Origin of the sequence: Streptomyces sp. NPDC088350, assembly GCF_044753545.1 — a bacterium.
In the GTDB taxonomy this organism is placed as follows: Bacteria; Actinomycetota; Actinomycetes; order Streptomycetales; family Streptomycetaceae; genus Streptomyces.
Window position 1 is genome coordinate 57409 of sequence record NZ_JBIVNL010000014.1, and the last position, 55911, is coordinate 113319.

The 55911-nt window shown below is 66.8% G+C and carries 60 protein-coding genes and 1 pseudogene (2 of these 61 cut by a window edge); 10 read left to right on the forward strand and 51 right to left on the reverse strand.

Annotated features, from left to right (window positions below):
* From glmM to rplM, 3 genes are all read right to left on the reverse strand, one after another.
* On the reverse strand, positions 1-1196 hold the 5' portion of the coding sequence (glmM, locus tag ACIQBL_RS39230) for a phosphoglucosamine mutase (RefSeq protein ID WP_401951256.1). The gene continues 163 nt to the left of window position 1, outside the view; the window shows 1196 of its 1359 coding nt (coding positions 1-1196); the start codon lies at positions 1194-1196; its stop codon lies beyond the left edge, outside the window.
* 195 nt (positions 1197-1391) lie between these two features.
* Positions 1392-1919: a 30S ribosomal protein S9 gene (gene rpsI, locus ACIQBL_RS39235; protein WP_019072263.1), complete on the reverse strand. Its 528-nt coding sequence runs from the start codon at positions 1917-1919 to the stop codon at positions 1392-1394.
* A gap of 44 nt (positions 1920-1963) precedes the next feature.
* On the reverse strand, positions 1964-2407 hold the full coding sequence (gene rplM / locus ACIQBL_RS39240; protein ID WP_013001400.1) for a 50S ribosomal protein L13: 444 nt from the start codon (positions 2405-2407) through the stop codon (positions 1964-1966).
* Positions 2408-2755: 348 nt separating this feature from the next.
* Here rplM and ACIQBL_RS39245 point away from each other — a divergent pair, with 348 nt between their 5' ends.
* Positions 2756-3637: a hypothetical protein gene (locus ACIQBL_RS39245; protein ID WP_401951259.1), complete on the forward strand. Its 882-nt coding sequence runs from the start codon at positions 2756-2758 to the stop codon at positions 3635-3637.
* A gap of 28 nt (positions 3638-3665) precedes the next feature.
* Here the strand turns inward: ACIQBL_RS39245 and truA are convergent, their stop codons facing one another.
* The 31 genes from truA to rpsJ form a co-directional block, all read right to left on the reverse strand.
* Positions 3666-4511, reverse strand: coding sequence for a tRNA pseudouridine(38-40) synthase TruA (gene truA / locus ACIQBL_RS39250; protein WP_401951261.1), 846 nt, complete (start codon positions 4509-4511; stop codon positions 3666-3668).
* Between the two features lie 136 nt (positions 4512-4647).
* Positions 4648-5154 carry a 50S ribosomal protein L17 gene (gene rplQ, locus ACIQBL_RS39255; protein WP_401951264.1) on the reverse strand — a complete coding sequence of 169 codons (507 nt, stop codon included), beginning with the start codon at positions 5152-5154 and terminating at the stop codon, positions 4648-4650.
* A gap of 83 nt (positions 5155-5237) precedes the next feature.
* The gene (locus ACIQBL_RS39260) at positions 5238-6260 is read right to left on the reverse strand and encodes a DNA-directed RNA polymerase subunit alpha (protein WP_019055532.1); all 1023 of its coding nucleotides are present in this window, start codon (positions 6258-6260) and stop codon (positions 5238-5240) included.
* A gap of 116 nt (positions 6261-6376) precedes the next feature.
* Positions 6377-6781 (reverse strand): 30S ribosomal protein S11, encoded by a 405-nt coding sequence (rpsK, locus tag ACIQBL_RS39265; RefSeq protein ID WP_003956432.1) that lies wholly within the window; start codon positions 6779-6781, stop codon positions 6377-6379.
* Between the two features lie 69 nt (positions 6782-6850).
* Positions 6851-7231, reverse strand: a complete 381-nt coding sequence (gene rpsM, locus ACIQBL_RS39270) for a 30S ribosomal protein S13 (RefSeq protein ID WP_019055531.1) — start codon at positions 7229-7231, stop codon at positions 6851-6853.
* A gap of 206 nt (positions 7232-7437) precedes the next feature.
* On the reverse strand, positions 7438-7551 hold the full coding sequence (gene rpmJ / locus ACIQBL_RS39275) for a 50S ribosomal protein L36 (RefSeq protein ID WP_003998809.1): 114 nt from the start codon (positions 7549-7551) through the stop codon (positions 7438-7440).
* Positions 7552-7610: 59 nt separating this feature from the next.
* Complete coding sequence (infA, locus tag ACIQBL_RS39280; RefSeq protein WP_003948620.1) at positions 7611-7832, reverse strand: translation initiation factor IF-1; 222 nt, start codon at positions 7830-7832, stop codon at positions 7611-7613.
* A gap of 217 nt (positions 7833-8049) precedes the next feature.
* Positions 8050-8886 (reverse strand): type I methionyl aminopeptidase, encoded by an 837-nt coding sequence (gene map, locus ACIQBL_RS39285; protein ID WP_401951269.1) that lies wholly within the window; start codon positions 8884-8886, stop codon positions 8050-8052.
* Between the two features lie 103 nt (positions 8887-8989).
* Positions 8990-9661, reverse strand: a complete 672-nt coding sequence (locus ACIQBL_RS39290) for an adenylate kinase (protein ID WP_401951271.1) — start codon at positions 9659-9661, stop codon at positions 8990-8992.
* Positions 9661-10974: a preprotein translocase subunit SecY gene (gene secY, locus ACIQBL_RS39295; RefSeq protein WP_401951652.1), complete on the reverse strand. Its 1314-nt coding sequence runs from the start codon at positions 10972-10974 to the stop codon at positions 9661-9663. The genes ACIQBL_RS39290 and secY overlap by 1 nt, the downstream gene beginning before the upstream one ends.
* 381 nt (positions 10975-11355) lie before the next feature.
* A complete protein-coding gene (gene rplO / locus ACIQBL_RS39300; protein WP_043676833.1) occupies positions 11356-11811 on the reverse strand; it encodes a 50S ribosomal protein L15 in 456 nt (151 codons plus the stop codon).
* 2 nt (positions 11812-11813) lie between these two features.
* Positions 11814-11996, reverse strand: coding sequence for a 50S ribosomal protein L30 (rpmD, locus tag ACIQBL_RS39305; protein ID WP_006376032.1), 183 nt, complete (start codon positions 11994-11996; stop codon positions 11814-11816).
* Positions 11996-12601, reverse strand: a complete 606-nt coding sequence (rpsE, locus tag ACIQBL_RS39310; RefSeq protein WP_006376045.1) for a 30S ribosomal protein S5 — start codon at positions 12599-12601, stop codon at positions 11996-11998. The genes rpmD and rpsE overlap by 1 nt, the downstream gene beginning before the upstream one ends.
* Before the next feature lie 37 nt (positions 12602-12638).
* The gene (gene rplR / locus ACIQBL_RS39315) at positions 12639-13022 is read right to left on the reverse strand and encodes a 50S ribosomal protein L18 (RefSeq protein ID WP_019055526.1); all 384 of its coding nucleotides are present in this window, start codon (positions 13020-13022) and stop codon (positions 12639-12641) included.
* A 3-nt stretch (positions 13023-13025) separates the two neighbouring features.
* Entirely contained in the window at positions 13026-13565 is a 540-nt protein-coding gene (rplF, locus tag ACIQBL_RS39320; protein WP_043676830.1) for a 50S ribosomal protein L6, read from the reverse strand.
* Between the two features lie 22 nt (positions 13566-13587).
* Complete coding sequence (gene rpsH / locus ACIQBL_RS39325) at positions 13588-13986, reverse strand: 30S ribosomal protein S8 (RefSeq protein ID WP_013001411.1); 399 nt, start codon at positions 13984-13986, stop codon at positions 13588-13590.
* 213 nt (positions 13987-14199) lie between these two features.
* Positions 14200-14385 (reverse strand): type Z 30S ribosomal protein S14, encoded by a 186-nt coding sequence (locus ACIQBL_RS39330; RefSeq protein WP_003948630.1) that lies wholly within the window; start codon positions 14383-14385, stop codon positions 14200-14202.
* A gap of 5 nt (positions 14386-14390) precedes the next feature.
* On the reverse strand, positions 14391-14948 hold the full coding sequence (rplE, locus tag ACIQBL_RS39335; RefSeq protein WP_401951276.1) for a 50S ribosomal protein L5: 558 nt from the start codon (positions 14946-14948) through the stop codon (positions 14391-14393).
* Positions 14948-15271 (reverse strand): 50S ribosomal protein L24, encoded by a 324-nt coding sequence (gene rplX, locus ACIQBL_RS39340; protein WP_019072281.1) that lies wholly within the window; start codon positions 15269-15271, stop codon positions 14948-14950. The genes rplE and rplX overlap by 1 nt, the downstream gene beginning before the upstream one ends.
* A 2-nt stretch (positions 15272-15273) precedes the next feature.
* A complete protein-coding gene (gene rplN, locus ACIQBL_RS39345; protein ID WP_003998823.1) occupies positions 15274-15642 on the reverse strand; it encodes a 50S ribosomal protein L14 in 369 nt (122 codons plus the stop codon).
* A 97-nt stretch (positions 15643-15739) separates the two neighbouring features.
* Positions 15740-16024 carry a 30S ribosomal protein S17 gene (gene rpsQ / locus ACIQBL_RS39350; RefSeq protein WP_401951279.1) on the reverse strand — a complete coding sequence of 95 codons (285 nt, stop codon included), beginning with the start codon at positions 16022-16024 and terminating at the stop codon, positions 15740-15742.
* Entirely contained in the window at positions 16024-16248 is a 225-nt protein-coding gene (gene rpmC, locus ACIQBL_RS39355; RefSeq protein WP_003998824.1) for a 50S ribosomal protein L29, read from the reverse strand. Before rpmC ends, rpsQ begins: the two co-directional genes overlap by 1 nt.
* Complete coding sequence (rplP, locus tag ACIQBL_RS39360) at positions 16248-16667, reverse strand: 50S ribosomal protein L16 (protein WP_401951282.1); 420 nt, start codon at positions 16665-16667, stop codon at positions 16248-16250. Before rplP ends, rpmC begins: the two co-directional genes overlap by 1 nt.
* Positions 16668-16672: 5 nt before the next feature.
* Complete coding sequence (gene rpsC / locus ACIQBL_RS39365; protein WP_401951285.1) at positions 16673-17518, reverse strand: 30S ribosomal protein S3; 846 nt, start codon at positions 17516-17518, stop codon at positions 16673-16675.
* Positions 17518-17865, reverse strand: coding sequence for a 50S ribosomal protein L22 (rplV, locus tag ACIQBL_RS39370; RefSeq protein WP_003974262.1), 348 nt, complete (start codon positions 17863-17865; stop codon positions 17518-17520). The genes rpsC and rplV overlap by 1 nt, the downstream gene beginning before the upstream one ends.
* 40 nt (positions 17866-17905) lie before the next feature.
* Positions 17906-18187, reverse strand: coding sequence for a 30S ribosomal protein S19 (rpsS, locus tag ACIQBL_RS39375; protein ID WP_019055518.1), 282 nt, complete (start codon positions 18185-18187; stop codon positions 17906-17908).
* Between the two features lie 12 nt (positions 18188-18199).
* A complete protein-coding gene (gene rplB, locus ACIQBL_RS39380) occupies positions 18200-19036 on the reverse strand; it encodes a 50S ribosomal protein L2 (RefSeq protein WP_327401914.1) in 837 nt (278 codons plus the stop codon).
* 38 nt (positions 19037-19074) lie between these two features.
* Positions 19075-19494 (reverse strand): 50S ribosomal protein L23, encoded by a 420-nt coding sequence (gene rplW / locus ACIQBL_RS39385; RefSeq protein WP_043676817.1) that lies wholly within the window; start codon positions 19492-19494, stop codon positions 19075-19077.
* Entirely contained in the window at positions 19494-20150 is a 657-nt protein-coding gene (gene rplD / locus ACIQBL_RS39390) for a 50S ribosomal protein L4 (protein WP_037747970.1), read from the reverse strand. Before rplD ends, rplW begins: the two co-directional genes overlap by 1 nt.
* Positions 20151-20157: 7 nt before the next feature.
* Complete coding sequence (rplC, locus tag ACIQBL_RS39395; protein ID WP_262064200.1) at positions 20158-20802, reverse strand: 50S ribosomal protein L3; 645 nt, start codon at positions 20800-20802, stop codon at positions 20158-20160.
* 17 nt (positions 20803-20819) lie between these two features.
* Positions 20820-21128, reverse strand: coding sequence for a 30S ribosomal protein S10 (gene rpsJ, locus ACIQBL_RS39400; protein ID WP_003948644.1), 309 nt, complete (start codon positions 21126-21128; stop codon positions 20820-20822).
* Positions 21129-21834: 706 nt separating this feature from the next.
* Between rpsJ and ACIQBL_RS39405 the strand changes: the two are divergent.
* A pseudogene (locus ACIQBL_RS39405) lies at positions 21835-22917 on the forward strand (right-handed parallel beta-helix repeat-containing protein); the annotation flags it as partial.
* Between the two features lie 213 nt (positions 22918-23130).
* Here ACIQBL_RS39405 and ACIQBL_RS39410 read toward each other — a convergent pair.
* Together ACIQBL_RS39410 and ACIQBL_RS39415 are read right to left on the reverse strand one after the other, a co-directional pair.
* Positions 23131-23328 (reverse strand): DUF397 domain-containing protein, encoded by a 198-nt coding sequence (locus tag ACIQBL_RS39410; protein WP_401951289.1) that lies wholly within the window; start codon positions 23326-23328, stop codon positions 23131-23133.
* Positions 23325-24197, reverse strand: a complete 873-nt coding sequence (locus ACIQBL_RS39415) for a Scr1 family TA system antitoxin-like transcriptional regulator (protein WP_401951291.1) — start codon at positions 24195-24197, stop codon at positions 23325-23327. Before ACIQBL_RS39415 ends, ACIQBL_RS39410 begins: the two co-directional genes overlap by 4 nt.
* A 140-nt stretch (positions 24198-24337) precedes the next feature.
* Here ACIQBL_RS39415 and ACIQBL_RS39420 point away from each other — a divergent pair, with 140 nt between their 5' ends.
* The 5 genes from ACIQBL_RS39420 to ACIQBL_RS39440 all read left to right on the forward strand — a co-directional run bounded on the left by ACIQBL_RS39420 (position 24338) and on the right by ACIQBL_RS39440 (position 30825).
* Positions 24338-24829: an ATP-binding protein gene (locus ACIQBL_RS39420; RefSeq protein WP_401951294.1), complete on the forward strand. Its 492-nt coding sequence runs from the start codon at positions 24338-24340 to the stop codon at positions 24827-24829.
* Between the two features lie 206 nt (positions 24830-25035).
* A complete protein-coding gene (locus tag ACIQBL_RS39425) occupies positions 25036-25890 on the forward strand; it encodes a helix-turn-helix domain-containing protein (RefSeq protein ID WP_401951297.1) in 855 nt (284 codons plus the stop codon).
* Complete coding sequence (locus tag ACIQBL_RS39430; protein ID WP_401951299.1) at positions 25856-26371, forward strand: Uma2 family endonuclease; 516 nt, start codon at positions 25856-25858, stop codon at positions 26369-26371. The genes ACIQBL_RS39425 and ACIQBL_RS39430 overlap by 35 nt, the downstream gene beginning before the upstream one ends.
* Before the next feature lie 651 nt (positions 26372-27022).
* Complete coding sequence (locus ACIQBL_RS39435; RefSeq protein ID WP_401951301.1) at positions 27023-29635, forward strand: hypothetical protein; 2613 nt, start codon at positions 27023-27025, stop codon at positions 29633-29635.
* Positions 29636-29652: 17 nt separating this feature from the next.
* On the forward strand, positions 29653-30825 hold the full coding sequence (locus ACIQBL_RS39440; RefSeq protein WP_401951303.1) for a hypothetical protein: 1173 nt from the start codon (positions 29653-29655) through the stop codon (positions 30823-30825).
* A gap of 76 nt (positions 30826-30901) precedes the next feature.
* Here ACIQBL_RS39440 and ACIQBL_RS39445 read toward each other — a convergent pair whose 3' ends face one another.
* The 9 genes from ACIQBL_RS39445 to ACIQBL_RS39485 all read right to left on the reverse strand — a co-directional run bounded on the left by ACIQBL_RS39445 (position 30902) and on the right by ACIQBL_RS39485 (position 42503).
* Positions 30902-31441, reverse strand: coding sequence for a hypothetical protein (locus tag ACIQBL_RS39445; protein ID WP_401951306.1), 540 nt, complete (start codon positions 31439-31441; stop codon positions 30902-30904).
* Positions 31438-33462 (reverse strand): hypothetical protein, encoded by a 2025-nt coding sequence (locus ACIQBL_RS39450; RefSeq protein WP_401951309.1) that lies wholly within the window; start codon positions 33460-33462, stop codon positions 31438-31440. The genes ACIQBL_RS39445 and ACIQBL_RS39450 overlap by 4 nt, the downstream gene beginning before the upstream one ends.
* Positions 33463-33537: 75 nt before the next feature.
* A complete protein-coding gene (locus tag ACIQBL_RS39455; protein ID WP_401951312.1) occupies positions 33538-33927 on the reverse strand; it encodes a hypothetical protein in 390 nt (129 codons plus the stop codon).
* Between the two features lie 64 nt (positions 33928-33991).
* Positions 33992-37081, reverse strand: a complete 3090-nt coding sequence (locus ACIQBL_RS39460) for a glycosyl hydrolase 115 family protein (protein WP_401951314.1) — start codon at positions 37079-37081, stop codon at positions 33992-33994.
* 179 nt (positions 37082-37260) lie between these two features.
* Complete coding sequence (gene tuf / locus ACIQBL_RS39465) at positions 37261-38454, reverse strand: elongation factor Tu (RefSeq protein WP_401951317.1); 1194 nt, start codon at positions 38452-38454, stop codon at positions 37261-37263.
* A 143-nt stretch (positions 38455-38597) separates the two neighbouring features.
* Positions 38598-40727, reverse strand: coding sequence for an elongation factor G (gene fusA, locus ACIQBL_RS39470; RefSeq protein WP_401951319.1), 2130 nt, complete (start codon positions 40725-40727; stop codon positions 38598-38600).
* Positions 40728-40766: 39 nt separating this feature from the next.
* A complete protein-coding gene (rpsG, locus tag ACIQBL_RS39475; RefSeq protein WP_005481264.1) occupies positions 40767-41237 on the reverse strand; it encodes a 30S ribosomal protein S7 in 471 nt (156 codons plus the stop codon).
* A 3-nt stretch (positions 41238-41240) separates the two neighbouring features.
* Positions 41241-41612: a 30S ribosomal protein S12 gene (rpsL, locus tag ACIQBL_RS39480; RefSeq protein WP_003948652.1), complete on the reverse strand. Its 372-nt coding sequence runs from the start codon at positions 41610-41612 to the stop codon at positions 41241-41243.
* A gap of 342 nt (positions 41613-41954) precedes the next feature.
* Positions 41955-42503, reverse strand: a complete 549-nt coding sequence (locus ACIQBL_RS39485; RefSeq protein WP_401951321.1) for a DUF1707 and DUF4190 domain-containing protein — start codon at positions 42501-42503, stop codon at positions 41955-41957.
* 199 nt (positions 42504-42702) lie between these two features.
* Between ACIQBL_RS39485 and ACIQBL_RS39490 the strand changes: the two genes are divergently transcribed.
* The 3 genes from ACIQBL_RS39490 to ACIQBL_RS39500 all read left to right on the forward strand — a co-directional run bounded on the left by ACIQBL_RS39490 (position 42703) and on the right by ACIQBL_RS39500 (position 44824).
* Positions 42703-42996 carry an ATP-binding protein gene (locus ACIQBL_RS39490; protein WP_401951324.1) on the forward strand — a complete coding sequence of 98 codons (294 nt, stop codon included), beginning with the start codon at positions 42703-42705 and terminating at the stop codon, positions 42994-42996.
* A 254-nt stretch (positions 42997-43250) separates the two neighbouring features.
* Complete coding sequence (locus ACIQBL_RS39495; RefSeq protein WP_401951327.1) at positions 43251-44228, forward strand: helix-turn-helix domain-containing protein; 978 nt, start codon at positions 43251-43253, stop codon at positions 44226-44228.
* Positions 44229-44359: 131 nt separating this feature from the next.
* Positions 44360-44824: a hypothetical protein gene (locus ACIQBL_RS39500; protein WP_401951330.1), complete on the forward strand. Its 465-nt coding sequence runs from the start codon at positions 44360-44362 to the stop codon at positions 44822-44824.
* 89 nt (positions 44825-44913) lie between these two features.
* Here the strand turns inward: ACIQBL_RS39500 and ACIQBL_RS39505 are convergent, their stop codons facing one another.
* The 6 genes from ACIQBL_RS39505 to rplA form a co-directional block, all read right to left on the reverse strand.
* On the reverse strand, positions 44914-48813 hold the full coding sequence (locus ACIQBL_RS39505; RefSeq protein ID WP_043682785.1) for a DNA-directed RNA polymerase subunit beta': 3900 nt from the start codon (positions 48811-48813) through the stop codon (positions 44914-44916).
* 94 nt (positions 48814-48907) lie between these two features.
* Positions 48908-52393, reverse strand: a complete 3486-nt coding sequence (gene rpoB / locus ACIQBL_RS39510) for a DNA-directed RNA polymerase subunit beta (protein ID WP_401951333.1) — start codon at positions 52391-52393, stop codon at positions 48908-48910.
* 571 nt (positions 52394-52964) lie between these two features.
* Positions 52965-53348, reverse strand: coding sequence for a 50S ribosomal protein L7/L12 (gene rplL / locus ACIQBL_RS39515; RefSeq protein WP_200710714.1), 384 nt, complete (start codon positions 53346-53348; stop codon positions 52965-52967).
* A gap of 122 nt (positions 53349-53470) precedes the next feature.
* Positions 53471-54001 (reverse strand): 50S ribosomal protein L10, encoded by a 531-nt coding sequence (rplJ, locus tag ACIQBL_RS39520; RefSeq protein WP_401951336.1) that lies wholly within the window; start codon positions 53999-54001, stop codon positions 53471-53473.
* 282 nt (positions 54002-54283) lie between these two features.
* Complete coding sequence (locus ACIQBL_RS39525) at positions 54284-55210, reverse strand: hypothetical protein (RefSeq protein ID WP_401951339.1); 927 nt, start codon at positions 55208-55210, stop codon at positions 54284-54286.
* A gap of 156 nt (positions 55211-55366) precedes the next feature.
* Positions 55367-55911 carry the 3' portion of a 50S ribosomal protein L1 gene (gene rplA, locus ACIQBL_RS39530; protein WP_401951341.1) on the reverse strand. The gene runs 181 nt beyond the window's last position, so 545 of the gene's 726 nt are visible here — the last part of the coding sequence; the start codon falls outside the window, past its right edge — the gene reads right to left on this strand; the stop codon is at positions 55367-55369.

The window sequence follows — 55911 nt, forward strand, 5'->3', positions numbered from 1 at the left end:
GCCGCCGCCAGGTCGGCGGAGGTGCCCACCCGGGTGCGGTCCACGTCGGGCACATTGATGAGCACCTGCGGCAGCCGCGTCATCACGGACGCGAGGTCCTTGAGCGTACGGCCGGTGTCGGCGACCCGTGCCGCCAGCATCAGCCCGGTCAGCGTGCCGTCGCCGGTGGTCGCGTGGTCCAGGATGATGACGTGCCCGGACTGCTCGCCGCCCAGCGCGTAGCCGTGCTCCTTCATCTCCTCCAGGACGTAGCGGTCGCCGACCGCGGTCTGCACGAGCGTCAGCCCCTCGCGCTCCATGGCCAGTTTGAAGCCGAGGTTCGACATGACGGTCGCGACGACGGTGTCGGAGCGCAGTGCGGAACGCTCCCGCATCGCCAGCGCGATCACGGCCATGATCTGGTCCCCGTCGATCTCCTCACCGGTGTGGTCCACGGCCAGGCAGCGGTCGGCGTCACCGTCGTGCGCGATGCCGAGGTCGGCGCCGTGCGCGACGACGGCGGCCTGGAGGAGACCCAGGTGGGTCGAACCGCAGCCGTCGTTGATGTTGAGGCCGTTGGGGTCCGTGCCGATGGTGATGACCTCGGCGCCCGCCCGCGAGAAGGCCTCCGGGGAGACCCGGGCGGCGGCGCCGTGCGCCTCGTCGAGGACGATCTTCAGCCCGTCGAGCCGGTTCGGGAGCACGCCGATGAGGTGGGCGACGTACTGGTCGAACCCCTCGTTGTAGTGCCGGACCCGGCCGACGCCCGAGCCGGTCGGGCGGTCCCAGGGGGCGCCGGTGCGGTGCTCCTCGTAGATCTTCTCGATCCGGTCCTCCAGCTCGTCGTCGAGCTTGTGCCCGCCGCGCGCGAGGAACTTCAGTCCGTTGTCGGGCATGGCGTTGTGGCTCGCGGAGAGCATCACCCCGAGGTCGGCGCCCAGCACACCGGTGAGATACGCCACCGCGGGGGTGGGCAGCACACCGACGAGCAGTACGTCCACTCCCGAGCTGGCCAGGCCCGCGACCACGGCGGCCTCCAGGAACTCCCCGGACGCGCGCGGGTCCCTCCCGACCACGGCCGTAGCGCGGTGGCCTTCGAAGGTGCCCGCCTCGGCGAGCACATGGGCCGCCGCGACGGAGAGGCCGAGGGCCATCTCGGCCGTCAGATCCGCGTTGGCGACACCGCGCACGCCGTCCGTGCCGAAGAGTCGTCCCACTTGTCCTCCTGAGGAAGGCGAAATTTCTGCAAGGCGAAAGTCCTGCGTTCCAGGCACACGATGCCTGATCATCCGATCACACGAGCCTTTGAGCGTCTTGTGCCGTTATACGCCCCGGACTGTGATAAACGAACGCCCCGGCGGCACGAGTGGCGTGCCGCCGGGGCGTTCGGAGTACTACGACAGCGAGCAGGCTTAGCGCTTGCTGTACTGCGGAGCCTTGCGGGCCTTCTTGAGACCGGCCTTCTTGCGCTCGACCGCACGGTCGTCGCGACGGAGGTAACCGGCCTTCTTGAGGGCGCCGCGGTTGTTGTCCACGTCGGCCTCGTTCAGCGCGCGGGCCACGCCGAGGCGCAGGGCACCGGCCTGACCGGAGACGCCGCCACCCGAGATGCGGGCGATGACGTCGTAGCGGCCGTCGAGCTCGAGCACCTTGAAGGGCTCGTTGACTTCCTGCTGGTGGACCTTGTTCGGGAAGTAGTCCTCGAGCGTGCGCCCGTTGACCTTCCACTTGCCGGTGCCGGGCACGATGCGGACGCGCGCGATGGCGTTCTTGCGGCGGCCCAGGCCGGCGGCCGGCTGCGGGTCGCCGAAGCGGCCGGCGAGCGACTCCGAGGTGTACTCGCCCTCGACGGGCACCTCGGACTCGGTGGTGTAGCTCTCGATGTCGACGAGCTCGGTCTCGGTCTCTTCGACCGGCTGCTCAACGGTGGTCTCGGCCACGGTTCTCCTCAGATTCTTTTCTGTCTTAGGGGGTGTGGCCGGAACTACTGCGCGACCTGGGTGATCTCGAACGGCACCGGCTGCTGGGCAGCGTGCGGGTGCTGGTCGCCCGAGTAGACCTTCAGCTTGCTGATCATCTGACGGCCCAGGGTGTTCTTGGGGATCATGCCCTTGATGGCCTTCTCGACGGCCTTCTCGGGGTTCTTCGCCAGCAGCTCGTCGTAGCGGACGGAGCGCAGACCACCCGGGTAGCCGGAGTGGCGGTACGCCAGCTTCTGGGTCTTCTTGTTGCCGGACAGGTGAACCTTGTCGGCGTTGATGATGATGACGAAGTCGCCCATGTCCATGTGAGGGGCATAGGTCGGCTTGTGCTTGCCACGGAGGAGGTTCGCGGCAGTGGTAGCCAGACGGCCCAGAACGATGTCCTGGGCGTCGATGACGTGCCACTGGCGAGTCACATCGCCGGGCTTGGGGCTGTACGTACGCACTTCGCAGCCTTCTTCTTCAGTGGATGGGTCCTGGCACATGGCATCACTGAAGCGATCGTGCAGCTGGGGACGACACTGCCGGGGCCAGATGCCCGTATGCCGCCCACTGGTAACTGCTCCAGGGAACCTACGTAAGGGCCTCTCGCGCGAGAGCGACCAAGCCGATACGCATAACAAACTGCAACACTACCCGCGCCGCCCCGGACGGGTCAAAACGGGGTGGGACCCACCCCGGGCGGCAGCGCACAGCGACGGATCCGGCACACACCGTGACGGCCCCAACGTCTGTTGCTCCAGGGCTCATTGAGGCGCACCTGTACGCCCGTTGCCCCGTCTAAGATGCGACCCATGAGCTTCGGGCAGGGCGGACCCCAGTCCCAGTGGGATCCCTGGAAACCGCAATCGCAGCAGCCGTGGGGCGGCAACGTCGACGACGAGTCCCCGGACTGGGCCGCGCTCGCCGACGCTGCGGAGACACGCAACCGGCGCAAGAGACTGCTGCTCATAGTCGGCGGCGCGCTCGCGACGGTGGGCGTCGGCACGGCCGTGGCCATGGCCGTGATGTCGGCGAACGGCGACGACAGCGCGTCGGGCCGGCCGACGAACCTGCCCGCGAGCGGGTCCCTGCCGAGCGGCACCGGCGACATCACGCCGTCGTTCGCGCCGACCAGCGCGCCCCCGCCGCTGGACCCGAAGGACTTCATCTCCAGCAAGGCCAAGGACACGGCACCGCTCAGCGCGGAACTCCTGTTCCCCGGCACGCAGTTGACCATGGGCTCGACCGTGTACAAGAAGGGCCCGACGGCCGACACCACGAACTGCGCCTCGGCCGCCCAGGCGACCCTCCCCAAGGTCCTCACGGCGAACGACTGCACCCGCCTGATGCGCGTCACCTACACCAAGGACAACGTCGCGGTGACGGTCGGCGTGGCCGTCTTCGACACCGAGGCCCAGGCCACGAAGGCCAAGGGCCAGGCGGACACGAAGAGCATCATCAAGTCCCTGTCCGGCAAGGGCGTCAAGCCGTTCTGCGACGGCGCGGTCTGCCGCACCACCACCAACTCCTACGGCCGCTACGCCTACTTCACGATCGCCGGCTTCACCAACGGCAAGGACGTGACGACCAAGGACACCAAGGTCTTCACCACCGGCGACGACCTGGCCGAGTTCGCGTTCCGCCAGATCGGCAGGCGAGGCGAGGCCCAGGCTTCGGCGGCGGCCCAGGGCTGACGACCGGGTGCCGCCGGGCCCACCCCCCTCAGTGCACCGCACCCCGCACCCGCCGCGCCTGCGACTGCCGCTCCGCCAGCAGCCCGTCCGCCGGGTACGCGACCTCCTCCAACGTCAGCCCGTGCGGCCGTACGACATGCACGGCACTGTCGCGCACCCCCGCGTCCAGCACCTCCCGCGGCCACTCAGCGCCACGGTGCCCGTCGCCGACGAACAGCAACGCGCCGACCATGGACCGCACTTGGTTGTGACAGAAGGCGTCGGCACGCACTTCGATCTCGACGACACCGTCCCCCCTCCGCCGCACCCCGAAGTCGAGAACCTCCCGAACGGTCGAGGCGCCCTCACGCTTCTTCGCGTACGCGGCGAAGTCATGCTCCCCCACAAGGGACTTGGCAGCGGCGTCCATCACGTCGACGTCCAACTCCCAGTCGTGCCACAGCACATGGTTCCGCAGCAACGGATCGACTCCCCCCGGCCGATCCCCCACCCGGTACACGTAACGCCGCCACAGGGCCGCGAACCGCGCGTTGAACCCCTCGGGAGCCTCCCGCACACCCCACACCCGCACATCCTTCGGCAACCGCCCCGCAAGCCGCTTCAGCAGCTTCTCCCGGTGCTCCGCCCACAACTCCCCCGGCAGATCGACATGCGCCACCTGCCCCCGCGCATGCACCCCGGCATCGGTCCGCCCGGCCACGGTCAGGTCGTACACCGCCTCCCCCGCCCGGGTGACGGTCCGCAGCGCATCCTCGACCTCCCCCTGCACGGTCCGCCGCCCCCCGGCCTGCTTGGCCCACCCGGAGAACTCGGTCCCGTCGTAGGAGAGATCGAGCCGGACACGAACAAACCCGGGCTCTACGTCATCACTCACACAGAGATCCTTTCACCTATACAAAAGCGGGCCCGCCCCTGGAAAGGAACGGACCCGCCACACGCCCTGCTTCTGCTCTTAGGGGCGCGGGGAACTGCGCGACCAGCCACGACGGCGGGTCAGCCAAAAAACGGTGTTACGCGTCCTTGGCCTCTTCGTCGCCCTCAACCTCGGCCGGCTTCGCGTCCTCAACAACCTCAACCGGAGCCTCGACAACAGCCTCGGCGTCCTTCGCGGCACGCTTCGTCGCCGCCTCGGCCTCACCCGTCGCAGCCTGTGCAACAGTCAGCGCCTCGACCAGCTCGATGACAGCCATGGGCGCGTTGTCGCCACGACGGTTACCGATCTTGGTGATACGGGTGTAACCACCGGGACGGTTCTCGTAGCGCGGGCCGATCTCGGTGAAGAGCGTGTGGACGACGCTCTTGTCCGTGATCACCTGAAGCACCTGACGGCGGTTGTGAAGGTCGCCCTTCTTGCCCTTGGTGATCAGACGCTCGGCGTACGGCCGCAGCTTGCGGGCCTTCGCCTCGGTGGTGGTGATACGGCCGTGCTCGAAGAGGCTCTTCGCGAGGTTCGCGAGGAGGAGCTTCTCGTGCGCGGCACTGCCGCCCAGACGGGCACCCTTGGTGGGCTTCGGCATTTCTTTCTCCTTGGTATCTGCCCCGGCCGTATCAGGTACCGGGGTCAGGACCCGGCGAGCGGACGCTCACCGGCAACAACCGATCAGTACTGCTCGGTCTCCACGAAACCCGCGTCCACATCGTCGTCGGCGCCGAAGGCGTCGGCGGCGGCGGTCGGGTCGAATCCGGGCGGGCTGTCCTTCAGGGCCAGGCCCATGCCGGCCAGCTTCGCCTTGACCTCGTCGATGGACTTCGCACCGAAGTTGCGGATGTCCAGGAGGTCGGCCTCGGAACGAGCCACGAGCTCACCCACGGAGTGGATGCCCTCGCGCTTGAGGCAGTTGTAGGAGCGGACCGTGAGCTCCAGCTCCTCGATCGGCAACGCCAGGTCGGCGGCAAGGGCGGCGTCCGTCGGGGACGGGCCCATGTCGATGCCCTCGGCGTCGATGTTCAGCTCGCGGGCGAGACCGAACAGCTCGACGAGCGTCTTACCGGCGGAAGCCATGGCGTCACGGGGACGCATGGCCTGCTTGGTCTCGACGTCGACGATCAGCTTGTCGAAGTCGGTGCGCTGCTCGACACGCGTGGCCTCGACCTTGTACGTGACCTTCAGAACCGGCGAGTAGATGGAGTCGACCGGGATACGGCCGATCTCCTGGCCCACCTGCTTGTTCTGCACGGCGGAGACGTAGCCGCGACCGCGCTCGACGGTCAGCTCCATCTCCAGCTTGCCCTTGCCGTTGAGCGTGGCCAGGACGAGGTCGGGGTTGTGCACCTCGACACCGGCCGGAGGCGCGATGTCGGCGGCGGTGACCAGACCCGGACCCTGCTTGCGCAGGTACATCACCACGGGCTCGTCGTGCTCCGAGGAGACGACCAGCTGCTTGATGTTGAGGATGAGGTCGGTGACGTCCTCCTTGACGCCCGGCACGGTGGTGAACTCGTGCAGAACGCCGTCGATCCGGATGCTGGTGACAGCCGCACCGGGGATCGAGGAGAGGAGCGTACGACGAAGAGAGTTGCCGAGGGTGTAGCCGAAGCCCGGCTCCAGCGGCTCGATCACGAACCGGGAGCGGAACTCGTCGACGACCTCTTCGGTCAGAGACGGACGCTGAGCAATCAGCATGCTGCGATTCCTTCAGTCATGGACACCCACTATTTGATGTCCTGCTGTTACTGCAAGGGTACGGGCGATACGTCACCGAAGTGCCGTACCGCCCGAAACCTCAAGACAACCGTGCGTCAGACGCGGCGGCGCTTCGGCGGACGGCAGCCGTTGTGCGGGGTGGGGGTGACGTCCTGGATGGAGCCGACCTCAAGACCGGTCGCCTGCAGCGAACGGATGGCCGTCTCGCGACCCGAACCCGGGCCCTTCACGAAGACGTCGACCTTGCGCATGCCGTGCTCCTGCGCGCGGCGGGCGGCCGACTCGGCGGCCATCTGCGCGGCGAAGGGGGTGGACTTGCGCGAGCCCTTGAAGCCGACGTGGCCGGCGGAGGCCCAGGAGATCACGTTGCCCGAGGGGTCGGTGATCGAGACGATCGTGTTGTTGAACGTGCTCTTGATGTGCGCGTGGCCGTGAGCGACGTTCTTCTTTTCCTTGCGGCGCACCTTCTTGGCAGCGCCCTGACGACCCTTGGGGGGCATCTATTACTCCTACGGGGAGGTGGTCGGTCCTACAGCGAAGACCGCTGGTGAAGCGTTGTCCGCTGCGGACTACTTCTTGCCCGGCTTCTTCTTGCCGGCGATGGCGCGACGCGGACCCTTGCGGGTACGAGCGTTCGTGCTGGTGCGCTGACCGCGTACGGGCAGACCACGACGGTGACGGAGACCCTGGTAGCAGCCGATCTCCACCTTGCGGCGGATGTCGGCCTGGATCTCGCGACGGAGGTCACCCTCGGTCTTGATGTTGGCGTCGACGTACTCACGAATCGCGACGAGCTGCTCTTCCGAGAGGTCGCGAACGCGGGTGTTGGGGTCGATGCCGGTCTCGGCCAGCGTCAGCTGGGAAAGGGTCCGACCAATGCCGAACACGTAGGTGAGGGCGACCTCCACGCGCTTTTCGCGCGGGATGTCGACACCGGAAACGCGTGCCATTCAATGGCTCCAGTTGATCTTCGGAGGTCTTCCGCAGAACCGGATCCCAGCCGCCGGCCTCTTCTGTCGAAGATTTGGTACGGCGTGGGTCCCCAGCCTCCGAGCCGGGGGTGTCGAGCGCCTACTACGCCCGGGTCCTGCGTATGAACATGTATTGCTCGCGTCGCGCGAAACTCTGCGAATCGGTGCAGAGGGAAGGTCGTGCGTCAGCCCTGGCGCTGCTTGTGGCGCGGGTTCTCGCAGATGACCATGACCCGACCGTGACGGCGGATCACCCTGCACTTGTCGCAGATCTTCTTGACGCTCGGCTTGACCTTCATTGGTGAGGTTCTCCGGGTCAGTTGCCTTCGGCGCCGCTCGCGCGGAGCCTGGGCAAGATCTACTTGTAGCGGTAGACGATCCGGCCACGCGTCAGGTCGTACGGAGACAGCTCCACCACGACCCGGTCGTCAGGGAGGATGCGGATGTAGTGCATACGCATCTTGCCGCTGATGTGTGCCAGGACCTGGTGGCCGTTCTGGAGCTCCACCTTGAACATGGCGTTCGGAAGAGACTCGACGACAGTGCCTTCGATCTCGATGGCACCTTGCTTCTTGGCCACGCTTCGCCCTTCGAATCGACTACCTTGATCGACTCGGTGCGTTCCCCTTGCGGGGTGCATGCGGACATGCGGGTGCACGAGAGCCGACGAGTCAGTCTACGTCAGGGCCCTCGGAAAGACGAATCGAGGAAGGATGCCCGAGGACAGAGATCATTAAGCACGCAGGGCTATTTAGCGCCCTGAGGGACGCGCCCCCACCGGCCGCGCAGACAAACAACTACGCAACGGGATCCGGCGCAGCCGTGATCCCGTACTCGGCCAGCTTCGCCTTACCACCATCAGGAGCCGTCAGCACAAGCGGCCCCTCCTCCGTCAGAGCAACCGAGTGCTCCCAGTGGGACGACCACGTCCCGTCCGTCGTGATGACCGTCCAGTCGTCCGAGAGAACCTCGGTCTTCGGAGTACCCAGGGACACCATCGGCTCGATGGCGAGGCAGAACCCCGGCACCAGCTTCGGCCCCTTACCCCGCCGCTTCTCCACGTAGTTCAGCAGATGCGGATCCATGTGCATCTCGGTACCGATGCCGTGACCGCCGTAGTCCTCGACGATCCCGTACTTGCCCCCGCCCGGCTTCGGCTGACGGCGGATGTACGTCTCGATGGCGCGGGAGATGTCCACGAGCCGGTTCCCGAGCCGCATCGCCGCGATGCCGGCCCACATCGACTCCTCGGTCACCCGGGAGAGCTCGATCAGTTCGGGGGCGTGGCCGGAGCCGACGAACGCGGTGTACGCCGCGTCGCCGTGCCAGCCGTCGATGATCGCGCCGCAGTCGATGGAGATGATGTCGCCGTCCTTCAACACCACCTCCTCGGAGGGGATGCCATGGACCACGACCTCGTTCACCGACGTGCAGATCGTGGCCGGGAAGCCGCCGTAGCCGAGGAAGTTCGGCTTCGCGTTGTGGTCCGCGAGGACCTTGCGGGCGACCTCGTCCAGATCCTTCGTGCTGGCGCCGGGCACGGCGGCCTCACGGGTCGCCGCGTGGATGGCGGCGACGACCAGTCCCGCCTCGCGCATCTTGGCGATCTGCTCGGGGGTCTTGATCTGCACCATGGGGGCCTGCGCTCTCCGTCTTCCGCGTCCTACGGCTTATGTATGTACACAACAGTACGGCCGCGGCACCCCTGCGGGCACCGCGGCCGGATCTGCCTGACGACTACTTGTCGCCCTTGTCCTCGTCCTCGCGCTTCAGCGCGTCCAGCGCCCGCTGCGTGATCTCCTCCACGGGACCGAACGACGAGATCGTGACCACCAGGCCCTGGGCCTTGTAGTAGTCGATGATCGGCTCGGTCTGCGTGTGGTAGACCTCCAGGCGGGTACGGACCGTGTCCTCGGAGTCGTCGTCACGCTGGTACAGCTCGCCGCCGCAGGTGTCACAGACACCGTCCTGCTTCGGCGGGCTGTACGTCACGTGGAAGACGTGGCTGGAGTCCTTCCGGCAGATGCGGCGGCCGGCGATGCGCTTGACCACCTCTTCCTCGGAGACCTCCAGGTCCAGCACCGCGTCCAGCTTGATGCCCTCGGTCTTCAGCAGCTCGTCCAGCGCCTCGGCCTGCGACACGTTGCGCGGGAAACCGTCCAGCAGAAAGCCGTTGACGGCGTCCGGCTGCTCCATGCGGTCCTTGGCCATCGCGATGGTGACCTCGTCCGGGACCAGGTTTCCCGCGTCCATGTAGGACTTCGCCAGTTTGCCGAGTTCCGTGGCCTGACTGATGTTGGCACGGAAGAGATCGCCGGTGGAGATGTGCGGGATGTGCAGCGTCTTGGCCAGTCGCACAGCCTGCGTTCCCTTACCGGCACCCGGCGGCCCGACGAGGACGATTCGCATCAGCGGAGGAACCCTTCGTAATTGCGCTGCTGGAGCTGGCTCTCGATCTGCTTCACCGTCTCAAGACCCACACCCACGATGATCAGGATGCTGGTCCCGCCGAACGGGAAGTTGCCGCTTGCGTTGAAACCGACCAACGCCATCGTCGGTACGAGAGCGATCAGACCCAGATACAGCGAACCCGGCCAGGTGATCCGGTTGAGTACGTAGCTCAGGTACTCAGCGGTCGGCCGGCCAGCCCGGATGCCCGGGATGAAGCCACCATACTTCTTCATGTTGTCCGCGACTTCCTCGGGGTTGAACGAGATCGCCACGTAGAAGAACGCGAAGAAAACGATCAGGAGGAAGTAGCTGACCAGGTAGATCGGGTGGTCACCCTTGGTCAGGTTGGTCTGGATCCAGGTCTTCCAGCCGGACGAGCTTCCGGAGAACTGCGCGACCAGAGCCGGGATGTAGAGCAGCGACGACGCGAAGATGACCGGAATCACACCGGCCTGATTGACCTTCAGCGGGATGTAGGTCGACGTACCGCCGTAGGAACGGCGGCCGATCATGCGCTTCGCGTACTGAACCGGGATGCGGCGCTGCGCCTGTTCGACGAAGACCACCAGGCCGACCATCACCAGGCCGACGAGGATCACGGTGCCGAACTCGATCCAGCCGCCGGCCAGGGTGCCCTGCTTCTTGATGGCCCACAGCGCGGACGGGAAGGTCGCGGCGATCGAGATGAACATGAGGATCGACATGCCGTTGCCGATGCCGCGGTCGGTGATGAGCTCGCCGAGCCACATCACGACGCCGGTGCCGGCGGTCATGGTGACGACCATGGTGATGGTCGTGAAGATGGCGCGGTCGGGGACGATCGAGCTGGCGACCTGGCAGCCGCTGAACAGCGCACCGCTGCGGGCGGTGGCGACCAGACCGGTGCCCTGCAGGATGGCGAGCGCCACCGTGAGGTAACGGGTGTACTGCGTGATCTTCGCCGTACCGGCCTGGCCCTCCTTCTTGAGGGCTTCCAGACGCGGGATCACCACGGTGAGCAGCTGCAGAATGATGCTCGCCGTGATGTAGGGCATGATGCCCAGCGCGAAGATGGTGATCTGCAGCAGCGCGCCACCGCTGAACATGTTGACCAGGCCGAAGAGGCCCTGGTTGCCCGAGGCCTCGGACACACACTCCTGCACTGCTGAGTAGTTGACGCCGGGGATCGGAACGTGGGTACCTACGCGGTAGACCACGATGATGCCGAGCGTGAAGAGCAGTTTCTTGCGCAGGTCGGGCGTCCTGAACGCCCGGGCGAACGCGGTGAGCACGGTTCCTCCTGCGACCCCCGCGACGCGCGCGGCAGGGACTAGTCGTATGAACAGGGCCCAGCGGGGCCGAACGATGTTTTCTACCACCCCGACACCGAACGGCATACCGCGCGCGCGTACAGGTGGACCTACGGACTCTAACAGTGCGCGTGCAGCCAGGTGAAGTTCCCTGTGAGACGGCCGGTCCCAGGCTGCCGCGCAACGGCTCAAACCGTCACCCCCCGCGAGTCAAATCACGTTGACGGTCCCTCTCGCAGGCCGATGGTTTCCTCAAGATCCATTCGGTCGGTCTCCGTCACGCAGGGCAACGGCAAGGGCCGGGCAGCTCCCCCGAAGGGGAACCGCCCGGCCCTTGTACGTGTGCGGTGGGACCGCCCGGGCTCAGACGAGCTCGGTGACGGTACCGCCGGCAGCCGTGATCTTCTCCTTGGCGGAACCGGAGACGGCGTCCACCGTCACCTGCAGCGCCACGGAGATCTCGCCCTGGCCGAGGACCTTGACGAGGCTGTTCTTGCGCACCGCGCCGTTGGCGACGAGACCCTCTACGGTGACCTCGCCACCCTCCGGGTACAGGGACGCCAGCTTGTCGAGGTTCACGACCTGGTACTCGGTCTTGAACGGGTTGCGGAAGCCCTTGAGCTTCGGAAGACGCATGTGGAGGGGCATCTGGCCACCCTCGAAGCGCTCCGGAACCTGGTAACGGGCCTTCGTACCCTTGGTTCCACGACCGGCCGTCTTACCCTTCGACGCCTCACCACGACCCACACGGGTCTTGGCGGTCTTGGCGCCCGGGGCGGGACGGAGGTTGTGGATCTTGAGCGGGTTGTTCTCCGCCATGATCAGTCGACCTCCTCAACCGTCACGAGGTGGCGGACGGTGTGCACCATTCCGCGGAACTCGGGGCGGTCCTCCTTGACGACCACGGTGTTGATCCCCTTGAGACCAAGCGACCGCAGCGTGTCACGGTGGTTCTGCTTGCTGCCGATGTACGACTTCGTCTGCGTGACCTTGAGGCGAGCCATTACGCACCCGCCCCGGCACGTGCACGAAGGAGAGCCGCGGGGGCGACGTCCTCGAGGGGCAGACCGCGGCGGGCCGCGATCTCCTCGGGACGCTGCAGGCCCTTGAGGGCCGCCACGGTCGCGTGCACGATGTTGATCGCGTTGGACGAGCCGAGCGACTTCGACAGGATGTCGTGAACGCCGGCGCACTCCAGGACAGCTCGCACCGGGCCACCGGCGATAACGCCGGTACCGGGGGAAGCAGGCTTGAGCAGGACGACGCCCGCGGCCTTCTCGCCCGTGATCGGGTGCGGGATGGTGCCCTGGATACGGGGGACCTTGAAGAAGTGCTTCTTGGCCTCTTCAACACCCTTGGCGATCGCGGCCGGCACCTCCTTGGCCTTGCCGTAACCGACACCCACGGTGCCGTCACCGTCGCCCACCACGACCAGCGCGGTGAAGCTGAAGCGACGACCACCCTTGACAACCTTGGCGACGCGGTTGATCGCGACTACGCGCTCAACGTACGCGGTCTTCTCGGCGGCAGCAGCGCCGCCGTCACGGCCCTTCCGGTCCCGCCGCTCGCCGCCACCGGCACCGCTTCCACGGCGCTGGGGTCCAGCCATTGGATTACCTCTCTCTTTCCGCTAGCTACGGAAGCGACTAGAACTTCAGTCCGGCTTCGCGGGCGGCGTCCGCCAGGGCGGCGATGCGCCCCGCGTACTGATTGCCACCGCGGTCGAATACGACAGCCTCGACACCGGCGGCCTTGGCGCGCTCGGCGACCAGGGCGCCGACCGACTTGGCCTGCGCGGACTTGTCGCTCTCGCCGCCGCGGATCGAGGTGTCCAGGGTCGACGCCGACGCCAGGGTGTGACCCTTGATGTCGTCGATGACCTGGGCCACGATGTGGCGGTTGGAGCGGGTCACGACCAGGCGCGGACGCTCAGCCGTACCGGAAATGTGCTTCCGGATGCGGATGTGACGACGCTTGATGGCAGCACGCTTGTAAGCGTCGCCCTTAGCGATCTTCGTACCGTATGCCATGGCTTACTTACCCGCCTTTCCGACCTTGCGCCGGATGACTTCGCCCTCGTACTTGACGCCCTTGGCCTTGTACGGGTCGGGCTTGCGCAGCTTGCGGATGTTGGCCGCAACCTCGCCGACCTTCTGCTTGTCGATGCCCTCGACCGAGAAGTGCGTCGGGTTCTCGACCTTGAACGAGATGCCCTCGGGCGCCTCGACGGTGATCGAGTGGCTGTAGCCGAGCGCGAACTCGAGGTTCGATCCCTTGGCCGCAACGCGGTAACCGACACCGCTGATCTCGAGCTTCTTCACGTAACCCTCGGTCACGCCGGTGATCATGTTCGCCACCAGCGTGCGGGACAGGCCGTGCAGGGCCTTGTTCTGACGCTCGTCGTTGGGGCGGGTGACGTTGAGAACGCCGTCCTCACCCTTGGCGATGTCGATCGGCGAAGCGACGGTGTGGGTCAGCGAGCCCTTGGGGCCCTTGACCGAGACCGTACGGCCGTCGATGGTGACGTCCACGCCGGCGGGAACCGTGATGGGGAGCTTGCCAATACGCGACATAGCTTCTTCCGATTCCTTTCCGCTACCAGACGTAGGCGAGAACTTCTCCGCCTACGCCCTTCTTGCCGGCCTGCTTGTCGGTGAGGAGACCGTGCGACGTGGAGATGATCGCCACGCCGAGGCCACCGAGCACCTTGGGCAGGGAGGTGGACTTCGCGTAAACCCGGAGACCGGGCTTGGAGATCCGCTTGATGCCCGCGATGGAGCGCTCACGGTTCGGGCCGAACTTCAGCTCGAGAACGAGGTTCTTGCCGACCTCGGCGTCCTCGACCTTCCAGCCCGTGATGAAGCCCTCCTGCTGGAGGATCTCCGCGATGTGAGACTTGATCTTCGATGCCGGCATCGTCACGGAGTCGTGGTATGCCGAGTTCGCGTTCCGCAGACGCGTAAGCATGTCTGCGATCGGATCAGTCATGGTCATGAATTGGCCTTCGGCCTCTCTCGCCGGGGTTTCCAGGTGCCCATCCCTCTCCTCGATCCGAGACGAGGCGGGTGCGGTGCGGTGGACCTACGGCGTAGTAAGTCGTATGGGCGGCAATCAGGCGCCCAACCCTCCTAGCCTAAGCCATGGAGGGGTGGGCACCTGACCGTGCCCTCTGCTTACCGAGAGCTTCGGGAGTCCGGAAGTACCGGACTACCAGGAGCTCTTGGTCACGCCCGGCAGCTCGCCACGGTGAGCCATCTCACGAAGGCACACGCGGCAGAGGCCGAACTTGCGGTACACGGAGTGCGGACGGCCGCAGCGCTGGCAGCGCGTGTAGCCGCGTACTCCGAACTTGGGCTTACGAGCAGCCTTGGCAATCAGAGCCTTCTTCGCCATCTCGCTTACGCCTCCTTGAAGGGGAAGCCGAGGTGACGGAGAAGGGCACGGCCTTCGGCGTCGTTGGTCGCCGTGGTCACCACGGTGATGTCCATACCCCGGACGCGGTCGATCTTGTCCTGGTCGATCTCGTGGAACATGACCTGCTCGGTGAGACCGAAGGTGTAGTTGCCACGACCGTCGAACTGCTTGGGAGACAGACCGCGGAAGTCGCGGATGCGCGGAAGCGCGAGCGACAGGGTGCGGTCCAGGAACTCCCACATGCGGTCGCCACGGAGCGTGACGTGGGCACCGATCGGCTGGCCCTCGCGCAGCTTGAACTGCGCGATGGACTTGCGGGCCTTGGTGATGGCCGGCTTCTGACCGGTGATCGTGGTCAGGTCACGGACGGCACCGTCCATGAGCTTGGAGTCACGGGCGGCGTCGCCGACACCCATGTTCACCACGATCTTGACGAGGCCGGGAATCTGCATGACGTTCTCGTAGGAGAACTCCTCACGCATCTTGCCCGCGATCTCCTCGCGGTACTTCGTCTTGAGACGCGGAGTGGTGGTGGTAGTCATCAGATGTCCTCACCCGTCCGCTTGGCAACGCGAACCTTGTTGCCCTCGTCGTCGAAGCGGTAGCCGACACGCGTGACGACCTTGTTGCCGTCCTTCTCAACGACCAGCTGGACGTTGGAGACGTGGATCGGCGCCTCGGTCGTGACGATGCCACCGGCCTGCGAGCCCTTGGCGGTGGGGCCGGCCTTGGTGTGCTTCTTGACCCGGTTGACACCCTCGACCAGGACGCGCTCGTCGCGCGGGTAAGCGGCAATGACCTTGCCCTGCTTGCCCTTGTCCTTGCCGGTGATGACCTGAACCGTGTCACCCTTCTTGATCTTCATGCTTACAGCACCTCCGGAGCCAGCGAGATGATCTTCATGAACTTCTTCTCGCGCAGCTCGCGCCCGACCGGGCCGAAGATGCGGGTACCACGAGGGTCGCCGTCGTTCTTCAGAATGACGGCGGCGTTCTCGTCGAAGCGGATGTACGAGCCGTCCGGACGACGGCGCTCCTTCACGGTGCGAACGATGACGGCCTTGACGACGTCACCCTTCTTCACGTTGCCACCGGGGATCGCGTCCTTGACGGTGGCGACGATGACGTCACCGATGCCCGCGTAGCGGCGACCGGAGCCACCGAGCACACGGATGCAAAGGATTTCCTTCGCACCAGTGTTGTCGGCGACGCGCAGTCGCGACTCCTGCTGGATCACGTCTATCTCCTGATCGTCTGCCGGTTCCCCAACGGAGCTGATTTCTCAGCTCCGTTGGAGCCTGGCGGAACTGTCCTGCGGAATTACCCCGCAGGAATTACTTGGCCTTCTCGAGGATCTCGACGACGCGCCAGCGCTTGGTCGCCGACAGCGGACGCGTCTCCATGAGGAGGACACGGTCGCCGACGCCGGCAGCGTTCTGCTCGTCGTGCGCCTTGAGCTTGTTCGTACGGCGGATGACCTTGCCGTACAGCGCGTGCTTCACGCGGTCCTCGACGGCGACGACGACGGTCTTGTCCATCTTGTCGCTGACGACGAGACCCTCACGGGTCTTGCGGAAGCCGCGAGCTTCAGCGGTCTCGGTCACGTTGCTCTCACTCATCAGGCGCTCTCCACCGTCTCGATGCCCAGCTCGCGCTCACGCATCAGGGTGTAGATCCGCGCGATGTCCTTCCGGACGGCCTTGAGCCGACCGTGGTTCTCGAGCTGACCGGTCGCCGCCTGGAAGCGGAGGTTGAACAGCTCTTCCTTGGCTTCGCGGAGCTTCGCGAGAAGCTCCTCGTCACCCAGTTCGCGCAGCTCGGACGCCTTGGTACCGGCCGACATCACGCTTCACCTGCCTCGCGCTTGACGATCCGGCACTTCATCGGCAGCTTGTGCGCTGCGCGAGTGAGGGCCTCACGGGCGATCTTCTCGTTGGGGTAGGACAGCTCGAACATGACCCGTCCCGGGTGCACGTTCGCGATCCACCACTCGGGAGAACCCTTACCGGAACCCATGCGGGTCTCGGCGGGCTTCTTCGTGAGCGGGCGGTCCGGGTAGATGTTGATCCAGACCTTGCCGCCACGCTTGATGTGGCGGGTCATCGCGATACGAGCGGCCTCGATCTGGCGGTTCGTCACGTACGCCGGCGTGAGGGCCTGAATGCCGTACTCGCCGAACGAAACCTGCGTACCGCCCTTGGCCTGACCACTGCGCTTGGGGTGGTGCTGCTTGCGGTGCTTGACCCTACGGGGGATCAGCATTTTGGTCAGGCCTCCGTTCCGGTGCTCTCAGCCGGAGCAGCCGCCGCCGGAGCCTCGGCCTTGGGGGCCTCGGCAGCGGGAGCAGCCTGCTGCGGCTTGCGGCCGCGGCCGCCACGCTCGCCACCGCGGCCACCGCCACGGGCCGGGCGGTCGCCGCCCGGGCCGCCACCGCGAGCCGGGCGGTTACCCGCACGGGCAGCGGCGTTCTCGGCGCGGACCTCGGCGATGTTCTTGACGTCGCCCTTGTAGATCCAGACCTTCACACCGATACGGCCGAAGGTCGTCTTGGCCTCGAAGAAGCCGTAGTCCACGTTCGCGCGGAGCGTGTGCAGGGGCACGCGGCCCTCGCGGTAGAACTCCGAGCGGGACATCTCGGCGCCGCCGAGGCGGCCACCGCACTGGATCTTGATGCCCTTGGCACCGGCCTTCATCGCCGACTGCATGCTCTTGCGCATGGCGCGGCGGAAGGAGACGCGGGAGGAGAGCTGCTCGGCGACGGCCTGCGCGACCAGCTGGGCATCCGTCTCGGGGTTCTTGACCTCGAGGATGTTCAGCTGGACCTGCTTGCCGGTGAGCTTCTCGAGGTCACCGCGGATGCGGTCGGCCTCGGCGCCGCGGCGGCCGATGACGATGCCCGGACGAGCGGTGTGGATGTCCACACGCACGCGGTCACGGGTGCGCTCGATCTCCACCTTCGAGATGCCGGCGCGCTCCATGCCGGACGTCATCATCCGACGGATGGCGACGTCTTCCTTGACGTAGTCCTTGTACAGCTTGTCGGCGTACCACCGGGACTTGAAGTCCGTGGTGATGCCGAGCCGGAACCCGTGCGGGTTAACCTTCTGGCCCATTACCGGGTTCCTTCCTTGCTGCTGACGACCACGGTGATGTGGCTGGTCCGCTTGCGGATCCGGTAGGCACGGCCCTGGGCACGCGGCCGGAACCGCTTCAGGGTCGGACCCTCGTCGACGTAGGCCTCGGAAATGAAGAGGCTGTCGGCGTCGGTGTGGTCGTAGTTGTGCGCGGCGTTGGCAATGGCGCTGTCCAGCACCTTGCCGACCGGCACGCTCGCGGCCTGCGGGGCGAAACGCAGGACCGCCTGAGCCTCCGTGGCATCCATGCCACGGATGAGGTCCACCACGCGGCGGGCCTTCATGGGCGTGACGCGGATGTACCGCGCCTGGGCCCTGGCTTCCATGGTTGTCCCTTCAGTGTTTGTCATGGTCGTTCACCCCGCGCTAGCGGCGCTTCGACTTCCGGTCGTCCTTGACGTGACCCCGGAAGGTGCGCGTCGGCGAGAACTCGCCGAGCTTGTGGCCGACCATCGACTCGGTGACAAACACCGGGATGTGGGTCTTGCCGTTGTGCACCGCGATCGTGTGGCCGAGCATGGCCGGGACGATCATCGAGCGGCGGGACCAGGTCTTGATGACGTTCTTGGAACCGGCTTCGTTCTGGACATCCACCTTCTTGATGAGGTGTCCGTCGACGAAGGGTCCCTTCTTGAGACTGCGCGGCATCTAAACCCGCTCCTAGCGCTTCTTGTTCGTCTTGCGGCGGCGGACGATGTACTTGCTCGAAGCCTTCTTCGGCGAGCGAGTACGACCCTCCTTCTGACCCCACGGGGAGACCGGGTGGCGACCACCGGAGGTCTTGCCCTCACCACCACCGTGCGGGTGGTCGACCGGGTTCATCGCGACACCACGGACGGACGGGCGAACGCCCAGCCAGCGCTTGCGGCCGGCCTTGCCCCAGTTGATGTTGCTCTGCTCGGCGTTGCCGACCTCGCCGACCGTGGCGCGGCAGCGCTGGTCGACCAGGCGGATCTCACCGGAGGGCATACGAAGGTGGGCCATCGTGCCCTCCTTCGCCAGCAGCTGCACGGAGGCACCGGCGGAGCGGGCGAACTTGGCGCCGCCACCGGGACGGAGCTCGATCGCGTGGATCGTGGTACCGACCGGGATGTTGCGGAGCGCCAGGTTGTTGCCCGGCTTGATGTCGGCCCCGGGACCGTTCTCGACGCGGTCGCCCTGCGACAGGTTGCGGGGGGCGAGGATGTAACGCTTCTCGCCGTCCGCGTAGTGCAGCAGCGCGATGCGCGCGGTGCGGTTGGGGTCGTACTCGATGTGCGCGACCTTCGCCGGCACGCCGTCCTTGTCATGGCGACGGAAGTCGATGACGCGGTAGGCGCGCTTGTGTCCGCCACCCTGGTGGCGAACGGTCACACGACCGGAATTGTTACGGCCGCCCTTGCTGTGCAGGGGGCGAACCAGCGACTTCTCCGGCGTGGACCGCGTGACCTCGACGAAGTCGGCGACGCTGGAGCCACGACGGCCCGGCGTAGTCGGCTTGTACTTGCGGATTCCCATTTCTCAGTCCTCGTCCGATATCGGACGATCCGACCCGCTTACGCGGTCGGACCGCCGAAGATGTCGATACGGTCGCCCTCAGCGAGGGTCACGATCGCGCGCTTGGTGCTGGCACGCTGACCGAAGCCGGTCTTCGTGCGCTTGCGCTTGCCCTGGCGGTTGATCGTGTTGACCCCGGTGACCTTGACCGAGAAGACCGCCTGGACGGCCTGCTTGATCTGGGTCTTGTTGGCGCCCGGGGCGACGATGAACGTGTACTTGCCGCCGTCGAGAAGGGCGTAGCTCTTCTCGGAGACGACCGGCTTCAGCAGTACGTCACGGTGGTCCGTGAACGACTTGCTGATCGGCGTCTCGACGGTGTTCTTGCCCTCGGTCTCGTGGCGCTTCGCCTTGGCGATGCGCGCGACCTTCTTGGCCTTGGCGGCCTTCGAGGCGATGCTCGGGTGACGCGTAGCCATCAGGCTTCGCTCCCTTCGGTGTCAGCGGCCTGGGGGCCAGACACGAAGGACTCGAAAGCGGCCTGGGTGAAGACCACGTCGTCCGAGACGAGAACGTCGTACGTGTTCAGCTGGCCCGGCTCCAGGATGTGGACCTGGGGCAGGTTGCGCGCGGAAAGCAGCGCGGCCTCGTCCGAGCGCTCGATGACCAGGAGCACGTTCTTGCGCTCGCTGACCTTGCCGAGGAAGCTCTTGGCGGCCTTGGTGGAGGGGGTCTCGCCCTCGATCACGCCGGTGATGACGTGGATGCGAGCGTTGCGGGCCCGGTCGGTGAGGGCGTGGCGCAGGGCCGCGGCCTTCATCTTCTTCGGGGTCCGCTGCGAGTAGTCACGCGGCGTGGGGCCGTGGACGACGCCACCGCCGGCGAACTGCGGGGCGCGGGTCGAACCCTGACGGGCGCGGCCGGTGCCCTTCTGGCGGTACGGCTTCTTGCCGCCACCGCGGACCTCGCCACGACGCTTGACCTTGTGCGTGCCCTGACGGGCGGCGGCCAGCTGTGCGACGACGACCTGGTGAAGCAGCGGGATGCTGATCTTCTCTACGTCGAAGATCTCGGCCGGGAGCTCTACGGTCCCGGCGGTGTCGCCGGAGGGCGACAGAATGTCAATGGTGCTCATAGTGTCCTCAGGCCCCCTTGGCCGCGGTGCGGACCAGGACGAGGCCGCCGTTCGGACCCGGGATGGCTCCCTTGATGAGGAGCAGTCCCTTCTCCGCGTCAACGGCGTGAACGGTCAGGTTCTGGGTGGTGACCCGCTCGTTGCCCATGCGGCCCGCCATGCGGACGCCCTTGAACACACGGCCCGGGGTGGCACAGCCACCGATGGAGCCGGGAGAGCGGTGCTTGCGCTGGACACCGTGACCGGCGCCGAGGCCACGGAAGTTGTGGCGCTTCATGACACCGGCGAAGCCCTTGCCCTTGCTCTTGCCGGTCACGTCGACCTTGACGCCGGCCTCGAACACCTCAGCGGTGATCTCCTGGCCGAGCGTGTACTCGGAGGCGTCCGCGGTGCGGATCTCGACGAGGTGGCGACGCGGCGTGACATCGGCCTTGGCGAAGTGACCCTTGAGGGGCTTGTTCACCTTGCGCGGGTCGATCTCGCCGAAGGCGATCTGGACCGACTCGTAGCCGTCACTGTCGTTCGTACGGACCTGGGTCACGACGTTCGGACCGGCCTTGACGACGGTGACCGGAACAACACGGTTGTTCTCGTCCCACACCTGCGTCATGCCGAGCTTCTCGCCCAGGATGCCCTTGATCTGCTTTGCCATCTTCAGCTCACCGGCCCCTAGAGCTTGATCTCGATGTCGACACCGGCCGGGAGGTCGAGTCGCATCAGAGAGTCAACGGTCTTGGGGGTGGGGTCGAGGATGTCGATCAGGCGCTTGTGCGTGCGCATCTCGAAGTGCTCGCGAGAGTCCTTGTACTTGTGCGGCGACTTGATGACGCAGTACACGTTCTTCTCAGTGGGCAGCGGCACCGGGCCCGCGACCGACGCACCAGTGCGGGTCACCGTCTCGACGATCTTCTTCGCCGAGCTGTCGATGACCTCGTGGTCGTAGGCCTTGAGCCGGATGCGGATCTTCTGTCCCGCCATGGCTACTCAGTAGTCCTGTCTCTAGTAACGCTCTGCACCCCGGTAAGCCCTTCTGCTCGCTTCGCTCTTCGATTCCTCCGACCCACGCGGTCGGGTGTGTCGCGCTCTCACCGACACAGAAGTCCCGTATTCGGAACTTCCCAGCTGGGAAAGCACGGCCCGTCCGGAACCGCAAGCCGAGGGCGAAGAAGCCCACCGGGTGCCTGGCCGGCGCTGCACTGACACTTCCCGAAAGATTCCCGTACGTCCGCCTCAGCGCTGCCGTAAGGCAGTTGGGGCGACGAGTACTGTGGGACTCGCTTCCGGTCCTCCCGACGGGAGGCGCGCAGCATCAACACTCGACCGAGCAACTCCGACAGTCTGCCATATGGGGCAGGGAGCTGGCCAATCGGGGCGTAGAGATTACCCCTGGAGTGACGCAGGTCAAACACACGCGCGCGACGGGCCTCCGGGTCGCATTCACCCCTGTGAACGAGAATCAAGTACGCGCACCTTGACGCGCCCATAGCAAGCGCTTACGGTCCCTGACGAGACGCGGGAAAGCGCTTTCTCCCGCAAGGAGCACCTGCACGGAACCCTGGATTCCTGGTCATGGGACGACCCTGGAGGCAGAACGATGCAAGTGAGACCAGTCATGGCATGTGTCGGCCTGGTGGCCGGCACGCTCGTCGCACTCTCCGGCACCCCGGCGCAGGCCGCGAGCGCCACCCAGTACGTGTCACCGACCGGCACCACGAGCGCGGCCGGCACCCTGGCCGCCCCCACCACCCTCGCCACGGCGATCAGCCGCATCGCGTCCGGCGGCACGATCTACTTGCGCGGCGGGACGTACGCGTACAGCTCGACCATCACGATCCCGGCGGGCGCGGACGGCACGTCGGCGGCCCGCACCACCCTCTCCGCCTACAACGGCGAGACCCCGGTCCTCAACTTCTCCTCCCAGAGCGAGAGTTCGTCGAACCGCGGCCTCCAGCTGAACGCGTCGTACTGGCATGTCTACGGCCTCACGGTGTCGCACGCAGGGGACAACGGGATCTACGTCGGAGGCAGCAACAACGTCATCGAGCGCACGGTGACGGCGTACAACCGCGACACGGGCCTGCAGCTGGGCCGCATCTCCTCCAGCACGCCGAGCTCCCAATGGCCCTCGAACAACCTGATCGTGAGCTCGGAGTCGCACGACAACGAGGACTCCGGCGGCGAGAACGCCGACGGCTTCGCCTCGAAGCTGACCACCGGCACGGGGAATGTCTTCCGCTACGACGTCTCCCACAACAACATCGACGACGGGTGGGACCTCTACACCAAGACCGACACCGGTGCCATCGGCCCGGTGACCATCGAGTACTCCCTCTCCTACGGCAACGGCACCCTCACCGACGGCACCCAGAACGCGAACGGCGACCGCAACGGCTACAAGCTCGGCGGCGACGCCATCGCGGTCAACCACGTGGTCCGGCACGACATCGCCTACGGCAACGGCCATCACGGGTTCACCTACAACAGCAACCCGGGCACGATGACGATCTCGAACAACGTCGGCATCGACAACGCGGAGCGCAACTTCTCGTTCGACACGGGGACTTCGGTGTTCCGCACGAACACGTCGTGCCGGTTCGCGGTCAGCGGCTCGAACGACAAGACGGTGGGCGACGCGGACAGCTCGAACCAGTTCTGGACCGGGACGAACGGGTCCCGGTGCGCGTCGTACAGCGGCGCTCTGGGATGGTCGTTCGCGTCGAGCGGAACGTTGAGGGTGACGTTCGGGGGGACGGTGGTGAACCCGTAAGGGCAGGGGTCGTACGGCTTCGGTCGTACGGCCCCCTACGACGCCTCACCGACCGCGCCGTAGAAGTGTGACACTTCGGGGCGGAGTGTCATATTTCTACGGCCAGACCTGTCCGGGTCCCGGAGACGGCCGAGCGGCTCACGGGCTGCCGCAGTGTGTGATCCCCTTCGGGCATGTGTTCACCGGCCGGATTCCGGGCTGGGAAGCTCGCACTCAGGCCAGAGGGGTGCCCGACGCGTACGAGACGAAGTCCGACCAGGCGGTCGGCGCCAGGGTGAGGCGGGGGCCCTGGGTGTTCTTGGAGTCGCGGATGTGGATGGTGTCCGGGGTGGTGGCTATCTCGACGCAGTCGTTGATATCGCTGCTGTCGCTGTAGCTGCTCTTGAACCAGTGGAGTTCGGGGGTGCTCATAGTGCTCCCAGCGCTCGCTCGATGAAGACCCGTGACTCCCTCGGCGGGAGAGCCTGCGCCCGGATCATGCCATACCGCAGTTCCAGGGTACGGAGTTCCCTGAGGTCAGAGACCGGGCGCCCGTTGAACGCACCGGGGCAACGCCCGATCGCCGTGCCGTCCGCGAACTTCAGCACCTGAACCGGGCCGTGATGCACTCCGGCATGTTCCTCCAGGTCGGTTGGCATGACCTGAAGAGTGACGTTCCGCAACTGCGACACCTCCAGCAGATGTTCGAGCTGCCTGCGCAGCACCATCTTCCCACCGAGGGGGCGCTCAAGGGTCACCTGCTCCTGGATGAAACTGAGCGTCGGGGCAGGCTCCCGCTCGAAGATCGACTTCCGTGCCATACGTGCGGCGATCCCCAGCTCCACCTCGTCCGGCGAGTACGCGGGCTGCGCCATCTCGAAGAGTGCGCGTGCGTATTCCGGCGTCTGAAGCAACCCCTGGATGTTGTGGTTGCTGTACAGCAACACCTCGACCGCCCGGTCCTCCAACTCCTTCAGCTCACGCACCTTCTTCGGGTACCGGGCCTTCTCCACGTCCTCCCGGAACGCCCGCAGATGCCCGCCCGCGTTCAGGACGTCGTCGGCCCGGTCCAGGAACTCCACCCTGGGAATCCGCACCCCGCGCTCGATCTTGCGGATCATGTCCTCGCCGTACCCCATGACTTGGGCGAAGTCGGCCACCGTCATCCGGGCCTGCTCCCGGCAGAACTTGACGAACCGCCCCACGGCCTCCACCAACGGCGCGCTCTCGTCCCCGGGTTCGAGGTCCCAGCCGGCCTCGTCCACGCCTTCGTTCTCGTTGCTCACGTTTTCGTCACTCATGGCCACCCACCTCCAACGCGCACCCGTACCCGTAGGTCGTCCGAGACAGCCGAGACAAGGCGAGACAACGACGGGACAGCGCGGATACGTACAGGCGTCATCGCACGTCAAGGCAAGCACGGTCGGCCACGCTGAGTGACATGAATCAAGAAACAGCCGAGCCCGAAGTCCAACTCGCCCACCCCGTCCGCAACTTCAGCGCGCGCCTGTCACCCACACCCCACGGCGCCCGCCAGGCCCGCCTGCTCGCGGTGGGGCAACTCCGCGACTGGGGCCTCCCGTTGGACCCGGCGGAGCACATCGTGGCCGAACTGGCGGCCAACGCGGCCACGCACGGCCGCGTTCCGGGCCGGGACTTCAGGCTCACGCTCTACGTCGTCGGCGGCACCCTGCGCATCGAGGTGACCGACACCTGCGGGGACCGCCCGCCCCTCCCCCAACACCCCGCTGCGGACGCCGAGTCCGGCCGGGGACTCCTCCTCGTCGAGGCGCTGGCCGACCGCTGGGGCGTCGCCCGGGAACCGCGCCCACGCAAGACGATCTGGGCGGAACTGGACCTCGCCCAGAAACCGGAGCACGGGTCCTCGTGCTCCGGTACAAGGGGCGCTCTTCCCAAAGAACCACGACGGTGAAAGAACCCCCACCAAGCCCCACCCCACCCTCCCGGCAGCACAGCCCACCGATCACCCATCCGGGTGAACATCGCCAACTGGGCTGGATTCCGAGCGGGTTGCGTGATCTAGGCTCAGCGCAAACAACCCCAGACATACGACGGCCCTCGCCGGGACGGCAATCCCAAGGCGAGGGCCTGACCACCTAGGAAGATTCGAGCTTCCCGATGGATACACGCGACATTACCGCGCCCCCGCGCGCCCAGTCCCGGCACACCGCCGACAAACACCCGAACCAGCGGCACAGCGCACACAGCGGGCTCACACACGACCACACCCGCCACACCACCCGCTTCACGGTGATCGGCAACCACCTCGCCCAGCACCCGGAGTTGTCACTCCTCGCGATCGGGCTGGGCTGTCACATCCAGTCGTTGCCCAAAGGCACCCGCGTCGACATCAAGACCCTCGCCGGCCGCTTTCCCGAGGGCGCGACCCGCATCGCCGCCGCCCTGCGCGAACTGGAAACCCACGGCTATCTGCGCCGCGAACGCCACCGCGTCCCCGACGGCCGCATCGTCACCCGCACGATCTCCTGCAACCAGCCCGGCGGCCGTAGAGACCACACGGAACCCCAGGCGCGACCCAAAGCCGCCAAAGCCCCCCGCAAGGCGCTCCCACCCGTGCCGCGCCCGGCCTACCCGGCCCCCGCCCTTCTCCAGACCGCCACCGACCTGCTCGCGGACCTCCGCCGCCACAGCCCCGACCTCCTCCTGTCGGCCTGCGACACGGCCCACCTCGCCCCAGGAGTCGCGGCCTGGCTGGAGCGAGACGTCAGCCCCGCCGCCGTACGCCACGCCCTGACCACAGACCTGCCACCCGAAGGCCTACGACGGCCAGCAGCCTTCCTGGCCCACCGCCTGACGGCCCAACTCCCGCCCCCACCACCGTTCCGGGCCCCGGCACCACCACCAGCCGTACGGCACCCTCTCCGCAACTGCGACGGCTGCGACCGCGCCTTCCGCTCGCCCACCCCAGGACGCTGCCATGACTGCCGAACCGATCTTCCGGAGGCCGCCTAGCATGAAGGGGACGATCCAGCCGCACGAGCTGACCACGCTGCGTCTTCGCAAGCGCCTGGAGAAGGTCATGCCGGACGAACTGGTCGCTCACACGGGTGCACCGGATGTGGAAGTCGAAGGCGAGGGCATCATGCGCCGTCCCGATGTGATGGTGATCGCGTGGGCGGACATGGACGTGCCAGGTTCGTTCGACCCGCGCACTTTGCTCGCCGCCATCGAAGTCGTCTCCCGCTCCAACCCGGACAACGACTGGGTGGGCAAGATGCGCGACTATCCCCTGATCGGGATCCCCACCTACGCCGTCTTCGACCCACGCACCGGCACGGGCGCCGTCCTCACCGACATCCACGCCACCCCCGACGGCCCCCGCTACGCCACCCGCAAGGACTTCGTCTACGGCGAGGACATCACCATCGCCGAGTGGACCATCTCGACGGAGGGCTTGCCGCGGTATGCGGGGTCTGGCAGCCCAGAGTCCTGAGGGGGGCGGGGAAGAAGGCCCGCAGGAATCCGTACGGATGCTGTTGGCCAATTCCGCCTCGGCGATCCCGGCCACGGTGAGTCCGTACCGGAGATCCGGGATGCTGTCCCCACGAACGTGACACTTCCTCCCCAGAGTGTCACATTCGCGAAACTGGAACCCGCCCCCCGTGGATTCGCCAACAGCGTCGAATCCATAGGGAGCGGTCCCGTAACCCGGGAAACCCAACCGGTGTTCTTGATCGGCCCCCGCCGACGCCGGAAACCTCCTGGCTAGATCCGTCCCACGAGGGCCATGACGGCCATCCAGCCCGCGCGGCTCCCGCACGCGACGAGCAGCGGCGCCCAGCTCTGGGCTCGCCGGGCCCGGACCACCAGCCGTAGGCACTCACTCCAGAACTGCGACAGCTGCGAGCGAGCCTTCCGCGCGCCCGAACCCGGTCGCTGCCGCGACTGCCGACCCGCGCCCCTGACCACCGAGTGGACGATCCCGACTGAGGGCCCGCCGTAGTACCCAGATCAGGACTCCGCGAAACAACGCTGACCGCCCACCGGCACAAACGACCCCGATCCGGCCACAGGGGTACCGATCACCGACGGCGAAGCACAAGACTCCCCGCACACGCCTGAGATGCGTACAACGGGGGAAAAAGTGACTGACCTGTTCCGTTTTGTTGCGCTGCGCGCGCCCGTGCGCACCGCACCCACACATTCCATAGATCTGGCGTCGTCCAGCGCGTTCCAGAAGGCGCTGGCCGGGGCCCGGCAGAGTGAGAGTCCGGTCGACGCCGCGCAGCAGGTGGCCGGGCGGTATCTGATCGGCGACTACGGCCCGGGGTTCATCAAGGAGAGCGACGCGATCCCGGACCAGGGCGCCTACGACAGGCTCACCGCGACCGCCGCCACCGCTCAGCACGCGGCGGACCTGACCGCCGTGATCAAGTCGGGGTTCGGGAAGACGCCGCAGGTCCTGGTCGCCGACGCGGGTTTCAAACTCTTCGTGCAGAACGTGCACGACACGATCGTCGCCCTCTTCCTGCTGCCGGCCACGCGGTCGCACCCGATCAGCGACCTCGCCCAACTCACCCGCCTGACAGCGCTGATCGCACGGGTGGCGGCGGCCGACACCTCGCTGGAGGACGCCGGTGGGATCCAGCGCGCGCTGAGCGAGTCGCTGGTGCTGCCGACCGCGGTGTTCCCGTTGCGGGGCGGCCTGCCGCAGCCGGTCGGCGTCGGGGACCTGCTCGTCGTCAAGCAGCAGCTCACCCGGTACGAGCCCGGGGATGTCGCCAACATCGAGAACATCCTCAAGGGCGAGAAGCGCGAGAAGCTGACGCACCACAACCTGACCCTCGACACGACCGTGGTGACGGAGACCTCGAAGACGACGGAGACGACGACCTCGCTCGACGTCACCGAGCGGTTCGACTTCAAGAACGAGGTGCAGAACACCGTCAGCGAGGACCTGTCCATCAACGGCGGCGTGAACGTCTCCGCGAAGTACGGCGCCGTGGAGATCAACGCGAACGCCAGCGTGGCCTACAAGCTGTCCAAGGAGGAGTCCACCAAGGTCGCGACCGATCACGCCCGGGACGTGACGAACCGGGCCGCGACAAAGGTCACCGAGACCGTGCGGCGGCAGGAGACGACCCGCACCATCGAGGTGCTCAAGGACCGGGAACTCCACTCGTTCGAGAACACCGGCCCGGGCAACGCCAACGTGAGCGGCGTCTACCAGTGGGTGAACAAGGTCTACGAGGCGCAGACCTTCAACTACGGCAGCCGCCTGATGTTCGACCTCACGGTCCCGGAGCCGGCGGCCTTCATCGTCGACGCCACCACCGTGAAGGGCGTCCAGGCGACGATCACACCGCCCGAGCCCTTCGTCGTCGTCAACGACGGTACGGCGACAGCGCATTGGCGCGCGGTCCAGCCCGGCGACCTCGGCCCGGACGGACTCCTCAAGTCGGGTGTCGTCTCCCGGCCGCTCACACCCGCCGACGTGTCCTCGGAGCCCGGCTCGGCCACGTACTACGGCACGTTCATGGGCAAGTACGGCGCCCTGGGGGTCAACGCGCCCCCGGAGCCCTTCACCACCGTCGCGAAGAGCCTCACCGGGAACAAGGACGACCACGACCACCTGGCGGTCGTCGACGATCTGACGATCCCGCAGGGCTACCGGGCGACGGCCATCACCGCCCAGGGCGCCTTCACCCTCTTCGAGGAGGAGGACGGCGACGAGCGGATGTGGGTGTTCGTCGGCAAACACCGCTTCGAGTGCAAGGGCGCCGGCACCCTGCCGCCCGGCGCCGCGCTGCTGCCCGACCCCACCACCACGGTCGTCGACGAGCAGGGCAGCATGCCCATCGCCGTCGAGACCCAGCAGGCGCGGGACTTCGCGGTCACGGTCGAGGTGGCGTGCGTACGGACCGACACCGCGCTGGAGCAGTGGCAGCTCGACACGTACAACTCGCTGGTCAACGCCCACGACAACCTGGTGAGCGGCTACCAGGACAAGGTGAAGGCCCAGGCGGTGCAGGCGGCCACCACCGTCTCGCTCGGCCGCAATCCGGCGCAGAACAGGCTGATCGAGCGCGCGGAACTCAAGAAGGCGTGCATCTCCCTGCTGTCCGGCACCGATCTCTACGACGCGGAGATCGACGACGTCAAGGTGAACGCCACCGCGCCCGCCTTCCCGCGCCCGAACGTTCCGCCGCACTCGAACCAGAACGTCGTCGGCGCCGACCAGGAGGCGTTCATCCGCTTCTTCGAGCAGGCCTTCGAGTGGGAACACATGATGTACGTGTTCTACCCGTACTACTGGGCCCGCCGCGAGACGTGGTACGCCAACGCGCTCGCCGACGACCCCGACCCGCTGTTCGCCGAGTTCCTCAAGGCGGGCGCCGCCCGGGTCGTCGTACCGGTCCGCCCTCAACTCGAAGGCGACGTACGGTACTTCCTCATGGTCGGGCAGATCTGGAACGGCGGGGCCGTGCCGGGCATCACCGACACCGACTACCTCCCGATCACCGAGGAGATCCGCGCCCGCGACGACGCGCCCGGCGACGAGGTGCCGCAGGGCGATCCCTGGGAGGTCTCGCTGCCGACCACCCTCGTCAGGCTCCGGGCGGACGAGACCCTGCCGGAGTGGCGCAAGTTCCAGGTCGACGGCCGTGACTTCTGGGTGCCCGGCCGCATCGTGGCCGGCAAGTGGACCCCCGACTTCGGGAAACTCGACAGCCACGGCAACTGGACCCCTCAGTGAAGGGCCGGTGACCTTTCATGACCGCGAACAGCTACGTCTTCTTCGGCTCGGAGCCGCAGTTCGTCCTTATCGTGGCGGGAATCCACGAGAGCGAGCAGGGCGGCATCGAGGTGGCGCACTGGATCCGGACCAAGCTGGCGGCCCGGAAGAAGCCGACCCGCTTCGGGGCGGTCGTCATCCCCGACGTCTTTCCCGAACGGGGGCTCCTCGCCCGGACCGACGAGTGGAAGCGCGGAGACACGGGCAACACCTGGCGGGAAATCCCGCGCTCCGACGGTCCGGACTTTCACCCCGCCCGCCATTTCCCCCCACCGGGAGAGCCGTTGAGCGCCCTGAAGAAAGGGCTGCTCATCGGCCGGGACGGCACTGCGCTGCGGGAAGGCAAACTGACGCTGCCCCAGTTGCCTGAGATCCGGTACGTCATCCAGTTCGTCGAGCAGTTCCGGCCGATCAGAATCGTCAGCGTCCACGGCACCCATCCGGTGACCAGGGACGAGCTGACGGCCAGAAAGGCCCAGACCGGTATGAGCAACGACGACATCAAGAAGTGGGACGGCGTCTCCGCCATCAAGGGGGTGAACTTCCCGGGCATCTTCGTCGACCCTAGATACCAACTCGGCAAGGACTGCCCCAAGTTCGATCTGGAGATCTGCAAGTTCGACCCCCTCCTGGACCCGGCCTTCCCGGTGCAGAGCGCGGGCAAGGACGGCAAGGGGACGGACCGGCGCTTCGACTCGGCACGCACCCCGGAGGGCAAGGCGGACGACGCTCTCGCCCTCAAGGCCGCACAGGCCATCGCCAAGCTGGACCCGACGCTCGTACGCGGCAATCACGTGGCCGAGGCCGTTCCCGTCGTCCACTACGCCAAGGCGAGCACTACGCCCGAGGCCTTCTCCCTCGGCGACTGGGGACCCGTCGAAGTCCCCTCCTCGAAGGGCCTCGGCGCGCGTCCCGGCGCCCCCGTGTTCACCGTCGAGGTCGACGACAACCAGGAGAGCTGGGCCTTCCTCGACGGGGTTCAGATGATGTCCGAGAAGGGAGAAGCCCTGCTGCAGACCCCGTCGCCGGAGCTGCGGGTGGCCAAGAACCCCGGGCAGAAGATCCTGCCGGCGAAGTTCAAGAAGACACGGTCCGCGCAGCTGCAGGCGTACGCCCAGGGAATCATCGACACCATCCTGGAAGTGCCCTGACAGTAGTCGTCGCCCTGGCTGCGGATACCGCACCGGCCTCCGCAGCCAGGGCCACCACATCGTCATGCCTCGTCTGTCACCCACACCCCAAAGTCTTGAGGGTCGCCGGGAAGTAGGCCCGCATGAACTTCTCAATGTCCTTGCGGTGGGTCTGGTCCGTGAGGGGGATTCGGGGGGCTTGGAGGGTGAGGGTGAAGTAGTTGCCGCCGTTCGTTTTACAGGGGGTGGTCGAGATGGCTCCGTCGGTGCCGACGATTGTCTTGTAGGTGAAGTCGATGCTTCGGGGATCCGTGACCCGCGAGACCGATCCGGTGTTCTGGGCCAAGTACATGAGGTCCGTCGCGCTCTCACGCCATGAGAAGCGGAAGCCCAGCACTACTTTTCGCCCCGACAGCACTAGACAAGGGGCTGTAATCGCCTGGGTACGGTCAACACGATCGTACTCATGCCAGTCTTCTGCAGACGTCACGAGTGGACGTGCAAGATCGGGAGCGATAGGCGTCCCGCAAATCACGTCCGGAATCTCTCCATCGGCGGAACTGCCGCAGGACGCAGCAGAGGTGGACGAGAGGAACAAGGTCACACACGTGAGGCCGATGCGGAGGCGCGCCTTCATTTAGACCGTTCCCCAGACATTCCGGTCGCATGGGCGATCCCGTCCTCAGCCGATCGGCTGATCTCCGCCTGTGGATCGAGGTACAAGCCACCAGCTTGCGGATGCAACTTTCTCCATTCATCAGCAAGAGCCATCAACTGGCCGTTTCTCGCAGAATAAGCGTTGACGTTGTGATCGGCTTGCGCCTGATCAAGTCGACGCTGTTCATCAGCCAGCCACTGATCCGTCACGTAGTCAAAGCCTGTCTGCACATCATCGCTAACTACAGGGATGTAGCTGATCGCCTTGTCGAAGAACGGCTTGGTCTCGAACTCTGCAACCTTCGGATCCCCCTCGGCCTGCACTCGCGCCTCCTCCAGGAAACCGACCGTTCGACCTGCTCGAGTCAGAGATTCGGACGAGTTCGAATGGTCACTATGGATAGCCGACACCATGGCCTGGTTCATCCCGCCGTTCAACGCCCCATACGCCCCCTCGTCCTTTGACACCTGCTTCGCGACTTCGAACAGCTGACTCTGGTCCAAGGGCGAGTCGCGGATTTTGACCTCGCTCATAGCCGCATGCACCGCATCCCCATGATTAACCAGCACATTAGCCATCGGCCTCCTCAACGACGGCGGAAAATCATCCCCACTGTCGGACAAATAAGCCAACGCCGACTTGAACACCGCGTCATTCACCGCCCGATCCCCCACCTGCCCCCCACGCGGATCCGCAGGATCAATCCCCATAGCCCCCGCCTGCAACGCCGCCCCGAACCCCACCCGATCGTCCCCGTCCAACCCGGAAACGTAGTGGCCGCCCTTCGAGACCACGTCCTCATAGAGGGCGACATTCCAGTCACGGTCCTTCATGAGGTATTTCATATGGGCCTCGGAGTGGAGATAACGCGCCGCCTCGGCCGGATCGCGGCTCATGATGCCGAGCATGCCGTCGACGGGGTCGTTCGCGAACCAGCCGTCACGTGCCCCGCTGTAGCCGCCCTTCACCCGCCAGATCCCGGGGTTCTTCTTCTCGGCCGCGATCATGTCGCCGGTGAGGTCCTCGACCATCCCGGGGGCGTACCCGTGGCCCTTCTGCATCAGCGTGACAAGCGACTGGTAGCCGACGGCCTTGTCGAGGTGCAGGCCCTGCGCGTCGTTGGCGTAGTGCGCAATGCCGGCGTGCCGCATACCGGTACGCCACCTCCGGTACCAGTCGGACTTCGGATGCTTCGTCGCCGTAGCGAGCGTGTTCGCCAGGCCCGCCTCGATCGTCGAGTAGGTGCCCGCGGTGCCCGCCCCGGCGCCGCCCTGGACGTGGATGCGGTCGTTCAGCTCGTTCGTGAGCTGGATCGTGCCGGCCGGACCCAGGTCGTCCAGCAGCATCCGCGAGAACGCCTCGTCACCGCTGTTGTCGCGGAACGACCGCTCCAGTTCGACCAGTTGAGCATCCGTCAGTTGGCCACCCCTGGCCAGTTTCTCCAGGTACGTCTCCGCCTTCTCCGCCTCGTACTGTTCGACGTCGCCCCTCGCCCTGCCGTTGAAACCCCGGCCGCCGGCCAGCAGTTCCGAGTCGACGACGACCCCCGCCAGGGCGATCCGGACACCCGTGTCCGCGTCCGACACATCGCGTACGGCCTTGTCGATGCGGTCCTGCCACGGCCGCACGGCATGGGGATCGCCGGGGGTGTCCGGCTGGTCCGGGCCGGGGCTCACCACGCCCTGTTCCGAGACCGTCATGCCCGCCCTGACCGCGTCCCACCGCGCCGCCACCACCCCGCCCCGCAGCTCCACGAACCGGTCGTGCGCGTCCCGCAACAGCGACGCGACGGCCTTGGCCTCCGTCCGCGCGTACTGGAACTCCTTGAGCGTGGTGTCGAAGCGGGCGTTCGCCGCGTCGGCGCTGAGCCCGGTCCACGACGTGCCCATGGAGATGCCGTGCACATCACGCCGGTACGCCGTCTCCTGTTTCTCGAACTCACCCGCCATACCGTCCCAGCGCTCGGCGGCCGTGGTCAGCGTCGCCAGGTCGGTGGTCATGATCTCGTGATACGTCGGCATGCGCTCAGTACCTCAGTCCCCAGTACGCCAGTCCCCCTGACCCCCGGCAATCCATCAGTACGTGTCCAGCGAGGACCGCTCCCGCACCGCCGACCCCACCGCCAGGTCCGTACGCGTCAGCACCGCGCTCCCGCTCCGCAGCGCGTCCTTCTCCGCGCCGAGCCGGTCCATCAGGTTCTTCACCTGGTCCACCCATGCCCCGTGCGCCTTCTGGAGAGCGGCCGAGGTGAGCCACCCGTCCCCGTCCTTCGCGGCGAACTCCCTTACGGCGGCGCCCATTTCCTCCTCCGCCCAACGCCCCGCCGCACGCGTGTCGGGCCCGATGTGCTCCTCGATCGCCCGCGCCGCCGCCCGCTTCTCCCCCGGCGAGGAGGCCAGATCCCTCCTCGCTGCGGAAACCCCCAACTCGCCCGGCACACCCGACACACCCAGCACACTCGGCACACCCGCCGCCCTCGACCCGCTCGACCCGCTCGGCCGACTCCGCACGCCCACTACGCCCCCTTCGCTACACACGCCGACTCTCCAACGGCCCCAGGTACAGCGCCGGCAGACCCCCCGTGTCGATCACGAGCCGCTGCAGCACCACCGTCGGGTCCACCATCCAGAACTTCAACCGGTGGACCCCGGCCTTCGTCACGGAGTGTTTCGTCGCCGTCGCGTTGACGTTGTCGGAGGTGTTGCGGGCCCACACCGCGTTCAACAGCCCGTCATCCGCACCGGCGTTGATGTCGACGGTCTCGACCGGCCCCTCGTCGAGGGAGACGCCGTAGCGCAGCCCGCCCGTCGGCAACGCAGGGTTACGAGGGGACAGATACGCCCACACCGTCATCTCACCCCCCGAAGGCACCGACACCAGGCTCACCTCGTACTCCAACCGAGGCGAACCCACCCCGCCCGGCGTCTGCCTGGGCAGCGTCACCGGCCACGGCGTCACGCCTGCCCCCGTACGCCCGATGCCCTCGATACGACGCCACCCGCCGACCGCCCGGTCGTAGTGCTCCGCGTCGATCGCCACATAACCGCCCGCCTCCACGAACCCCCGCAGCCCCCGGCCCGACGGCTTCTCGGCGACACAGGCGACAGTCACCGACGCCCCCGCACCGGTCACCGTCAACGCCCCCTCCACCCGCCCGACCGGCACCCGGGCCCAGTCCACCCCCACCTCCACCCGCACCTGCCGCTCGACCCGCCCCCGCGGCCGGTCCACCACCAACCACGGCACCGACGACGTGTCGATCCGGTAGTCGAAGGCCGTACGCCCCCGGTTGAACACCTCGACGAACTGCTGCGGACGCGTCTGACACGGACTGAACGCGGGCAGTACGGCCGCCACCCCCGACGCACCCCCTGGCCACCACACCCCCGCACCCGACTCCGCACCCGCACCCACCTCCGACGCACCGTCCACCGCCACCCCCAACCCCGCTCCCTCCGGCACCTCAATCCGCCGCACCGCCGGAAACAGCACATCCGGCAACGCCACGTTGTTCTTCTCCGGCTGCTGCCACCCGGCGTTGGGCCCGTACCGCTCCACATCCCCGTAGTCGATGTGCGGCTGTGTCTGGAAGCCGCGCCACTTCCCGCCCGCCACCGCCGAGTTGAAGCGTTCGGCCAACGCGAGGTCCGCCGCCAGACCCGCCTCCGCCGCGTCCGCGAGGTCGTTCGTCGCGGCCCGGCCCTGCGCCGCGTAGAGCAGGTTCGTGAACTCGGCCGACCGCAGCGCGTACAGGTTGGCGGTCGCCAGCACCTCGTACCCGACGAGTTCGAACCACGCGTCCCGCACCCCGCCCCCCGGCAACCGCCTCCCGATCCGCTCCGCCCGCCGCCCCAGCTCCCGCCACTCCTCCGTGACCCGCTCCAACTCCCGGTGCCCGAAGGCGAACGGCGTCCGCTGGTCGTCGTAGACCACCCGGCCGTCGACGAGAGTGATCCGCCGGTTCAGCAACTCCGGTTTGCGGCGCGCCTGCAACTGCCCGTACTCCGCCAGGACTTCGGAGATCGCGACAGCCTCCGCCGCTCCGAAGTTCTGCCGCGCGTACCGGAGTTCCCAGCCGGACAGCTCATCGGCATCCCAACCCTCCGGATTCCAGGCGTAGTTGAGGAAGAACTCGGTCGGCAGTTCGTTGCCCTTGAGGTCGCCCACGTTCGCGACCCACAGCCCCCGGTTCCCGTACGCGTACGCCGCGTGCAGCTGCTCCCACACGTTCCGCAGGTTCGCCGTGTCCACCCACTTGTAGTTCCGTCCGGCGCCCACATAGTCGAAGTGGTAGTACAGCCCGTAACCCCCGGCCCGCTCCCCCGCCGCCACCTCCGGATGCTTACGGATGTTCCCCCAGTTGTCGTCCGTGAGGACGACCGTGACGTCGTCCGGCGCCCTCAACCCCCGGTCCCAGTACCGCTGCACCTCCTTGTACAGCGTCCACACCTGCGGGGTCTCGGCCGCCGGCCGCCCCGTCACCTCCTCGATGATCCTTCGCTGCGCCGCGATGATCTCCCGCATCAGCTCGATGCCGTCGCCGTCGGGGAGGCTCGTGTCGCCGTTCCCGCGCATGCCGAGCGTGACGACTCCCTCGAAGCCCTGGTCGACCATGCGCTGCACGCCGGCCCGCCAATAGGCCCGGATCGCCTGGGAGTTCAGCCGGTACGACCACTCGCCCGTCCCGCCGTACGGATCGTGGCCCGGTGTCACGATCGCGCCGGAGGAGTCCCGGACGGCGGCCACGGCATGCCGGTTCCACTCCTCGATGCCCCGCATCATCGGCGCCTCGTGCGACGTGCCCATGACAACGCCATATGCTGCGGCCCGCCTGTGGTTCTCCGGGTCGTCCTCCGCGAAGGCCCGGCCCCACACCGCCGGCCAGAGGTAGTTCCCCTTCAGGCGCAGCAGCACCTCGAAGACCCGGCCGTAGAAGTCCGCGGTGAAGCCGCCCGGATACCCCGGCGCCTTGCCCGGCCCGAAGTACGCCGGCGCCCATGTCCCCAGCGCCGGGTTCTCGTCGTTGATGAAGAAACCCCGGTACTTCACCACCGGCGTGCCCTGCGAGTACCGCCCGGGCAGCACCCACACCTCGTCCCGACGCGTCGGCGGTACGTCGTCCCACCAGTGCCAGGGCGAGACCCCGATGCCGTACGACACGTCGTACGCACCGAAGATCGTGCCGCGCGGGTCGCTCCCCGCGACGACGAACGCCCGGTCCACGCCCGGCATCGGACGCTCGACCACGGTCTGGAGCGAGGTCTCCCACCGGCCGCGGATCCCGGACACGTCCAGTTTCCCGGCGGCCACCAGCCCGTCGATCAGCGCGCTGCGGCCGATCGTGCCGACGAGAACCACCAAGCGGGCGGGCGCGCTTCCGGGGCGTACGCCGGTGACGCGTTCGATGTCGTCGCGCAGATCCCCTGCCACCCGTACGACTCCGGGGTGATCGTCGGGGTCCACCACGACAGGGGCTCCGATCAGAGGGAAGGCACCCGTCGTACGCGAGAAGGAGATGTACGTACCCGCCGCCGTGGACCGCGGGAACCCCGACGACAGCACCGGCACCGCGGCGAGTCCCGCACCCAGAACGGCTCTTCGACTGACGGACGCAGACATGGCACACCCCTCCACACCCAATTTGGTCAGCGGCATGACAAATGGTGGGACGAGTGGCGGGAGGGAACAACAGGTCGTACCCGCCGAATACTTTCGTAACAGCAAAGGGGCCCGTACGACCGAAGTCGTACGGGCCCCTTCGAGACCTACCGGTCAGAGACCGGTCGGATCAGCCAAGACTACTTGTTGATCTTGGTGACCTGGCCGGCGCCCACCGTGCGACCACCCTCGCGGATGGCGAACTTCAGGCCCTCTTCCATGGCGACGGGCTGGATGAGCGAAACGGTCATCTCAGTGTTGTCGCCCGGCATGACCATCTCGGTGCCCTCGGGGAGGGTCACGACGCCGGTCACGTCCGTGGTGCGGAAGTAGAACTGGGGACGGTAGTTGTTGAAGAACGGCGTGTGACGGCCACCCTCGTCCTTGGACAGGATGTACGCCTGGGCCTCGAACTCCGTGTGGGGAGTGACCGAGCCGGGCTTGATGATGACCTGGCCGCGCTCGACGTCCTCGCGCTTGATGCCACGGAGGAGGAGGCCGACGTTCTCGCCCGCCTGGCCCTCGTCGAGCAGCTTGCGGAACATCTCGATGCCGGTGACCGTGGTGGTGGTCTTCTCCTGCTTGATGCCGATGATGTCAACGGTCTCGTTGACCTTCAGGACACCACGCTCGATACGGCCGGTGACGACCGTACCGCGACCGGTGATCGTGAAGACGTCCTCGACGGGCATGAGGAACGGCTTCTCGGTGTCACGCGGCGGGGTCGGGATCGACTCGTCGACGGCGGCCATCAGGTCGAGGACCGTCTGGCCCCACTCCTTGTCGCCCTCGAGCGCCTTGAGCGCCGAGACCTTGACGACCGGCAGGTCGTCGCCCGGGAACTCGTACTCGGAGAGGAGCTCACGGACCTCGAGCTCGACGAGCTCCAGGATCTCCTCGTCGTCCACCATGTCGGCCTTGTTCAGGGCGACGACGATGTACGGAACGCCGACCTGGCGGGCCAGGAGCACGTGCTCCTTGGTCTGCGGCATCGGGCCGTCGGTGGCGGCCACCACGAGGATCGCGCCGTCCATCTGCGCGGCACCCGTGATCATGTTCTTGATGTAGTCCGCGTGACCGGGGCAGTCGACGTGGGCGTAGTGACGCGTCTCGGTCTGGTACTCGACGTGCGCGATCGAGATCGTGATACCGCGCTGGCGCTCCTCAGGAGCCTTGTCGATCTGGTCGAAGGCCGAGGCCTCGTTCAGGTCCGGGTACGCGTCGTGCAGCACCTTGGTAATGGCGGCCGTGAGGGTCGTCTTACCGTGGTCGATGTGACCGATGGTGCCGATGTTGACGTGCGGCTTAGTCCGCTCGAACTTCGCCTTCGCCACTGGGTCCTCCTGTGGAGTGGTTCTGGTACGCCTTACTCATCGGCGCCAGGTGATCTTTGCTGGGATGCCGCCCGCCGGGGTTCTGCCCTCCCGGGTGAGCCCCGGCGGTCGGTGTCAAGCCTAAAGCGTGCAAACGGTGTGTGTTACTCGCCCTTGGCCTTCGCGATGATCTCCTCGGCGACGTTCCGGGGAACCTCGGCGTAGGAGTCGAACTGCATCGAGTAGCTTGCGCGACCCGAGGTCTTGCTGCGGAGGTCGCCGACGTAGCCGAACATCTCCGAGAGGGGCACGAGGCCCTTCACGACGCGCGCACCGGCACGCTCCTCCATGGCCTGGATCTGGCCACGGCGGGAGTTGATGTCGCCGATGACCTCACCCATGTAGTCCTCGGGCGTGGTGACCTCGACGGCCATCATCGGTTCGAGGAGCACGGGGGACGCCTTGCGCGCGGCCTCCTTGAAGGCCTGCGATCCGGCGATCTTGAACGCGAGCTCGGAGGAGTCGACCTCGTGGTAGGCACCGTCGAGAAGCGTGACGCGGACGCCCGTCATCTCGTACCCGGCGAGGATGCCGAACTGCATGGCCTCCTGCGCACCGGCGTCCACCGACGGGATGTACTCCCGCGGGATACGGCCACCGGTGACCTTGTTCACGAACTCGTACGCCGGGCCGTCGGACTCGGTGATCGGCTCGATCGCGATCTGCACCTTGGCGAACTGACCGGTACCACCGGTCTGCTTCTTGTGGGTGTAGTCCACGCGCTCGACGGCCTTGCGGATCGTCTCACGGTACGCGACCTGCGGCTTGCCGACGTTGGCCTCGACCTTGAACTCGCGCTTCATACGGTCGACCAGCACCTCGAGGTGCAGCTCGCCCATACCGCCGAGGATGGTCTGGCCCGTCTCCTCGTCCGAGTGGACGTGGAAGGAGGGGTCCTCCTCCGCGAGACGCTGGATGGCGATACCCAGCTTCTCCTGGTCACCCTTGGACTTGGGCTCGATGGCGACCTGGATGACCGGCGCCGGGAAGTCCATGGACTCCAGGATGACCGGGTTCTTGTCGTCGCACAGCGTCTCACCGGTGGTGGTCTGCTTCAGGCCCATGACGGCGACGATGTCGCCGGCGCCCACCGCCTCGATCTCCTCACGCTTGTTCGCGTGCATGCGGTAGATCTTGCCGATGCGCTCCTTCTTGCCCTTGACGGAGTTCAGCACCGCGGTGCCGGTCTCCAGGCGGCCCGAGTAAACCCGGACGAAGGTGAGCTTGCCCAGGTGCGGGTCGCTCATGATCTTGAACGCGAGCGCGGACAGCGGCTCGTCCACGGACGGCTTGCGCTTGACGACGACCTCGGGGTCCTTGACGTCGTGGCCTTCGATGGCCTCGACGTCGAGGGGGGTCGGCAGGTAGCGCACGACCGCGTCGAGCAGGGGCTGGACGCCCTTGTTCTTGAACGCGGTGCCACAGAACACCGGGGTGACGGTGATGCCGTTGGACTTGCCGGACGCGATGGTGACGCGACGGATCGCGGCGTACAGCTGCTCCTCGGTGGGCTCCTGGCCCTCCAGGAACAGCTCCATGATCTCGTCGTCGTTCTCCGCGACGGCCTCGACGAGCTTGCCGCGGTACTCCTCGGCGGCCTCGGCGTGCGTGGCCGGGATGTCGACGACGTCGTACATCTCGCCCTTGGCCGCCTCGGCGGACCACACGAGCGCCTTCATGCGGACCAGGTCCACAACGCCCTTGAAGTCCATCTCGGCACCGATCGGAAGCTGCATGATCAGCGGAACCGCACCGAGGCGGTCCTTGATCATGTCGACGCAGCGGTGGAACTCCGCGCCGGTCCGGTCGAGCTTGTTGACGAAGCAGATGCGCGGCACGCCGTAACGGTCGGCCTGACGCCACACCGTCTCGGACTGCGGCTCGACACCGGCGACACCGTCGAACACGGTGACGGCACCGTCGAGGACGCGCAGCGAGCGCTCTACCTCAACGGTGAAGTCGACGTGCCCGGGGGTGTCGATGATGTTGATGGTGTAGTCGTTGTCCTCAAGCGGCCAGTGACAGGTGGTGGCAGCAGAGGTGATCGTGATGCCACGCTCCTGCTCCTGCTCCATCCAGTCCATGGTGGCGGCGCCGTCGTGGACTTCACCGATCTTGTAGCTGACGCCGGTGTAGAAGAGGATCCGCTCAGTGGTGGTCGTCTTGCCCGCGTCGATGTGAGCCATGATCCCGATGTTGCGGACCCTGGCCAGGTCAAGTGAAGTGGTAGCCATAAGGCTTCGGTCTTCTCTCGGTCTCGTCGTGGGTAGCGACTACCAGCGGTAGTGCGCGAAGGCCTTGTTGGACTCGGCCATCTTGTGGGTGTCCTCGCGCTTCTTGACGGCCGCACCGAGGCCGTTCGAAGCGTCGAGAAGCTCGTTGAGCAGACGCTCGGTCATGGTCTTCTCGCGACGGGCGCGGGAGTAGCCGACCAGCCAGCGCAGCGCGAGCGTGTTGGCGCGACCGGGCTTGACCTCGATCGGAACCTGGTACGTCGCACCACCGACACGGCGGGACTTGACCTCAAGCGTGGGCTTGATGTTCTCCAGGGCGCGCTTCAGCGTGATGACCGGGTCGTTGCTGGTCTTCTCGCGCAGGCCCTCCATGGCGCCGTACACGATGCGCTCGGCGGTGGAGCGCTTGCCGTTCAGCAGCACCTTGTTGATCAGGGAGGTGACAAGAGGAGAACCGTAGACCGGGTCGATGATGACCGGGCGCTTCGGGGCGGGGCCCTTACGAGGCATTTTCTACTTCTCCTTCTTGGCGCCGTAGCGGCTGCGGGCCTGCTTGCGGTTCTTGACACCCTGGGTGTCGAGCGAACCGCGGATGATCTTGTAGCGAACACCGGGCAGGTCCTTCACACGGCCGCCGCGCACGAGCACGATGGAGTGCTCCTGCAGGTTGTGTCCCTCACCCGGAATGTAAGCGGTGACCTCGATCCCGCTGGTCAGACGCACACGCGCGACCTTACGCAGGGCCGAGTTCGGCTTCTTCGGGGTGGTCGTGAACACACGCGTGCAGACGCCACGACGCTGAGGGGAACCCTCGAGTGCGGGCGTCTTGTTCTTCTCGACCTTGTCCTGCCGGCCCTTCCGGACCAGCTGCTGGATCGTAGGCACTACTTCTCCGGTTTCTGTGTGCCGATGGTGAAGCTAACCTGGAACGTCGCCGACCCACGCGGTCGGGTGTGTCGTATCCCGCAGACTTTCGCCGGTAAGCAAAAGGGGCGCAGATCGCGGTGGCCGGTGTCGGCTCCCTTAGTGCGGTTCAAGGCACGCACGGGAGCCAGGGCACACCCCAGGCACAAGGTCTGAGCGTACCTACCTCATTCGCTGCGGTCAAAACAAATGGGTGGCACCCACGTCCCGGCACGAAACATGCCGAAGCCGCACACCGTCCGCGATCTTCGAATCTACGGCCGCCGGGCCGCTCCGAGCCCGCCCCGAGCCCGCTCCGAGCCCTCAGGTGGAGCTCGCGGCGGCCACGATCGCGAACAGCAGGATCAGGGTCCAGCCCGTGATGGCGAGCCAGCCGAAGACCAGTCCGGTCAGCGCGAACCCGTCCCCGCCCTCGTCGGTCTGCCGTATCTCCGCGCGGGCGGTGTGGCCGAGGACCACCGCGGGGATGCCGGTCAGACCGGCCGTGAACACGGTCAGCAGACCGCAGACCAGGGCGCCGACCGCCTTGCCGTTGGTCGGCGGCGGAGCCGGCAGGAACGTCGGCGGCACCGGCCGGAAGCCCGTGTGCGGTCCCTGGACGACGACCGTCGTGTGCGGCCCCTGGGGCAGATCGGCGACCAGCAGCATCAACTCGCCCACCGTACGGGCGTCGTAGGCCCGCGCGACCCGCTTCTCCAGCTCGTCCTCCCGCAGCCGCCCCTCGGCGAAGCCCGCCCTGAGCACGTCCACGGTCCGCTCCCGGTCCGCGGTCGCAGCCAGCATCGACGCCCCGCTGTGCCCCTGCCACGGCTGCTGCGGCCCCTGCCCCTGCCACGGTGTCGGGTACGACATGGAACACCTCCCCCGGCGCCGGAGACCGAATGCCTCCATGATGCTCCAACGCACCGAAAACGGCACGGGTTCCCCCACGGCTCCGAAGGACGGCCATACGGGATGTGTCGTCCGTCCCTCACAGGATCGGACGCCGTCGAGCAACAGAAGATGTCAACTCCTCACCTGGGAAATCCCGTTGGACCCGGCGGAGCACATCGTGGCCGAACTCTCCGTCAACGCCGCCACCCACGGCCGTGTCCCCGGCCGCAACTTCCGCCTGACGCTCTACGTAGCCGGCGGCACCCTCCGTATCGAGGTCACCGACACATGCGGTGACCGACTGCCCCACGCCCGACAGGGCACTCCGGACGGCGAGTCCGGCCGAGGGCTCCTCATCGTGGGCGCGCTCGCCAACCGTTGGGGAGTCGCCGTAGGCCCCGCCCCACGCAAGACCGTCTGGGCCGAAGTCGTGCTCCGCCCCACCGGATCGCGGCCTGTCACGTGCCGGTGACCCACCGCCCGGCCCGACGCGCGATCAAAGCTTTTCCCTGACCCTGGGGCGAATACCGACCCAACCCCACCCCACCGACCCCCTCCAGCAACCCTGGTCACCCGGAAGAGTGACGATCTTCAATTCGGCTGGATTTCGGGCCGGTTGGCTGCCATATGCTCGCGGCAACCACAACCGCAGACATGCGACGGCCCCCGCCGGGACTGCAATCCCAATGCGAGGGCCTGACCACCGAGGAAGAGAAGAGCTTCCCGATGGATACCCGGAACTTTAGCGCGCCCGCCTGCCCTCAGCAGCTCAATCCGCGCGGCATCACCCACATCAACACCCCGCACACCACCCGGTACACGGTCGTCGGCAACCACCTCGCCCAGCACCGGCAGCTCTCCCTCACCGCGATCGGCCTCGCGCTGCACATTCAGTCGCTGCCGGAGCAGACCCGCGTCGACATCAAGACCCTCGCCGACCGCTTCCCCGAGGGCGAGACCCGAATCGCCGCCGCCCTGCGGGAGTTGAAGGCCCACGGCTACCTGGCCCAGGTCCGCAAACGCCTCCCCAACGGCCGGGTCGTCACGCACACGGTGTCGTACAACCAGCCCCAGGCCCAGCCGCCCGAGGCCGCCTCGGCACCGGCCACCCTCACCGCGACACCCAGGCCCCCCGCCGGCGACGTACCACCACGACCGGCCACCCCCACCGCAGCGTCAAGGCCGCCCGCCGACGTACCACCACGACCGGCAGCCGAACCCGAGCCCGGACCGGCACCTCAGCCCGAAGCCCGCCCCGAACCCGACTCCCGACCCGCTGCCGCCAGACTCCCGCTTCCCGCACCCCAGGCCCCCGACCTCGACCGGCATCGCAAGGCCACAGCCCTCCTCAGCACCCTCCACCACCAGGACCCCCGCCTCCTCCTCCCCGAACGCGCCGTCCGCCGCCTCGCCCCGGCGGTCGCCGCCTGGCTCGAACGCGGAGCCCGCCCCGAGGCCGTACGCCACACCCTGACCGCCGACCTTCCCGAACCCCTCCGCAACCCGGCGGCCCTTCTCACCCACCGCCTCGCCGAACTCCTGCCGCCACCCGTGCCGATGGCACCACCGCTCCCACAGGACCGGCCTGCTGCCCCTCCCCCGTTCCACAACTGCGAGGGCTGTGACCGGGCGATCCGGACCGCACGGCCAGGCGCCTACTGCCGCGACTGCCGCACTGCGGGCCTCGATCCCGCCGCGGCGTGAAGCACGCTGCTCCGTCCGACTCCGAAGACGACGACTCGTTCCTGCTGGCCATCTAGTCGCAAGGCAAGAAGGCCGCGGACAAGCGCTCCGCCTGGGCCTACTACCTGGTCGCCGGTCCGCACAACATGCCGGTGATCACCGACCCGGACAAGGCCTCCGCCGACCTGGCGCTGGCGACACTGTCCGCCATCACCCACGCGAAGGAACCGGTCGTCGATGGGATGCTGAAAGCACTGTCCACCGCTCTGCGGGACGTGCCCGAAGCTGTTGCCGACCCCATCATCGAACTCACCACACAAGGCCTGGACAGCGCGCCCCAGGCCCTTGAACTCTGGAGGACACTGGTGGCCGTGGATCTCTCCTTCCACAAGTCGTACATCTCCGAGGAAATCCGCGACGAAGGCCGGGGCGAGGGCCGCGTCCAGGGCCGCGTCGAGGACATCTTCGTCGTCCTGGATGCCCGTGGCATCGACGTCCCCGACGACCTCCGCGACCGCATCACCGCCTGCGACGACCCCGACATCCTGCGTCGCTGGCTCACCCGCGCCGTCGTCGCACCGTCCGCCGAAGAGATCTTCACTGACGAAGACGCCTGAGACCCGAGAACCGGACGCGCCGAAGGGCGGCCACCCCGTACGAAACGGGGTGGCCGCCCTTCAGTTCAACTCAAGCGATCGCTCGCTGCCTACTGGTTGTACGGACCGTAGTCGTAGTCCTCCAGCGGGACGGCCTGGCCGGAGCCCGTGCCGAACGGCGAGTAGTCGATGTCGTCGTAGCCGACGGCCGAGTACATCGCGGCCTTGGCTTCCTCGGTCGGCTCGACCCGGATGTTGCGGTAGCGGGACAGGCCCGTACCGGCCGGGATGAGCTTACCGATGATGACGTTCTCCTTGAGGCCGATCAGGGAGTCGGACTTGGCGTTGATCGCCGCGTCCGTCAGGACCCTGGTCGTCTCCTGGAAGGACGCCGCCGACAGCCAGGACTCCGTGGCCAGCGAGGCCTTGGTGATACCCATGAGCTGCGGACGACCGGAGGCCGGGTGACCGCCCTCCTGCACCACACGACGGTTCTCCTGCTCGAAGCGGGAGCGCTCGACCAGCTCGCCGGGCAGCAGCTCGGCGTCGCCGGACTCGATGATCGTCACGCGGCGGAGCATCTGCCGGATGATGATCTCGATGTGCTTGTCGTGGATCGACACACCCTGCGAGTTGTAGACCTTCTGGACCTCGCCGACCAGGTGGACCTGGACGGCACGCTGACCCAGGATGCGCAGCACGTCGTGCGGGTTGGTGGCACCCACGGTGAGCTTCTGGCCCACCTCGACGTGCTCGCCCTCGCTGACCAGGAGACGGGCACGCTTCGAGATCGGGAACGCCGTCTCGTCGCTGCCGTCGTCCGGGGTGACGACGAGCTTCTTGGTCTTCTCGGTCTCCTCGATCCGCACGCGGCCCTGGGCCTCGGAGATCGGGGCGACACCCTTCGGCGTACGAGCCTCGAAGAGCTCGACGACACGGGGCAGACCCTGGGTGATGTCGTCACCGGCCACACCACCGGTGTGGAAGGTACGCATCGTCAGCTGCGTGCCGGGCTCACCGATGGACTGGGCGGCGATGATGCCGACCGCCTCACCGATGTCGACCAGCTTGCCGGTGGCCAGCGAGCGGCCGTAGCACATGGCGCAGGTGCCGACGGCGGACTCGCAGGTCAGGACCGAGCGGGTCTTGACCGTCTCGATGCCGTGCTTGACCAGCTCGTCGATGAGGACGTCGCCGAGGTCGGTGTTGGCCGGGGCCAGCACCTTGCCGTCGACGGTGATGTCCTCGGCCAGCGCACGGGCGTACACGCTGGTCTCGACGTTGTCGGCCTTGCGCAGGACACCGTCCGCGCCGCGCTCCGCGATGTGCAGCTTGAGGCCGCGGTCGGTGCCGCAGTCCTCCTCGCGGATGATGACGTCCTGGGAGACGTCGACCAGACGACGGGTGAGGTAACCCGAGTCGGCGGTACGGAGGGCCGTGTCGGCCAGACCCTTACGGGCACCGTGGGTGGAGATGAAGTACTCCAGCACGGACAGGCCTTCACGGAAGGACGCCTTGATGGGACGGGGAATCGTCTCGTTCTTGGCGTTCGACACCAGACCACGCATACCGGCGATCTGACGCATCTGCATCATGTTTCCTCGGGCACCCGAGTCAACCATCATGAAGATGGGGTTCGTCTTGGGGAAGTTCTCGTTCATCGCCTCGGCGACCTCGTTGGTCGCCTTGGTCCAGATCGCGATGAGCTCCTGCGTGCGCTCTTCCTTGGTGATCAGACCGCGCTCGTACTGCTTCTGGACCTTCTCGTCCTGCGCCTCGTAGCCCTTGACGATCTCCTTCTTCGCCTCGGGAACGACGACGTCGGAGATGGCCACGGTGACACCGGAACGGGTCGCCCAGAAGAAGCCGGCCGCCTTCAGGTTGTCGAGCGTCGCCGCCACGATGACCTTGGGGTAGCGCTCGGCCAGGTCGTTGACGATCTCGGAGAGCTGCTTCTTGCCCACCGAGTAGTCGACGAACGGGTAGTCCTCGGGCAGCAGCTCGTTGAAGAGCGCGCGGCCCAGGGTCGTACGGAGGCGGAAGGTGTCACCCTGCTGCCACTCGGGCTCGCCCTCCTCGCGGACCGGCGGCACCCAGCCACGCGGCGGGATGGTGCCCACCGGGAAGCGGATGTCGACGGCCGACTGGAGCGCCAGCTCGCCGCCGTCGAACGCCATGGTCGCCTCGGCCGTGGAGCCGAACGCGCGGCCCTCGCCCTTGACGTCACGGAGTTCGCCGTCGGTGGTGAGGAAGAACAGACCCAGCACCATGTCCTGGGTCGGCATGGTGACGGGACGACCGTCGGCCGGCTTCAGGATGTTGTTCGAGGACAGCATCAGGATGCGGGCCTCGGCCTGCGCCTCCGCGGAGAGCGGCAGGTGGACGGCCATCTGGTCACCGTCGAAGTCCGCGTTGAACGCGGTGCAGACGAGCGGGTGGATCTGGATGGCCTTGCCCTCGACCAGCTGCGGCTCGAAGGCCTGGATGCCGAGGCGGTGCAGCGTGGGCGCACGGTTCAGCAGAACCGGGTGCTCCGCGATGACCTCTTCCAGGACGTCGTAGACGACCGTACGGCCGCGCTCGACCATGCGCTTCGCCGACTTGATGTTCTGCGCGTGGTTCAGGTCCACCAGGCGCTTCATCACGAACGGCTTGAAGAGCTCCAGCGCCATGGCCTTCGGCAGACCGCACTGGTGCAGCTTCAGCTGCGGGCCGACGACGATCACGGAACGCGCGGAGTAGTCCACACGCTTGCCGAGCAGGTTCTGACGGAAGCGGCCCTGCTTGCCCTTGAGCATGTCGGACAGCGACTTCAGCGGACGGTTGCCGGGGCCCGTGACCGGGCGGCCACGACGGCCGTTGTCGAAGAGCGCGTCGACGGCCTCCTGGAGCATGCGCTTCTCGTTGTTCACGATGATCTCGGGCGCACCGAGGTCGAGAAGGCGCTTCAGGCGGTTGTTGCGGTTGATCACACGGCGGTACAGGTCGTTCAGGTCGGAGGTCGCGAAGCGGCCACCGTCCAGCTGCACCATCGGGCGGAGGTCCGGCGGGATGACCGGGACGCAGTCGAGGACCATGCCCTTGGGGCTGTTGGAGGTCTGCAGGAAGGCGGACACGACCTTCAGCCGCTTCAGGGCGCGGGTCTTCTTCTGGCCCTTGCCGGTGCGGATGATCTCGCGGAGGCGCTCGGCCTCCTCGTCCAGGTCGAAGGACTCCAGGCGCTTCTGCAGCGCCGCGGCACCCATCGAACCGTCGAAGTACGTGCCGAAGCGGTCACGCAGCTCGCGGTAGAGGAGCTCGTCGCCCTCCAGGTCCTGGACCTTGAGGTTCTTGAACCGGGTCCACACCTCGTCCAGGCGGTCGATCTCGCGCTGCGCACGGTCGCGCAGCTGCTTCATCTCGCGCTCGGCACCTTCGCGCACCTTGCGGCGCACGTCGGCCTTGGCACCCTCGGCCTCCAGCTCGGCCAGGTCGGCCTCGAGCTTCTTGGCGCGGGCTTCGAGGTCGGAGTCCCGACGGTTCTCGACCTGCTGACGCTCCACGGAGACATGCGCCTCCAGGGAGGGCAGGTCACGCGTCCGGCGCTCTTCGTCGACGAACGTGATCATGTACGCCGCGAAGTAGATGACCTTTTCGAGGTCCTTCGGGGCGAGGTCGAGCAGGTATCCCAGTCGGGACGGGACACCCTTGAAGTACCAGATGTGCGTGACGGGCGCGGCCAGTTCGATGTGGCCCATCCGCTCACGGCGCACCTTGGCGCGGGTCACCTCGACGCCGCAGCGCTCACAGATGATGCCCTTGAAGCGAACGCGCTTGTACTTGCCGCAGTAGCACTCCCAGTCCCGGGTCGGACCGAAGATCTTCTCGCAGAAGAGTCCGTCCTTTTCGGGCTTGAGCGTGCGGTAGTTGATGGTCTCAGGCTTCTTGACCTCGCCGTGGCTCCACTGACGGATGTCGTCAGCGGTGGCCAGACCGATCCGGAGCTCATCGAAGAAGTTGACGTCGAGCACTATGCGTCAATCCCTCTCAGGGTTGTAAGTCTTGGGGTCTGATACGGGGGTCCTGGGGCCGGAGACCTGCGCGCGGCAGGTCTCCGGACTCCCGTCAGACCTCTTCGACGCTGCTCGGCTCGCGCCGGGACAGGTCGATGCCGAGCTCCTCCGCTGCGCGGAAGACATCCTCGTCGGTGTCACGCATCTCGATGGACATACCGTCACTGGACAGCACCTCCACGTTCAGGCAGAGCGACTGCATCTCCTTGATGAGCACCTTGAAGGACTCGGGGATGCCGGGCTCGGGGATGTTCTCGCCCTTGACGATGGCCTCGTAGACCTTCACGCGGCCGGTGACGTCGTCGGACTTGATGGTGAGCAGCTCCTGGAGGGCGTAGGCGGCGCCGTATGCCTCCAGCGCCCACACCTCCATCTCGCCGAAGCGCTGTCCACCGAACTGCGCCTTACCACCCAGCGGCTGCTGGGTGATCATCGAGTACGGACCGGTCGAACGGGCGTGCAGCTTGTCGTCGACCAGGTGGTGCAGCTTCAGGATGTACATGTAGCCGATCGAGATCGGCTCCGGGAACGGCTCGCCGGAGCGGCCGTCGAACAGGTTGGCCTTGCCGGAGGCCTGGACCAGCCGGTCGCCGTCGCGGTTCGGGATCGTGGCCTCGAAGAGACCGGAGATCTCGTCCTCGCGGGCACCGTCGAAGACCGGGGTCGCGACGTTGGTACCCGGCGCGACCTGGTCGGCGCCGATGACCTGCAGGCGGCGCGCCCAGTCCTCGCTGAAGCCGGAGACGTCCCAGCCGCGGCTGGCGAGCCAGCCGAGGTGGATCTCCAGGACCTGTCCCGGGTTCATTCGGGACGGGACACCCAGCGGGTTGAGGATGATGTCGACCGGAGTCCCGTCCTCGAGGAACGGCATGTCCTCGATGGGCAGGATCTTGGAGATGACACCCTTGTTGCCGTGGCGGCCGGCCAGCTTGTCGCCGTCGGTGATCTTGCGCTTCTGCGCAACATACACGCGGACCAACTGGTTGACGCCGGGCGGCAGTTCGTCGCCCTCCTCGCGGTCGAAGACGCGGACGCCGATGACCTTGCCGATCTCGCCGTGCGGCACCTTCAGCGAGGTGTCGCGCACCTCGCGCGCCTTCTCGCCGAAGATCGCGCGGAGCAGGCGCTCCTCGGGGGTCAGCTCGGTCTCACCCTTGGGCGTGACCTTGCCGACGAGGATGTCACCGGCGACGACCTCGGCACCGATACGGATGATGCCGCGCTCGTCGAGGTCGGCGAGGACCTCCTCGGAGACGTTCGGGATGTCCCGGGTGATCTCCTCGGGGCCGAGCTTGGTGTCACGGGCGTCGACCTCGTGCTCCTCGATGTGGATCGAGGAGAGGACGTCGTCCTGTACGAGGCGCTGCGACAGGATGATCGCGTCCTCGTAGTTGTGACCCTCCCACGGCATGAACGCCACGAGCAGGTTCTTGCCGAGCGCCATCTCGCCGTTCTCGGTCGCCGGACCGTCCGCCAGCACCTGGTTGGCGACGACCCGGGAACCCTCGTCCACGACAACCTTCTGGTTGACGGACGTGCCCTGGTTGGAGCGGGAGAACTTCGCGAGGCGGTACGTCGTGTACGTGCCGTCGTCGTTGGCGGTGGTGATGTAGTCCGCGGAGACCTCCTGGACCACACCGTCCTTCTCCGACTTCAGGACGTCACCGGCGTCGACCGCGCAGCGGTACTCCATGCCGGTGCCGACCAGCGGCGCCTCGGACTTGATGAGGGGCACGGCCTGACGCATCATGTTCGCGCCCATGAGGGCACGGTTGGCGTCGTCGTGCTCCAGGAAGGGGATCATCGCGGTCGCGACGGACACCATCTGGCGCGGGGAGACGTCCATGTAGTCGACGTCGTCACCGGGGACGTAGTCGACCTCTCCGCCACGACGGCGGACCAGGACGCGGGTCTCCTCGAACCGGAAGTCCTCGCTCAGCGGCGCGTTGGCCTGCGCGATGACGAATCGGTCCTCTTCGTCGGCCGTCAGGTAGTCGACCTCGTCGGTGACGACACCGTCGGTGACCCGGCGGTACGGCGTCTCGACGAAACCGAACGCGTTGACCCGGCCGTAGGAGGCGAGCGAGCCGATCAGGCCGATGTTCGGGCCTTCGGGGGTCTCGATCGGGCACATGCGGCCGTAGTGCGAGGGGTGCACGTCACGGACCTCGAAGCCGGCCCGCTCACGGGAGAGACCACCCGGGCCAAGAGCCGACAGACGGCGCTTGTGGGTGAGACCCGACAGCGGGTTGTTCTGGTCCATGAACTGCGAGAGCTGGCTGGTGCCGAAGAACTCCTTGATGGAGGCGACGACCGGCCGGATGTTGATCAGGGTCTGCGGCGTGATCGCCTCGACGTCCTGGGTCGTCATCCGCTCGCGGACGACTCGCTCCATACGCGCCAGACCCGTACGGACCTGGTTCTGGATGAGCTCGCCGACGTTGCGCAGACGACGGTTGCCGAAGTGGTCGATGTCGTCGGTCTCGACGACGATCGTCGTGCCGTTGTCACCGACGGTCTCGGTCTCGCCGGCGTGCAGCTTCACCAGGTACTTGATCGACGAGATGATGTCCTCGACGGTCAGGACGCCGGCGTCCAGCGGGGCTTCGCCGCCCAGCTTCTTGTTGACCTTGTAGCGGCCGACCTTGGCGAGGTCGTAGCGCTTCGGGTTGAAGTAGAGGTTCTCAAGAAGCGTCTGCGCGGCCTCGCGGGTCGGGGGCTCACCCGGACGCAGCTTGCGGTAGATGTCGAGCAGCGCGTCGTCCTGGCCCTGGGTGTGGTCCTTCTCCAGGGTGGCGCGCATGGACTCGTACTCGCCGAACTCCTCCAGGATCTGCTCGGTCGTCCAACCGAGAGCCTTGAGCAGGACGGTGACGGACTGCTTGCGCTTGCGGTCGATACGGACACCGACCATGTCGCGCTTGTCGATCTCCATCTCCAGCCAGGCACCCCGGGACGGGATCACCTTGGCGGAGAAGATGTCCTTGTCGGACGTCTTGTCGATGGAGGAGTCGAAGTAGACACCCGGCGAACGGACCAGCTGCGACACGACGACACGCTCGGTGCCGTTGATGACGAAGGTGCCCTTGTTGGTCATGAGCGGGAAGTCGCCCATGAAGACCGTCTGGGACTTGATCTCGCCGGTCTCGTTGTTGGTGAACTCAGCGGTGACGAAGAGCGGCGCGGAGTACGTGAAGTCGCGCTCCTTGCACTCGTCGATGCTGTTCTTGGGAGGCTCGAAGCGGTGGTCGCGGAAGGTCAGCGACATCGACCCGGAGAAGTCCTCGATCGGGGAGATCTCCTCGAAGATCTCCTCCAGACCGGACTTGGTGGGGACGTCCTGACCTGAATCCAGAGCCGCCTCGACACGAGCCTTCCACGCGGCATTGCCGAGCAGCCAGTCGAAGCTCTCGGTCTGCAGCGCAAGAAGGTTCGGAACCTCGAGGGGCTCCTTGATCTTTGCAAAGGAGATGCGCAGCGGGGCGGTGCTGGCGCCGTTGTTCATATTCGCGGTCGAGGCAGTGCGCGAGGCGGCCAAGAGGGGGTCCTTCCGAGGGCTCGGACTCACTACGCGCGTACCGGCCCCTCTCAGGGGCAAAGAGACATGGACTTCCTGAGTCGGCCCGGAAAGGCCAGGTCAGAGTTGGTCCGGTCATCGATGCTCAAGTGAGGGCATGCCCCTGGTGACGGGCAGGGAGCAGCTAACAGGCAGCGCAAAGGGTCAGTGTAGCCACTTGGCGCACTGATGTCCAGCCCCGCTTTTTTGAGACCCTCGTCGTGCTCAACACCCTCGGCAAGCTCACGTCCTCAACGCGTTGATACTGCCCTCTTCGCCGCCGATCCATGCCTCGGATTCGGATCGTTGTGACGACGCGTCCTGAGAATTGCGCGCTGCGTGCGGTTCGTCAAGGCCTCCATGGCCCACACCACATGCCACCAGGGCTGCCCGGAGGCACGAAGAAGATCACCATACTCCGCGAACCCCTGATCGCAAGGCTGCCGCTCACCCGACCCAGGAACGCCGAAGAGCGACCACCCAGATGGATGATCGCTCTTCGGTGCCTAGGCGTTACAAGGTCTTTGGGACCTCGTCCACGACCTCGGCGGTGTTACTTGACCTCGACGGAGGCGCCGGCGGCCTTGAGGGACTCGGCGGCCTTCTCGGCGACGTCCTTGGCGACCTTCTCGACGACGGGCTTCGGGGCGCCGTCCACGAGGTCCTTGGCCTCCTTGAGGCCCAGGGAGGTCAGCTCACGCACGACCTTGATGACCTGGATCTTCTTCTCGCCGGCACCCGTGAGGATGACGTCGAACTCGTCCTGCTCCTCGACGGCCTCGGCGGCGGCGGCCGGACCGGCCGGGCCGGCCACGGCGACCGCGGCGGCGGCGGTGACGTCGAACTTCTCCTCGAACGCCTTCACGAACTCGGAAAGCTGGATGAGGGTCATGGTCTCGAACTCGGCGAGCAGTTCGTCCTGGGTGAGAGCCACGATGGCTTCCTTCCACTAATTTTCGGCTGGTGCCGGGATGTACATGTCTGGCGGGCGTACGTTCGGCCCGCTACGACCACTGCCTCGGGCCGGAGCCTTGGGCGGCGGTCATTTCGCGAGCCGAATTACTCGGCACCGCCCTGCTCTTCGTGCTTGGCGCGAAGGGCGTCCACAGTGCGGACGAGCTTCGACGGGAGCGCCTGGAAGAGCTGCGCAGCCTGAGTCTGCTTGCCCTTGAAGGCACCCGCCAGCTTGGAGAGCAGAACCTCGCGGGACTCGAGGTCCGCGAGCTTCTTGATCTCGTCGGCGGACAGCGCCTTGCCGTCAAGGACACCGCCCTTGATGACGAGGTTCGGGTTGTCCTTGGCGAAGTCACGAAGACCCTTCGCCGACTCCACCGGGTCACCGGTGATGAAGGCGACCGCCGTCGGACCGTTGAACAGGTCGTCGAGCGTAGAGATCCCGGCCTCGTTGGCCGCAATCTTGGTCAGCGTGTTCTTCACCACGGCGTACTGGGCGTTCTCACCGAGCGAACGACGCAGCGTCTTGAGCTGCGCCACGGTGAGACCCCGGTACTCGGTCAGCACGGCGGCGTTCGAGTCGCGGAACTGTCCCGCGAGCTCGGCTACCGCGGCAGCCTTGTCGGGCCTTGCCATAGAGCGTCGGCCTCCTTCCGGGTGATGAGGACCGCTCAGAAGGGGCTGGGACAGAAGAAACGCCCCGGCGCAGGCGCACGGGGCGTAGCTCGACCGGCAACGAAACACACCGGGAGCACATCCAGTTCACCTGCGCGGGTCGTCCACTGTTCAGCGGATCCTTCGGTCACCGCGCCCTCTTGCAAGCGCACGGCAACGACCAGCGGTCTTTGGCTTCTGGAGCAGAGTACGCGAGCGTCACGGATTCAAGCAAATCCGCCCGTACGGCTCAGTCCCGACCACTCAGGAACTCGAACCGGACCCGCTCGCGGCGTCGCCGCCCTGCTTCTTCAGCAGGGCCGTGAAGTCCTCGGTGTCGCTCGCCGGGGGCACAGTGGCATCGGCCTTCACGCCGTAGTCGCTGTAGTAGGCGGTCTGGGTGTAGTGGCCCGAGGACATCTCGCCCTTCTCGATCTTCTTCACCAGCAGGTCCTGGGCGTTGACCCAGATGTCGACCTGCTCCGTGGAGACACCGGCGGCGGTGAGCTGCTTCTTCAGGCCGGCGAGCTGGCTCGCGGTGAGGTTGGAGTTCTTGGAGGCGAGGTCGGCGACGTTCACCGTGCCCGAGTAGTGCGTGGTCTTCTGGCCGCGCACCGACTCCGTACCGACCTTCTTGACGTCCCCGGAGGCGAGCAGGAGCTTCACCGACTGGTTCGGCGTGGAGTTCTGCATCTGGTCCTTGAGGTACGCCCCGGAGCTGCCGCCGAGCTTGGCCAGGTCGTCGTAGTCGTACTTGATCCAGTGCTTGCCGCCCGCCTGCTCGGCGAACTTCTCGCCCATCTTCGCGTAGTAGGCGTCGGGCAGATAGCGGGCCTCCATCGACGTGCTGCCGGCCGCGCGCATCGTGTCGGCGACCGTGCCGCCGGTGTACGTCATCGTGAGGGTGCCGGTGATGCCGTCGCTCCAGCCGAGGTTGCCCTTGGCGTCCATGGACATCAGGGAGCCCATGACGGTGGAGGACTCGACCTTGGCGGAGTCCGCCTTGTCGGTGGACTGCTCGGCGCTGCGCAGGGCCGCTATCGGGCTCACCCGGGTCGCGCTCCGGCCCGCGGCCCTGTCGTCCTTGCCCGAGCCCCCTGAAGAGCCCGAGGAGCCGCAGGCGGCCACTCCGGCCAGCGCCGTCGCCACCGCGATCGAGAGGCCCACCCGGCGCACGGTCCTGCTCTTCATTCGTCCCCACCCCTATGTGATTGCTGTGCCTGCCCATGACGCTAGCGCAGCGCACTGACACCCCGTACGAAAAGAGGACGAGCCCCGCACCACGAAGGTTGCGGGGCTCGCCCAATTGACGCGTACGCGACGCGGCTACCGGGGTGAGCGCGGGGCTCAGACGGCGGCCGGGTCCTCCTCGGCGAGGAGGTTGCGGGTGCGGTTCGGGTCGAGCGGAATGCCGGGGCCGATCGTGGTGCTGATCGCGGCCTTCCTGATGTAGCGACCCTTGGCGGCGGACGGCTTCAGACGGAGGATCTCGTCCAGGGCCGCGCCGTAGTTCTCCACCAGCTTGGTGTCGTCGAAGGACGTCTTGCCGATGATGAAGTGCAGGTTCGAGTGCTTGTCGACGCGGAACTCGATCTTGCCACCCTTGATCTCGGTGACAGCCTTGACGACGTCCGGGGTCACGGTGCCGGTCTTGGGGTTCGGCATGAGACCACGGGGACCGAGCACGCGGCCGAGGCGGCCGACCTTGCCCATGAGGTCCGGGGTGGCGACGACGGCGTCGAAGTCCAGACGGCCCTTCGCCACCTCGTCGATCAGCTCGTCGGAGCCGACGATGTCGGCGCCCGCGGCGGTCGCGGCCTCGGCACGGTCACCGGTCGCGAAGACCAGGACCCGGGCGGTCTTACCGGTGCCGTGCGGGAGGTTCACGGTGC

Excerpts from the sequence above, each read along its gene's own strand:
- ACIQBL_RS39245 (WP_401951259.1), top strand. The coding sequence starts at position 2,756 with ATGAGCTTCGGGCAGGGCGGACCCCAGTCCCAGTGGGATCCCTGGAAA.
- rplQ (WP_401951264.1), bottom strand. The coding sequence starts at position 5,154 with ATGCCGAAGCCCACCAAGGGTGCCCGTCTGGGCGGCAGTGCCGCGCAC.
- ACIQBL_RS39260 (WP_019055532.1), bottom strand. The coding sequence starts at position 6,260 with ATGCTGATTGCTCAGCGTCCGTCTCTGACCGAAGAGGTCGTCGACGAG.
- rpsK (WP_003956432.1), bottom strand. The coding sequence starts at position 6,781 with ATGCCCCCCAAGGGTCGTCAGGGCGCTGCCAAGAAGGTGCGCCGCAAG.
- rpsM (WP_019055531.1), bottom strand. The coding sequence starts at position 7,231 with ATGGCACGCGTTTCCGGTGTCGACATCCCGCGCGAAAAGCGCGTGGAG.
- rpmJ (WP_003998809.1), bottom strand. The coding sequence starts at position 7,551 with ATGAAGGTCAAGCCGAGCGTCAAGAAGATCTGCGACAAGTGCAGGGTG.
- map (WP_401951269.1), bottom strand. The coding sequence starts at position 8,886 with ATGGTGCAGATCAAGACCCCCGAGCAGATCGCCAAGATGCGCGAGGCG.
- ACIQBL_RS39290 (WP_401951271.1), bottom strand. The coding sequence starts at position 9,661 with ATGCGAATCGTCCTCGTCGGGCCGCCGGGTGCCGGTAAGGGAACGCAG.
- rplO (WP_043676833.1), bottom strand. The coding sequence starts at position 11,811 with ATGGCGGAGAACAACCCGCTCAAGATCCACAACCTCCGTCCCGCCCCG.
- rpmD (WP_006376032.1), bottom strand. The coding sequence starts at position 11,996 with ATGGCTCGCCTCAAGGTCACGCAGACGAAGTCGTACATCGGCAGCAAG.
- rpsE (WP_006376045.1), bottom strand. The coding sequence starts at position 12,601 with ATGGCTGGACCCCAGCGCCGTGGAAGCGGTGCCGGTGGCGGCGAGCGG.
- rplR (WP_019055526.1), bottom strand. The coding sequence starts at position 13,022 with ATGGCATACGGTACGAAGATCGCTAAGGGCGACGCTTACAAGCGTGCT.
- rplF (WP_043676830.1), bottom strand. The coding sequence starts at position 13,565 with ATGTCGCGTATTGGCAAGCTCCCCATCACGGTTCCCGCCGGCGTGGAC.
- rpsH (WP_013001411.1), bottom strand. The coding sequence starts at position 13,986 with ATGACCATGACTGATCCGATCGCAGACATGCTTACGCGTCTGCGGAAC.
- ACIQBL_RS39330 (WP_003948630.1), bottom strand. The coding sequence starts at position 14,385 with ATGGCGAAGAAGGCTCTGATTGCCAAGGCTGCTCGTAAGCCCAAGTTC.
- rplE (WP_401951276.1), bottom strand. The coding sequence starts at position 14,948 with ATGACTACCACCACCACTCCGCGTCTCAAGACGAAGTACCGCGAGGAG.
- rplX (WP_019072281.1), bottom strand. The coding sequence starts at position 15,271 with ATGAAGATCAAGAAGGGTGACACGGTTCAGGTCATCACCGGCAAGGAC.
- rpsQ (WP_401951279.1), bottom strand. The coding sequence starts at position 16,024 with ATGAGTGAGAGCAACGTGACCGAGACCGCTGAAGCTCGCGGCTTCCGC.
- rpmC (WP_003998824.1), bottom strand. The coding sequence starts at position 16,248 with ATGTCGGCCGGTACCAAGGCGTCCGAGCTGCGCGAACTGGGTGACGAG.
- rplP (WP_401951282.1), bottom strand. The coding sequence starts at position 16,667 with ATGCTGATCCCCCGTAGGGTCAAGCACCGCAAGCAGCACCACCCCAAG.
- rpsC (WP_401951285.1), bottom strand. The coding sequence starts at position 17,518 with ATGGGCCAGAAGGTTAACCCGCACGGGTTCCGGCTCGGCATCACCACG.
- rplV (WP_003974262.1), bottom strand. The coding sequence starts at position 17,865 with ATGGAAGCCAGGGCCCAGGCGCGGTACATCCGCGTCACGCCCATGAAG.
- rpsS (WP_019055518.1), bottom strand. The coding sequence starts at position 18,187 with ATGCCGCGCAGTCTCAAGAAGGGACCCTTCGTCGACGGACACCTCATC.
- rplB (WP_327401914.1), bottom strand. The coding sequence starts at position 19,036 with ATGGGAATCCGCAAGTACAAGCCGACTACGCCGGGCCGTCGTGGCTCC.
- rplW (WP_043676817.1), bottom strand. The coding sequence starts at position 19,494 with ATGGCTACGCGTCACCCGAGCATCGCCTCGAAGGCCGCCAAGGCCAAG.
- rplD (WP_037747970.1), bottom strand. The coding sequence starts at position 20,150 with ATGAGCACCATTGACATTCTGTCGCCCTCCGGCGACACCGCCGGGACC.
- rplC (WP_262064200.1), bottom strand. The coding sequence starts at position 20,802 with ATGGCAAAGCAGATCAAGGGCATCCTGGGCGAGAAGCTCGGCATGACG.
- rpsJ (WP_003948644.1), bottom strand. The coding sequence starts at position 21,128 with ATGGCGGGACAGAAGATCCGCATCCGGCTCAAGGCCTACGACCACGAG.
- ACIQBL_RS39410 (WP_401951289.1), bottom strand. The coding sequence starts at position 23,328 with ATGAGCACCCCCGAACTCCACTGGTTCAAGAGCAGCTACAGCGACAGC.
- ACIQBL_RS39415 (WP_401951291.1), bottom strand. The coding sequence starts at position 24,197 with ATGAGTGACGAAAACGTGAGCAACGAGAACGAAGGCGTGGACGAGGCC.
- ACIQBL_RS39420 (WP_401951294.1), top strand. The coding sequence starts at position 24,338 with ATGAATCAAGAAACAGCCGAGCCCGAAGTCCAACTCGCCCACCCCGTC.
- ACIQBL_RS39425 (WP_401951297.1), top strand. The coding sequence starts at position 25,036 with ATGGATACACGCGACATTACCGCGCCCCCGCGCGCCCAGTCCCGGCAC.
- ACIQBL_RS39430 (WP_401951299.1), top strand. The coding sequence starts at position 25,856 with ATGACTGCCGAACCGATCTTCCGGAGGCCGCCTAGCATGAAGGGGACG.
- ACIQBL_RS39440 (WP_401951303.1), top strand. The coding sequence starts at position 29,653 with ATGACCGCGAACAGCTACGTCTTCTTCGGCTCGGAGCCGCAGTTCGTC.
- ACIQBL_RS39445 (WP_401951306.1), bottom strand. The coding sequence starts at position 31,441 with ATGAAGGCGCGCCTCCGCATCGGCCTCACGTGTGTGACCTTGTTCCTC.
- ACIQBL_RS39450 (WP_401951309.1), bottom strand. The coding sequence starts at position 33,462 with ATGACCACCGACCTGGCGACGCTGACCACGGCCGCCGAGCGCTGGGAC.
- ACIQBL_RS39460 (WP_401951314.1), bottom strand. The coding sequence starts at position 37,081 with ATGTCTGCGTCCGTCAGTCGAAGAGCCGTTCTGGGTGCGGGACTCGCC.
- fusA (WP_401951319.1), bottom strand. The coding sequence starts at position 40,727 with ATGGCTACCACTTCACTTGACCTGGCCAGGGTCCGCAACATCGGGATC.
- rpsG (WP_005481264.1), bottom strand. The coding sequence starts at position 41,237 with ATGCCTCGTAAGGGCCCCGCCCCGAAGCGCCCGGTCATCATCGACCCG.
- ACIQBL_RS39485 (WP_401951321.1), bottom strand. The coding sequence starts at position 42,503 with ATGTCGTACCCGACACCGTGGCAGGGGCAGGGGCCGCAGCAGCCGTGG.
- ACIQBL_RS39495 (WP_401951327.1), top strand. The coding sequence starts at position 43,251 with ATGGATACCCGGAACTTTAGCGCGCCCGCCTGCCCTCAGCAGCTCAAT.
- rplJ (WP_401951336.1), bottom strand. The coding sequence starts at position 54,001 with ATGGCAAGGCCCGACAAGGCTGCCGCGGTAGCCGAGCTCGCGGGACAG.
- ACIQBL_RS39525 (WP_401951339.1), bottom strand. The coding sequence starts at position 55,210 with ATGAAGAGCAGGACCGTGCGCCGGGTGGGCCTCTCGATCGCGGTGGCG.